This is a genomic window from Bifidobacterium vansinderenii (genome assembly GCF_002234915.1).
Taxonomy (GTDB): Bacteria; Actinomycetota; Actinomycetes; order Actinomycetales; family Bifidobacteriaceae; genus Galliscardovia; species Galliscardovia vansinderenii.
In genome coordinates this window covers 1-47,978 of the sequence record NZ_NEWD01000003.1, presented here as the reverse complement: position 1 = coordinate 47,978, position 47,978 = coordinate 1, and the positions used below count along the sequence as shown (strand labels likewise).

Below are 47,978 nucleotides of genomic sequence, written 5' to 3'. Positions count from 1 at the left end.
AGTCCACGGTGGCCGATCGCATTCTTCAGTTGAGCGGCATCATCGAGGAGCGCGAGATGCGTGACCGATTCCTCGACCGCATGGACATNGNACNCGACAGCTGTACACCGGCGCTGGCAGGTTCACCGCCGACCCCACGATTCCCGACGGATTCGAGATCTCGCAGCGTGCGGAATTTCTCGACGATGCGGTCTCCAGCGCCACCACGCGCTCCCGGCCCATGGTCAACACGCGTGACGAACCGCACGCCGACTCCGATCTGTTCCGACGCCTGCATGTGATCGTGGGGGACTCCAACCGTTCGCAGACCGTTACATGGATGAAACTGGCGGCCACTCATCTGGTGCTTTGCGTGATCGAACAGGCGTGGCGCGAGAACCGCCCCTCCGGCTTCGAACGATTCACGCTGGCCGACCCCGGCGAGGCCATCCGCTCCGTCAGCCGTGACCGTACCGGGCGCGCCCCGCTACGTCTGGCCGATGGAACGACGACCTGCGCCCTGACGATGCAGCGCGCTTATCTGGCCATTGTCGAGGACTTCCTCACCGCTCACGGCGAGCTTGTGGTGCCGTCGGACGGCGATCATGACGTTCTTGCGCTGTGGCATCAGGCGCTTGACGCCGTGGAGGCCGATCGCTGGCAGGATCTGGCGTCATGGGTGGATTGGGCGGCCAAGCTGCGACTCATCCAGGCGATGCGCCAGCGTGACCCGAATCTTCCGGATGCCCGCATCGGCCAGATCGATCTTGATTATCACGACATCGTCAACGGCACGATCTTCCCCCGTCTGGAACACGGCGGCATGATGAGGACGCTGCTTGACGAGGCGGCCATCGAACATGCCGTCGGCAATCCGCCCGAGAACACGCGAGCCGCATTGCGCGGACGGTTCGTCAAGGCGGCGCTGGGCAAGGATGTGCAGTTCAGCTGCGACTGGACGCACGTGACGCTGACCAGCCCCGAACGCATGGACGCCGAACTGCTTGACCCGTTCAGCGCCACGCCCACCGAGGCGTATGAGCGGGTGCTTGCCGTTTTGGGATAGGAACCGCCATGGTCTGAAGGCCCGGAGCGTCGTTCAGGGCCTTGGCTGGCACCGACCCTGTCCGGCAACGATCTTGTCCGGCAGCAACCTTGGCTGGCAAACGAAAACCCCCGACCGGAGATTTCCGATCGGGGGTTTCACAAGTCTTTACGAGTTGACCTTCGGAGAGTGCGGATCGCCTTCCGAAACGGTCATGCGCCGTATGGCGTCAGATCACTCGGCGACGGCCTTCTTCAGCAGGGAGCCGGCGGACAGCTTCACACCGTAGCCTGCGGGGATCTTGATGGTCTCGCCGGTGCGCGGGTTGCGACCCGTGCGGGCGGCGCGCTTGACACGCTCGGCGGAGAACACGCCGGTGAGCTTGAGGCCTTCGCCGGACTTCAGGGACTCGACGAGCACTTCCTGGAAGGCGTTCACGGCGGCTTCGGACTGGGCCTTGGTCAGATTGGACTTCTGAGCGATCTTGGACACCAGGTCAGACTTGTTGTATGCCATAATCCACATTTCCTTCTATGACGTGGGAGCCCCTTCTTAAGACGGGAATCCCTTGGACCACAACCGATTGTAACGTATCGAATCGGCAAAATCCGCATTAATCGGCAAAATAACGCCCTTTTCGCCAAACAATCACCGAATCATGGCGGCGTCGGCGCAATGGGTTCGGATTCAGAGTAGACCGTGCGCGTTCATCCACTTCATGGCCGCTGCTCCAATTGGAATACGCAGCCAATAGGTGAGCAGTCGGAACAGCAGCGTCGCGGAGAACGCCACCGCGTACGGGACGCCGACCGACGTGAATCCCAGCGTCAGCGCCGCCTCGATCGCACCCAGACCGCCGGGGGTGGGTACCGCCGAGGCCAGCGTGTTCGTCAGCACGTAGATGAACGTGATCTCCAACGGGTTCGCGGAATGGCCGAGCGCCATGAGCGACGCCCAAAAGCTCAGTCCGAGCAGCAGGTTCTGCAGAAGCCATCCGCACACGGCGGCGGTCAGCTTGCGAGGCTGCGACAGCAGCTCCACCAGCTGGCGGGCGTACGACAGTACGATCGGCACCAGACGGTCGATGACCAGACGACGGGTGTACGGTACGATCATGGCCGCCGACACCACGAACGCCAGCAGGCCGATGGCGATGACCAGCGTGTTCGTGGGGATCATGCCGGAGAGCGTATTGCGTCCGGTGAAGATGCCGATGACGACCAGCAGTCCCACGATGGTGATCGCCTGCACGGCCAGAACCGCGCTCATGATCGCCGTCGCCGTGGCATTGCGATAGCCGAGCCTGCGCAGATACTGCAGGTTCACGAACGCGGGGCCCACGCCGGCCGGCATGGAGACCGTGGTGAAGCTGCCGGCCGCCTGCGACGCCAGAATCCCGGCCGTGGAGCGCCTGTCTCGGTCGATGAACGCTCCGAGCGCCAGCGCCGAACCGCCCCAACTGGCCACGCCGAACAGGAAGCTCAGCGCAGCCATCCAGGGGTTGGCCTGTGACACGGCGTCCAGGAAGTCCTGCGGCTTGAGCTGGGTGAACACCACCACGGCCGCCACGATCAGCAGCACCAGCGTGACGAACGACTTGACGTTGAAACGCGACAGCGTCACCGATTCGATAGCGCCGCCTTCCTCGTCCGGAGACAGTTCGCCGAGCGAACGGCGCAGCGCCTTGATCGTCTCCCGACTCCAGAACTCGTCCGTTCGCGTATCGCGGGCCACGGCCACGTTCTGCACGAACGGCACCAGCCCGATCAGTGCCGCGCGCCCCCAGCTGCGTTCGGCGCAGCGGATGATGCGTCCAAGCCCGACACGGCAGGACAGCGCCGCAAGCAGCTGCACACGGTCGATGGCCACGTTCGCGGGAGAACTGGCGTCGTCACCGTTGAGCCAGCCGGTCAGCACCAGCCGTCCGGTGCCGCTTCTGGCAAAGGACTCCGGCGTGATGTTCCGGTGCGTGACGCCGCGACGGTTCGCCGCACCCAGATAGTCCATCACCGACACAAGATCGTCATCCTGCACGGTGTTCCAATCGCAGTGCGTGAACGTCGGATCGGCGTGGAACACCATGATCGACGATTCGCCGCTTTCCGTGCGCGCATACACGTGCGGCGTCTCCAATCCGATGTTGTTCAGCGTCAGCAGCAGATCGACATGATGATGCGTCGCCTCCGACATCGAACGGTCGCGGCGCAGATCCACGCCGGATGCCATTTTCAGCCACAGCCACAGCTGCGACAGATAGCCGACCGTACGGGTCTGTTCGTCGCAGACCGACGCGATATACGCCTCGCCGGTACGGGTGCGCACATCGTAGATGCGCGAGAAGGGCGACAGATCGTCGGCGAGCGACAGTCTCCCGATCTCCGCCAGACCGGAGTCGCGGCGCTTCAGCTCCGCAACGTCAAGACCGATGCCCGTCAGCGCCGCCACCATCTGCCGGCCCCACACGCCCTTGTTCTGCGTGCCGAGGACAAATCGGCTGAGCAGGCCGATCAGTCGTCCGATGGCGAACGCCACGGCCACGCCGGCGATGGGGTCCACGGAGATGACCATGAACAGGGCGGCGATGGCGATCAGCGTGTTCCAACCCCATTTGACGCTGCCACGTACCCGATGTGGTCCGGCCGCGGTGAGGAACGCCGCCAGCCCGGCAAAGACGTCCGGCAGCAGCGGGCCACCGATCACGGCGCTTGAATCCAGCGCCTTCACCAGCACGTCGGAGCCGAACCTGCCGATAGCCCAACTCGAAGCCTCGGCCACGGCGAACCCGAGAAACATGGACACCGTGGCGGTGATCGACTGCACCCATTCCCGTCCGATGATCAGCTGGCCGAGCACGGCCACCACGATGAGCACCGTCGCCAGCTGCTGCAGCAGCGACAATGGCAGCTCCACCAGCCAGCCGAACAACAGGCCGGCATGGTGCACGTCGGCCTCCACACCCGTGGAGATGCCGCGCAGATACACCGAGGCCAGCATGATGATCACTGCCGCGATCACGGCCATGACCGCGCTGACCAGATCGGAGAAATCGTGGACGCGCTTCGGGGGAGTGTCGGAAATGGAGACGCCGCCCTCCACAGGCGCATCCTGCCCCGATACGGGTGCGGATGCGGATGCCGGAGTGGCGGCGTCGCCGACGGAGCGGCGGGGATCAGTCGAAGTCGACAAGTCGGCTGGCGATTCCCGTGTAGGTGGCCGGGGTCAGCGTGCTCAGACGCTTGGCGGTCTCCTCGTCGAAGTCGAGCGTGGCGATGAAGTTCTCCACGTCCTCCTTGGAGATGGAGTGGCCGCGCATGAGCTCCTTGACCTTCTCATACGGCTTGTCCATGCCCTTGCGGCCCTCGAGCGCGGCGGCGCGCATGGCGGTCTGGATCGGCTCGCCCAGCACCTCCCAGTTCTCGTCGAGCTCGCGGGAGATCACCACGTCGTTCGGGTGGATGGACTCGAGGCCGCCCATCAGGTTGTTCAGCGCCAGCAGGCTGTAGCCCAGCGCGGAACCGATGTTGCGCTGCGTGGTGGAATCGGTAAGATCGCGCTGCCAGCGGCTTTCCGTCAGCGTGGCGGCAAGCGTGTCGAGCAGGGAGCAGGAGATCTCCAGATTCGCCTCAGCGTTCTCGAAGCGGATCGGGTTCACCTTGTGCGGCATGGTGGAGGAGCCCGTGGCGCCCTTCACCGGCACCTGCGCGAACACGCCGCGCGAGATGTACATCCACACGTCCACGGCCAGGTTGTGCAGAATGCGGTTCGTGTGGCTGATCGCGCCGTACAGTTCGGCCTGCCAGTCGTGGCTTTCGATCTGCGTGGTCAGCGGGTTCCAGGTCAGGCCCATGCGGGTCTCCACGAACTCGCGGGAGACCGCGACCCAATCCACATCCGGGTAGGCGGCCAGATGGGCGCCGAACGTGCCGGTGGCGCCGTTGATCTTGCCCAGATACTCCTGGTCGGCGATGCGGTTGAGCTGGCGGCGCAGACGGTACACGTACACCGAAAGCTCCTTGCCCAGCGTGGTGGGGGTGGCGGGCTGACCGTGCGTCAGGGACAGCAGGGCCTTGTCCTTGTACTCGTCCGCCTTCTCGGCCAGATGGTTCACGATCTTCTCGGCGGCGGGGAACCACACGTTCTCCACGGCGTTCTTGATGCAGCGCGCGTAGGAGAGGTTGTTGATGTCCTCGGACGTGCAGGCGAAGTGCACCAGCGGCTTGAGGCGGGACAGCTCGGTGTCCTCGCCCAGCGCCTCGGCGGCCTTGTCCAGGTAGTCGTCGATGTAGTACTCCACGGCCTTCACGTCGTGATGGGTGATGGCCTCGTGGGCGGCCAGCTGCTTGATGCCCTCGGCGCCGAACTGCTCCGGAATGGCGCGCAGGTACTCGATCTCGGCATCGGTGAAGGGCTTGACGCCGCCGACGATCGGGCCGTTGCCCATGCCGTTGGCCAGCAGGATCATCCACTCGACCTCGACGCGCATGCGCTCGCGGTTCAGCGCGGGTTCGCTCATGTATTCGGTCAGGGCCGCGGTCTGCTTATGATAACGGCCGTCCAGGGGGCTCAGTGCAATTGCGGGGGAGATATCAGTCAGATTCATGCACACCACAATACGTGAAGCCGTACCCTGAACAGCCGTGATGATCAATGATGATCGCTGACGTTCGTATGCGTTTCTTTGTTGTTACTTGCGTCCGATTCGGCCACGCCAGTATGTGGTCTCCTGCAGTTCGCCGTTGATGACCTGACGGAAATGCCGTTCATGACCGGCCAGCGCCGTACCTCCATTGCCTTTGGCGTTCTGATAGGTGGCTTTCATGTAGTTCATGTCGTGGGAGAGGGACTTGTGGTCCCCGCTGCCTTCCACTTCGGTGCCAGTGCCGGACCCCATGGGCTGGCTGGTTCCCCGGACGGTGAGCCAGTTCGGGGAACTGGGGTTGGGCGCCCCATCGAGGGCGGATACCAGTTCGTCGTTCACCTCGATGCTGGTGACCGTGATGTCACCCTTGATGGGATGATTCGCAATCGGCGAGCCGGCCGTGACGATATGTTGGATGTTGTATTTGTCGGTGAAGTCCGACGCCATGACGGCGGCCACGATGCCGCCCTGCGAGTGGCCCACCATCGCCACCGGATCGCCTGGCTGGATGCCTACCTGTCTCATCGCCTCATCCACCATGCGGGCGCTGTCCGCGGCCTTGCGCTGGCGCTCGTCCGCGCTCATGAGCTCCACGTTGGTGAACCAGCTGAACGGTGAATCGAAATTTCCATCGGTTCCCGGAATCGTGACCATCCATGCGGTGGTGCCGTCCTCACGTCGATATTTCTGAATGGCTATGGACCCGTAATCCACGCCGTTGAGACGCATGTCATGCACATTGTTGAGCGTGTCTTCGATGGACGTCGTTTCGCCGATGCCTTTCTTTGGATGAATCTGCGCGACAGTGACTTTGTTGCCGACCAGGATGTTTCGGGTCAATGTGGAAACGTGCGCTATCATTCCGGCGGCCTGATTGACCTCATCCGATTCCACCAGACCTGTGCCGGCTCTCCAAAGCCGGGTTATCGGATTGGCTCCGTTGACGATCGCCGATCCCAGCGCGGACAGCATCCCCTCATGCAGGGAGGACGTGCCGGTGACGGCGTATACCGGATTGAACGATTGTTCCTTGATAGATCCGATGATCACGCTGCCGGCGGCAGCGCCAAGCAATCCGAGGAAACCGAATTTGGGCGCCACCGTCGTTCCCAGTTGCAGAAGCTCTCCGAACAGCCCTCTGGCGGTTTCGTCGGCTTCGGAGTACAGCGAGTACGCGTCGGTGAGCTGGTCCGCCATGGTCTGCGCCTTCCTCATGAGCATCTCCGCCTCTTCGGCACGCTCATCGGCATGCCGAAGCACCAGTTGGTAGTTCAGCGACATGTGAACGGCCGTGTCAGCCTCGGCATCCCCAGTGCCATCGGTGTGAGCCATGCCCATCGACGCGGTGGCGATCTTGCCGAGCAGTTTGGGACAGAGCGGTGCCTTGGCGCGGATGATTCCGAGTTCGAGATTGGCGGTTTTCCAGTTGGCTCCGGTTCGCGCCACGTGATCGGCGGCGTCGTTGAGCAGCGTGGCCACGGTGCCGAACTGGTCGAGATCGGCATGGATGGCGGTTCCCGGACCGCCGTAGACATGGGATTCGACTCGCGCGTTCATAGCAGGGCCTCGGGGCTTTCGATGAATCGTGCGGTGGTTGTGGCCCCGTTGCCGGCGGCCTGTGCAATGACGATGGCGCCGTCCACATCGGTGTGGAAGGCTTCTCCCGCCGTGCCATCCCAGACGAGTGCCTTCGCTTGGGATAGGACGTCCTCCATGCCCTTGATGGCATTGGATTGGGAGGCGCACAGGGAGATGATCAGGTTCTGCGATTCGCGGAGCACGGTCGGGCAGGGGCATCCATTGGAGAGGTCCAGGCCCGAAGCCACGTTGGAGAGAGTGTCACCCGTTCGGCCGATGGCTCCGAACGTGTTGGATACGGTGTATTGGTCAAGCGTAGTCATGCCGCGATTCAATCACAGCATGACCGGCGGGCGGTAGGGCTCCTGCTCGATGTGGTCGAATGGAGCCCCCGCCGCCCGCATACGCTATGCCGTTATCGCGTCTACCATGGTTTAGCCGAGGCGTCGTCGCCGGATCCGGCGGTTTCGGACGACGTGTCGGGCACGTTCTTCAGATCGATCTTCTGCTTGTTCTGCTCCAGCAGTTTGTTGACCTTGTCCGTGTCCGATGAGTCGTTCGAATTGTTCGCGGATTCCCCTTGCTGTCCGTTGACGGTCTGCGACGAATCGGAATCGTTCTCCGCCTTCTTGAGATCCGACTCGATCTGTTTGGTCAGTCGTGCGGATTCGGCGGCGTTCGCGGCGATCGTTTTGCGCACCTGGGGAAGCTGCAGCACGGTAAGACGCTGCGCGTCGGAGAACTGGGCGTCGGTCTGCAACTGCGCGGTCCGCAGCTTCTCCAGATCGGGCGTGTCCTTGTTATACGCGTTAATCGTGGCGTTCAGTCCGCTGACGGCGGTGTTGTTCGTGGCCAGCGCGGACCAGTTCGCCGCCATGATCCCGGCCGCCACCAATGCGATCACGGTCAGCACCACGATGCCGATGCGTACCGGAACCGATGCGATCGTCCGACGGTCGTGTCGCGGAGGACGGGGCTGACGATGCGTCTTGTGTGGCCTGTGTGTTGCCCTGCTCATAGCAGCCTCCTTGACGTGCGCATCCAGGCCACGGCCTCCCAGAGCAGCAGCACGGCGAACACGATGGCGAACGGCCAGATCGCCGGCACACTGTGCTCACGCTGCTTGTACGTGCTCTGCATTCGCCAATCGGACGACGTCTGCTGCACGTCACGTTCGTCGATGGTCCGGCCGGCGTCCACATGCACATAGGAGCCGCTCATCTCGTCGGCGATGGCCTTGAGGGTCTTCTCGTCGAGTTTGGAGATGCCCGGCTGGCCGGTCGACGGGTCCGTGACGAACTGATCGGTCGACATGGACCCATCGTCGGCGATCTGGGGGATCTGTCCGCCGTCGGTGGAGCCGACGCCTACGGTCTGCGCACCGTTCACGTAGGCCCTCAGCGAGGAGAACGTGCGTCGTGACTTGTTGCTGGTCTGCTCACCGTCGGAAATGTAGTAGACGATGATCGTGTCGTCGGGATGCTGGTTGCGGGTGTTCTTGGTGGCCAGTAGAAGCGGGTCCACGGCCTTGTCCAGATTCGAGCCGGACGACGCGGATGTGGGCTCCAACGTCAGCGTGCTGGCCCAGTTCTCGATGGCGCGTGAATCGGGGGTGAGCGGGACCTCGAGAGTGCCGGAAGCGCCGAACGAGATCGCCGCGAAACTGGCGTCGGGATACAGTTTGACGATGCCGTCAACGGCCTGCTGGGCGGCGTCGATGCGGCTCATCGTCTCCTCGGAACCGTACTGCGCGTCGGAAACGCCCATCGAACCGGTCACGTCGACGGCGATGAACACGTCGGTGGCGTTCACCGCCCGGCTTTCCGTCTTGAGGGTCGTGCTGGGGGTCAGCAGCATGACGGCCAGCATCACGGCCGCCAGAATGCGTCGTGTCCAGTCCACGGCCGTGGCGTCGGTGTAGGGGCGCTGTCGGTGCGAGCGCACGGCCAGCACCACGGTCAGCGCCACGATGGCCACGGCCAGTATGGGGGAGACGATCCAGCCGAACATCGGATCGAGCGTCAGTCCCTTCAGAGCGTCCATGCCGTTCTGCATGTTCATCGTCTCAACCTCCCGGCCACGATCACGAACGCGGCGAACAGGACCAGCACCACGGGCACCCAGTATTGCGGCGCGTCCACCAGATTCGACTGATTGCGGTTCTCGTTGTCGGTCTCACGCTGCCGTTCGATCCTGCGGACCAGTGCGTCCACGGACGAGCCGGAGGCCTGTGTGAGGAATATGCCGTCATGAGCCTCGATCTGCGTCTTCATGTCGGTGGTCGTCTGGTCGTTCTCCGACTGGGTGGGGCCGGAATACAGTCCATCGACCACGATCGACGACTTTTGGGTCAGATCAAGCGCCTGATCGAGCTGATAGACCGGCGTGCCGGACAGCACATTATCGGTGGCCAGCACGATCGACGCGCTGCGGTTCCTTGCCGAGGCACTGACCGCGGCGTCGCCCGACGTGGAGAATTCGGGCAGCATGGCCGCACAGCTGACCAGACCGTCGCCGATCAGCGAGGTCACGTCCTTGCGGTTCTGCGTGCCGTCCAGCCAGTCCGACACCTGCTGGTACTGCTTGTCGCTCATCTTGTCGATGCTGTCCTGATCGACCACGCCCTTGAGAATGGTGTTGGCGTACGACAACTGTCGTTCGACCAGATCGTAGTCGTCGGTGAGCGGGAACACCGTGCGCGACGTGGAGTTGAAGATGCTCAGACCAATGCGCTCGCCCTGAAAATGCTGGATCAGATCCAGATACGTGGCGATGACCTGACGATCGTAGGGCAACGTGGATCCCGAGACGTCCAGACACAGGATGATGTCGCGCGAAGAGCCGGCGCTCGACTCGGAATCGACCTTGGACGGGCGTGCCGTCAGTACGATCGCCATGATCAGCGTCAGCGCAAGCAGCGCCGCGGCCAGACGATTGACCGTCTTCCACAGACGCCATCGCGCCGACGTGTGCTCGGTGTCGAGATCTCGATCAAGATTCCACACCGCGGCGGTGTCGGGATGGTCGACGATCGTGCGCACGGTCTCCGGCCGGCGCGCGTGACGAGCGGACCACTGCCATGCGAGAAACGCCAGCAGTGCGAGCACGATGATCGACGCGAACGCCCACGGCCAGCGGAAGGTAAGCAGCGACGACATCAGGAACGCCACCTTTCCACCAGATTCGACACCCAGCCCGCGGCCTCGTCGACCGAGGTCTCGCCGGCATGCGCCTGCGTGGCCGCGTCCGCGAACTCGGGCGGATATAACGCGGATATCGTTTGTCTGAGCAAATCAAGTCCTTTGCCATTGCTGCGCGAACGGGGGACGGCGTGCAGCTCGGCCAGCGTGTGGTTGGTCACGTCGCGTCCAAGACGGTCCGACGCGAACCGCCGCGCGATGCCCGCAAGCTCGCTGAACGCATCGTCCGAGCCGATCTCGCCGGTCTGGAAACGGAACCGCACGTCCTCGATCTCGGCAAGCCACTCGCCCTTGTCCGACGTGGAACGATGAGCCCCGGTACCGGGAGACGTCCGTCTGCGCGGCCTCGACACCACCACCGTCAGCACGATCAGCGCCACGGCCACGACGATCAACGCCAGCATCGACGCCACGTACGGCGTGACATCGGCAAGATCCAACGGAGTGAATTTTCCTGCGGCCATGATCATGATCACGCCACACCTCCCGAGGCACGGGCGGCACGCACATCGGCGCGGGGGAAACCACTCTTTGCCAACGTGGTGGACACCAGCGTGATGAACTCGTTGAACATCGCCTCGCTCGACCCACCGCGCACCATGGTCGAACCGGTACGGGCGAGTTCACGGCTCAATGCCGTTGCCGCGAACTCGCGATGCGTGGCGACGTCCTTCGCCATGGTGGGAGTACGCAGGAACGCGGGCACGGCACGACCGTCGCGGGCGTCCACGATGCGATCGAACCGCTCCGTGGCCCGGAACGGATTCAACGCGGCCACACTGACCACTACGAGCGGATGAGTCTGCGCCACCAGACGCAGCGCACGGGCCTGTTCCTCGGTCCATGCGGTCTCGTCCGTGGCAATCACCACCATCGAATACCGGTTGCGGATCTTGCCCGCATAGTCGATCAGCGCATCCACGTCACGAGGCTGATCCATACGGCGACGCAGCAGGCCGTCGAACACATGCTCGAACTTGGCGAATCCACCGTTAAACGGTACGCGTCGGATGCTCTGCGAATCGCCCAGCACGATCGACAGATCGTCGCTGCGCCGCAACGACAGCACCGCGAACATGCGCAGCGCATTGGCCGCCACATCGATGGCGCGTTCACCGCTCGGCGTGCGACCGCGCATCTCGCGCCCGACGTCAAGCAGCAGCCATACGTTGCCGTTGCTCTCACGCTCCTTGTCCACGATCATCGGACGGGCCGCGCGGGCGCTCGCCTTCCAATCGATCAGACGAGCCTCCTCGCCGGGCTGATAGGGGCGGATATCGAGATAGTCGTATCCCGCGCCGCGGCGCGCCGACGGATGCTCGCCCTCCAGCACGCCCAGCGCCCTGAACACCGTGGGCAGACTGAGCCGCGTTCCCAGGGATTCGATGCGTCGACGAACCGGATCGGCGGATCTGTCCGGCACGATCATGGTACGGGAACCGCCTCGATCATCGAATCAATGACCTGATCGGCGTTCACGTTCTCTGCCAACGCCTCGAACGTCAGCAGAATACGGTGACGGAACACCTCGTGCGCGAACGTCTTGATGTCCTCCGGGATCACGTAGTCGCGTCCGGCCAGCAGCGCGTTCGCCTGACCGATGCGCACCAGCGCGATCGAGGCTCGGGGGCTGGCGCCCAGACGCACCAGATTCGACAGGCCCTTGATCGGTCGGGGGCCGCCGCCGCGGCTGGTCTGTGCAAGCTCAACGGCGTACTTCATGATCGGCTGCGACACGTGCACCTTGCGAGCGCTGGCGCGCAGAAACTCCACATCGGCGATGGTGATCGCCGTGGGGCTTACCGACATGGCCTGCTGATCGGTGCCACGATTGGTGAGCAGTTCGAGCATGGAGATCTCGTCGGCCTCGGCCGGGTACGTCATCACCGTCTTCATGAAGAAGCGGTCCATCTGGGCCTCGGGCAGATTGTACGTGCCCTCCTCCTCGATGGGGTTCTGTGTGGCGATCACCATGAACGGCTTGGGAAGCGCGATGCGCTCGCCGCCGATGGTGGTGGCGCCTTCCGCCATGGCCTCGAGCATGGCCGACTGGGTCTTGGCCGAGGAGCGGTTGATCTCGTCGAGCAGGACGAAATTGGCGTGGATCGGACCGATCTGCGTGCTCATCTTCTGCGTGGCGAAATCGAAGATCTGCGTGCCCACAAGATCTGACGGCATGAGATCCGGCGTGCACTGGATGCGTTTGAACGAACCGGAGACCGACGTGGCCAGAATCTGCGCCGCCGTGGTCTTGGCCAGACCCGGAACGGATTCGATGAGAATATGGCCGCCGGCCACGAGCGTGGTGATCAGCGATTCGCGCAGCTTGGTCTGGGCGACCAGTCCCTGGGCGAAATGCTGGCGGACGCGATCCGCCAGATCGTGGACACGGGCCAGATCGTCACGCGTGACGGTGGCGGAGGCTGCGACAGGTGCGGGAATGTTCGCGGGAGGCATCGGCAAGTCGGCCGCCTGCTGCCGCGAAGGACGAGGTGGGAATAAAGCCATATCCTCCACTGTAGCGGGTCAAACGACTTTCACGCCGTCGGCAGCGACCAGTCCACGGGTTCCGCGCCCATGGCCACAAGTGCCTCGTTGGCCTTGGAAAACGGCTTGGATCCAAAGAATCCGTAGCGCGCGGACAGCGGACTGGGATGCGGGGACTTGATGATCGTCGCATGGCGGAGCAGCGGTTCGAGCGTCTGCGCCTGACGGCCCCACAGGATGGCGACCAACGGCTTGGGGTTGCCGTTGTCGTCGACACGTGAATCAAGGGCGGTGATGGCGGCGTCGGTGATGGCCTCCCAGCCCTTGCCCCTATGGCTTGCGGGCTTTCCGACCTGCACGGTCAGGCACCTGTTGAGCAGCATCACGCCCCGGTGCGTCCACGGGGTCAGATCACCGTTCGCGGGGGCCGGAACGTGCATGTCGTCCATAAGTTCGGTGTAGATATTGCGCAGACTGCCGGGGATGGGGCTGACCGTCGGCGCGACGGAGAAGCTCAAACCCACGGGATGACCGGGGGTGGGGTAGGGATCCTGCCCCACGATCAGCACCTTGATGGAATCGAAGGGGATGGTGAACGCGCGCAGGATATTGCGGCTCTCCGGCAGATAATGCCGTCCCTGGGCCAGTTCTCCGCGCAGGAAATCGCCCATGGCATGCACCTGGGGCTCCACATCCTTTAATGCCTTGGCCCAGCCGGACTCCACCAGTTCGTCGAGATTCTTGATCGTCATGGCTCCCATCATAGGTGGGGGAGGGATGCTGCCGGTCGGTGCGACCGGTCATATGGGCGTGCGGCTACACTCTTATGTGTTGGAAAAGTATGAGGAGTGACCATGTCTGACAAGCAACACGTCTACCCGGCCGACGAATTCGACAAGCCCGAGCAGGGGCCGGTCGGCCTGCACCGTGGTCCGCGGAGCTTCGGCGCGCGCGCCTTGCCGTATCTGATCGTGATCATCGTGGCGGCCCTGTGCGGCCTTGGCGTGTTCATGTGGCTTTCCGGCACCGATCTGCTGTCCGGAGCCAAGTCCTCCAGCTCCGCGTCGACGACGACAAGCATTGCGAAGTCCGCCGATACGTCGTCGAGCGCCACCTCCGACGATACCGCGTCGCCGAGCGAAACGACCAGTGAAACCGCCAGCGAGACGCCGAGTGAGACCGCGTCTCCGAGTGAAAGCGAGACGGCGAGCGAATCCCCGAGCGAAAGCTCATCGCCCGAGGCCACGGTGAATCGTTCCTCCACGGTCACCGTCTACAACGGCACGAACACCAGTGGGCTGGCATCCAAGCGTGCGGCCACCCTGACCAGCGCCGGCTACACGTCGGTGAGCGCAAGGAATCCCAGCAACCGTAGCACGTTGCCGTCGACGAGCACGGTGTGGTATCGCGACGAATCCGATCTCGCCACCGCGCAGGATGTGGCCGCCCAGCTGGGCATCTCGCAGATCGTGCAGTCGCAGAGCATCGACACGCAGATCGCCGTCGTGCTCATGCGCTGATCCGAAGTAGACGTTCCCCCGACGTTTTCGGGCTCCTCCCATGGCGAAAACATTGACATTGGGAGGTGTGATGGCTAACAAACGTTGTCTCGGTTACTATAGTGTGAATCGTGCAAGAAGAGATGCACGAACCGTCAGACTCAATGATGTTGTTGTGTTTGTCATGCGTGGGACGGTATCACAACTACAAAGGGAAGCTGTTATGGCAACGGGTACGGTCAAGTTCTTCAGCGCAGCCAAAGGGTATGGCTTTATCACTCCCGAAGGGGGCGGTGAAGATGTTTTCGTCCATTGGTCGGCCATCAACGCCCAGGGTTATCGAACCCTGGACGAAGGGGATAAGGTCGAGTTCGAAGCCGAAAGGGGACCGAAGGGCATGCAGGCCACTACGGTGACCAAGCTCTGACGCCCCGTCCTCCGGCTGGCCCCGGCGCGTGTGTGGTTTTGTCGCGCCGGGGCTTTTTCATATCCTCTCCGTATGCTCCGCGCCGTTTCATCCGCTTCTCTTCCCGTAAAAATCTGAGAAAATTCGCTTCCGAACCCTGTGCGAACGCCATGTTTTTCACGCCGCCGGCATATTCGCCACGGGAATAGTTGGCACTCTTCGCCCGAGAGTGCTAATCTCACTTTTAGCACTCGAGGCGTGAGAGTGATAACGGCAGCTGACGGCCATCTGATTCACGCGCTGAGGGTGAATACGTAATACAAGCCATTTGGAGGGATAGCAACCATGGCAAAGATCATCTCCTACGATGAGGAAGCCCGCTCCGGCATGCTCGCCGGCCTCGACAAGCTGGCCAACACCGTGAAGGTCACGCTGGGACCGAAGGGCCGCAACGTCGTGCTCGACAAGACCTACGGCGCTCCGACCATCACCAACGACGGTGTGTCCATCGCCAAGGAAATCGAACTTGATGACCCGTTCGAGCGCATCGGCGCCGAGCTGGTCAAGGAAGTCGCCAAGAAGACCGACGACGTCGCTGGCGACGGCACCACCACCGCCACCGTGCTGGCCCAGTCCGTGGTCCACGAAGGCCTGAAGAACGTGGTCGCCGGCTCCAACCCGATCGCCCTGCGTCGCGGCATCGAGAAGGCCACCGAGGCCATCGTCAAGGAACTGGTCGCCGCCGCCAAGGACGTGGAGACCAAGGATCAGATCGCTGCCACCGCCACGATCTCCGCCGCCGATCCCGAGGTCGGCGAGAAGATCGCCGAGGCCCTGGACAAGGTCGGTCAGGACGGCGTCGTGACCGTCGAGGACAACAACCGCTTCGGTCTGGACCTCGAGTTCACTGAGGGCATGCGCTTCGACAAGGGCTACATCTCCCCGTACTTCGTCACCAACGCCGACGAGCAGTCCGCGGTTCTCGAGAACCCCTACATCCTGCTCACCTCCGGCAAGGTCTCCAGCCAGCAGGACATCATCCACATCGCCGATCTGGTGATGAAGTCCGGCAAGCCGCTGCTGATCATCGCCGAGGACGTCGACGGTGAGGCCCTGCCCACCCTGATCCTCAACAAGATCCGTGGCACCTTCAACTCCTGCGCCGTCAAGGCTCCGGGCTTCGGCGACCGCCGCAAGGCCATGCTGCAGGATATGGCCATCCTGACCGGCGCCCAGGTCGTCTCCGACGATCTCGGCCTCAAGCTCGACTCCATCGACGCCTCCGTGCTCGGCTCCGCCGCCAAGGTCATCGTCTCCAAGGACGAGACCACCATCGTGTCCGGCGCCGGTGACAAGGCCGACGTCGAGGCTCGCGTGGCTCAGATCCGTTCCGAGATCGAGGCCACCGATTCCGATTACGATCGCGAGAAGCTGCAGGAGCGTCTTGCCAAGCTGGCCGGCGGCGTGGCCGTCATCAAGGTCGGCGCCGCCACCGAGGTGGAGGCCAAGGAGCGCAAGCACCGCATTGAGGACGCCGTGCGCAACGCCAAGGCCGCCATCGAGGAAGGCCTGCTGCCCGGCGGTGGCGTGGCCCTGATCCAGGCTGCCAAGAAGGCTGAGGCCGACGTGAAGCTCGAAGGCGACGAGGCCACCGGTGCCGCCATCGTCTTCCGCGCCGTCGAGGCCCCGATCAAGCAGATCGCCGAGAACGCTGGCCTGTCCGGCGACGTGGTGATCGACAAGGTTCGCTCCCTGCCCGAGGGCGAGGGTCTGAACGCCGCCACCAACACCTACGAGGACCTGCTGGCCGCTGGCGTGACCGACCCGGTCAAGGTGACCCGTTCCGCTCTGCAGAACGCCGCCTCCATCGCCGGTCTGTTCCTCACCACCGAAGCCGTGGTGGCCAACAAGCCGGAACCGCCGGCAGCTGCTCCGGCCGCTGGCGCCGACATGGGCTACTGATCCCGCGCAATCGCTGAGATCAGCGTCGTAGACGCATAGCAAAAGGCTCCGATCCAATATGGGTCGGAGCCTTTTGCGTATGGATATGGTGATGATGTGATGGCTGTTTGCCGTGATATCGAACGATGTCGAAATTGTAGGGAATGCGAGCGAGAGACCAATCCGGAAGACGGATCAGCCTGCGAAGAGACGAGACGCCTGGGATTCGGCGTCGGAATAGACCATGGACGCTTGGGAGAGCGCGTTCTGAATGGATTCCAGTGAAAGCTCCATCTGCTGCTGTGCCGCGCGCCACTGCGAGGCGACCGATGCGAACTGGGTGGCGGCGCCGCCACGCCATACGCTCTGCAGCTGGTTGAGATTGGCGTACATGCCGTTCACGGCTTCACGGATCTGAGTGACCGATGCGGAAACCGCGGCGGATGACGACTGGATCTGTTCCGAATCCACTTGATATTGGGGCATAATGTGTCCTTTCGATGCGAGGTGGTGTTATGACACGGTTCGGATGTGACGCCGAACCGTTACAGTGGAGACTATGAGACGCACGCATGTGGAGACAAAGGTTACGGACGATGTGGTCGAATGGCACCCCCTCGGAGATGGGACGAGGGCCGGAAGCGGAATGGCATCGCACGGCGTGATCCGTGTGATCGGAACGGTGCTCGCAACCATTGCCATGGCCGGTTCGCTCATGATGGCCCCGGCGCCCGCGACATGGGCGGACGAGGCCACCGACCAGTCCAGCCAGTCGGCGGATCAGTCCGGCAGCGGATCCGAGGACAACCAGAGCGCGGTGACCGTCACCGACAACATCACCGATACCGAGAATCTGCTCGGCGACAATCTGGGCAAGGTCACCGACGCCATCGACTCCACCAAACAGGAGACCGGAGTGACAGTGAAACTGCTGTACCTGCCCAAGTTCGCCGAAGGCAAGGATCCCGAGGAATGGGCCACGGACGTGCTTAATTCCACCAACCCCGAACCCAACACCGTGCTGCTTGCCGTGGCATCGGAGGACGGCAACCTGGTGGTGGCCATCTCCAAGAACTCCGATAAATGGTTGCAGGACGCCGCCGGTGAGATGTCATCCGCCGCGCTCAAGCCGTTGACCGAGGGAGACACGCCGGACTGGTCGGGATCGGCCATCGCCCTCACCGATCAGATCAAGGCGGCCAAGACCACATCCACGCCGTCGGCCGCCAGCCATATCGGCGTCGGTGTCTTCATCGTGGCGCTGGTCGTGCTGGTCGTCGCCTCGGGCGTGTTCTTCGTCCTGCATAAGAAGGGTCATTCCCGCGCCCGCTCCCGTGCCGAGAAACAGCTGGCACGCAGGCAGCGTCGCAGGTCAAGGCGAACCGACACGGAGAATGCCACGACGGACGATGCGACGAATACGCCGAATGAATCCTCCGAATCCGGCGAGAACGATGATCCTGAGGTTGTCTCAAACAGCGGGAATGATGACGAGACCAACGGGAATGGGAATAAGGACGGCGATTCCTCCGACGACCCCCATAAATCCAACTAATGATTCAGACGACATTCAGGAAACATCCAGAGGGTGAAGGCATGGTGGAAGCATGAGCAAATCCATTGAGGCATCGATTGTCGTTGTAGATGATGAACCGTCCATCCGCGACCTGCTGGTGGCGTCCCTGCATTTCTCCGGTTTCGAAGTGGCCACCGCGGCCTCCGGTTCCGAAGCCATTGAGGTGATCGAAAAGACTGACCCCGATCTGATCGTACTCGATGTGATGCTCCCGGACATCGACGGATTCACCGTGACCCGTCGCATCCGACAGGAGGGCATCGACGCTCCTGTACTCTTCCTCACCGCACGCGACGACACCCAGGACAAGGTCATGGGTCTCACCGTGGGCGGCGACGACTACGTGACCAAGCCGTTCAGCCTCGAGGAGGTCGTGGCCCGCATCCGCGCCATCCTGCGTCGCACGCGCGAACAGGTCGAGGATGACCCGATCATCCGCGTGGCCGATCTTGAAATCAACGAGGACTCGCACGACGTGACCCGTCACGGCCAGGTGGTGGAACTCAGCCCCACCGAATACAAGCTGCTGCGCTACCTCATGGACAACGAGGGACGCGTGCTGTCCAAGGCGCAGATCCTCGACCACGTATGGCAGTACGACTGGGGCGGCGACGCTGCGATCGTGGAATCCTACATCTCCTATCTGCGCAAGAAGGTAGATGGCGTGATGTACACCGACGAGGACGGCACCGAACGCAAGGTGGATCCGCTGATCCAGACCAAGCGCGGCATCGGCTATATGATCCGTTCGCCAAAGTCCGCTCCGGGAGCATGATTCCGTGATCGCTCCAAGCAAGAGGGATGCGACGGCGAACAAAACCCGCCGTGAGAACCCTCTCGTACGTCATCTCGACGCGGTGTCACTGTCTACGAAACTGGTGTCGATTATTCTGGTGCTGCTGCTGGTGTCCGGCGGCGTGATCGCGTTCGCAGTACGACAGCTGGTCAGTGCCTATATCATCGACAAGACCGATAACCAGCTGACCAATCAGGCCGGTCTGGTGATCAACAACATCGATCAGCTCCAGCACGCCGACAACAACAGCACGTTGAACGGCAATCTGTTCTTTGTGCAGTTCCGCGACGCCAACTACAACATCGAAAGCACGCCGCTGATACCGAAGTTGCAGGGCAGTGTGGTATCCGTGCTGAAGCTTCCGTCGTCGGGCAGCCTTGCCGGGATCCAATTCGGGCAGCCATTCACCACCGAAGCCCAGGTGCAGGTCAGTTCGGGGTCCGTGAGCCGGTCCTCGCTGAAGGTGGCCATGTCGCCGTGGCGTGTGGTCGCGTTGCAGTTCACGGTCAAGGACCCGGACAGCGGGGACGTCACCCGCGGCGTGGCGCTGATCGGATTGTCGCTGCACGACATGCAGGACACGCTCGGCATCATCACCAAATACTTCCTTGTCGTCGGCATCGCCACCATCGTGTTTGCTACGGTGATGGCCACCATCGCCGTCGATCGTACGCTGTTGCCGCTCAAACGCATCGAGAAGACGGCGGCCAAGATCGCCAACGGCGACCTGTCGCAGCGTGTGCCGTCCGCGCCGGAGAACACCGAGGTCGGTTCGCTGTCGGCGTCGCTCAATCAGATGCTGGCGCGAATCGAGCAGAGCTTCCGAGAGCAGCGGGAGACCACCGAGAAGATGAAGCGGTTCGTCTCCGACGCCAGCCATGAATTGCGCACGCCGCTGGCCGCGATCCATGGATACGCCGAGCTGTATAAGATGCAGCGCGACTATCCCGGTGCGCTTGAACGCGCCGACGAGTCGATCGATCGCATCGAGAAGTCCAGTACGCGCATGGCGGCGCTGGTTGAGGATCTGCTGTCCTTGGCCCGCATGGACGAGGGACGCGGCATCGATCTCAATCAGAAGGCCAAGCTCAACGGCATCGTGGCGGATTCCGCCGAGGATCTGCATGCGTTGGATCCCGATCGCGCGATTCGTCTCGGCGGTGTGACGGTGACCGGGGCGGATACGCCGCTGGTGGCGGCCGACGGCAAGAAGCTGGAACCTGCCCGTCTGGAGTTCCGGGAGGGCAAGCTCGAGCCGGTCACGATTCAGGGAGATCCCGCACGACTGCGTCAGGTCATCACAAACATTGTGGGCAACATCCACAGGTACACGCCATCGGACTCACCCGTGGAAATGGGGCTGTCCGTGCTTACCGCGTCGTTGCCTCATGTCGATCTTGGCAAGATGCCGTCCACCGACGTCTCGCTCGACCAGTTCATTCAGGCCGTGCAGGTGGCGTCGTCCACCGGCTCCGGGCGCCAGTTCGCCGTCATCCGTGTGGCCGATCATGGTCCGGGCATGACTCCCGAATCACGGCAGATGATCTTCGAACGGTTCTATACTGCCGATCCTTCGCGTGCTCGCGAAAAGGGTGGAACCGGACTGGGTATGGCCATCGCGCAGTCGGCGGTCAAGGCGCATCACGGTCTGATCTGCGCTTCCGAAACGACCGGAGGCGGACTGACGTTCACTGTGATAATCCCTATTCCGGAGGAGGCTCAGAACGCGGAGACCAAAGGCGCTCAGACGGCTTCCGCAACGCAGAATCCCTCTGAGAGCGTACGGCCGACGAAGGCTTAGGATAGAATAATAATTTGGCTTTGTGGCGCAATCGTGCCGCAAAGCCGATGTGTGAAGAGATCGACTGTCGTAATCAGTGAGGTGTATTTGGTATGCCCAGCGGAAAAGTTCGTTGGTTTGACGCGAAAAAAGGCTACGGCTTCATCACCGGTGACGATGGCAAGGACGTGTTCATGCCCGCCACGGCATTGCCCCAGGGCACCACTACGTTGCGCAAGGGTGCCAAGGTGGAGTTCTCGGTGATCGACGGGCGCAAGGGTCCCCAGGCCATGGGCGTGACCGTGACCGCCCCCATGCCGTCCATGGTCAAGGCCAGCCGTCCCAAGCCGGATGACATGGCCGCGATCGTGGAAGATCTGATCAAGCTGCTCGACGCGGCCGGCAACGGTCTGCGTCGCCACCGCTACCCGTCGCAGGCGGATTCCAAGAAACTCGCCACGCTGCTGCGCGCGGTGGCGGATAACTTCGACGTTCAGGACTGATGCCACGTGACCGATAACACGAATGAGGACGTCGTGAACGACGTCGAGACGACCGCAACCGATCCTCGTCTCATGGCCCATGCCGTGGCCTTCGAGGTGGCGGACGACGACTCTCAGGTCGGCGACTTCCTCGGCGTTCAGGAGCTGGAGGACGGCGTATCCGATTTCCGTTTCGCCGCCCACATCCCCGGCTATGAAGGCTGGCAGTGGTCGGTCATGTTGTACCACGATGAGGATCGTGGGCTCTGGACGGTCAGTGAATCGTCGCTGATTCCCGGCGAGGATTCGCTTATGCCCCCGCAGTGGATTCCGTGGAAGGATCGTCTGCTGCCGTCCGATCTGGCGGTGACCGACGCGCTTGGTACCGAGCCCGACGATCCCCGACTTGAGGATGGTTTCAATTCCGAGAAGGAGGAGGCCGATTCCTCGGACGAGACGGCGACCGCATCTTCTGAGTCGTCTTCCGAATCGGACGCGAAGACGGACTCCGAACAGACCGCTGAATCCTCGACGACGGTGGAGGCGCCGACCGAAACGGAAGACAAGGACGAGGAGAAGACCGGGCATGACGAGCCTCTCGAATCGAAGGTCCATGTCGCCAACGAATTCGAGCTGTCTCGCAGGAGGGTACTGACCCCCCTTGGTCGTGCGCAGGCCGCCGAACGCTGGTATTCCGGCCCTCACGGTCCCAAGTCGTTGTCCACCAAGACGGCTGACGGTCTGGCATGCCAGACCTGTGGATTCTTCATCCCGCTGCAGGGCGAGCTGAACCTCATGTTCGGCGTCTGCGCCAACAAGTGGAGCCCGGACGACGGACGTGTGGTGTCCCGAGACCACGGTTGCGGCGAACATTCCGAGATCGAGCCGCCAGAGCCGAGCAGCCTGTGGATCCAGTCCAAGCCCGCCTATGACGACATGCATATCGACATCGTCGAGCAGGCGCCGCGCGAGGAGCGTGGCGATGTCGAGGCCATGGAGGCCGCCGAAGGTGCCGACACCGGCACGTTTGACGATAACGGCCACTATCTGGGCATGCGGAACGGACGTACCATTGTGTTCCTGTCCCAGATGCCCGAACGATCCAAGTAGACGTCAGTAGGCGTCGATATTCGAGAACGAGATCGATGGCGACGTGATCGATCATCGTGGGATGATCGTGAACCATAACGCGGAACGCCCGCGGCGAATGAATTGACGTTCGCCGCGGGCGTTCCGCGTTTCATTGTCAGTGATGTCCGTCTGCCGGAGACTCAATGTCGACAACCGTCAGTGCACTACGGTGACTGTGCATTCGGCCTCGTCCACCACCTGACGGGAGACCGATCCCAGAAAATGCGCGTCCAAACCGGACAGGCCGCGCGAACCCACGACCACGCGGTTCGCATAACGCGACGCGCTAACCAGTCCCTTGCCGGCGGCGATGTGGAATGCGCTGGCCGTCATCGTCACGTTCGGCGGCAACTTCACCTGTCCCGTCACCGAGGCGAGGATCTGTTCGGCGTGCTGCTGCCCGACGGCGATGGACGGAACCGTGGTTTCGTAGCCCTCGATGGCGCCCAGATCCTTCATCTGCCAGCAGAACAGCACGTGCAGAGGCCGACCGTCGACGGACGCCTCATGAATGGCGAAATCCAAGGCTCGCCTTGACGTCTTGGAGCCGTCGATGCCCACCACCACCGGGCGGAGTCCGCTGCCGTCACCGCCGCCACGGTCGAAGCTTTCCGGGCTGAGCGAGCGGGCGATGCTGTCCTGCACGGAAACGGGGGAGTCCTTGTCCTCGTCGCCGCGCACCACCGTCACCGGCACCTTCGCCTCCTCGGCGAGCGAGGATGACGACGACCCTAGGAACCAGCGGGCCACGCGACCAAGATTGCGCCGGCCTACCACGATCTGCTGGGAGTCGGCGCCGATCTGCAGCAGCGCCGCCGAGCCCGACGCCTTCACCGAGGTGAGCTTGAGATTCTTGGGATCAAAGTCGATGCCGTTCGAGGCCTCATCCACCCAGCCGCGCAACGTGCGCGCGATCTCATGACGAACCTTTTTCCACGATTCGTCGTCGTCCGGTTCGGAACCCATATCCCATGAATGCGTCCAGCCAAACACGGCGTTCACCTGCTGGCCGGTCTTACCGGCCTCATTCAACGCCCATCGCAATGCGGCGAACGACTCCGAGGAGCCGTCCACGCCGACGACGATGTCCTTCAGGCCGTCGTTCGTCTCCCTGCCCCCGTTGATGCCATCGTTGGTCATGATGCACCTCCTGATGTACGTCGTTGTAGTCCCCAGCATAGCCGACGGCTACGGGAACATCATGGAACCGCGGCCGGTCCATCTATCTTTTTGCGTTTACAGCGCAATATGTGGGAGCGGGGGAATGTTCGTCACTGCAAATCGGTAAAGTGATACAGAGTTTTATTAGGGAGGACAAAGCATGTTCGAACGGTTCACCGATCGTGCGCGGCGCGTCATTGTGCTTGCCCAGGAGGAGGCACGTGCGCTCCAGCATAACTACATCGGTACGGAACACCTGCTGCTTGGCCTGATTCGCGAGGGCGAGGGCGTGGCCGCCAAGGCTCTGGCTTCCAAGGGAGTCGAACTTGACGCCACCCGCAAGCAGGTGGAGGAGATGATCGGCAAGGGCAATGCCGCTCCGAACGGACACATTCCATTCACTCCGCACGCCAAGCAGGTACTCGAGCTGAGCCTGCGTGAGGCACTGCAGCTGGGTCACAGCTACATCGGTACCGAACACATCCTGCTCGGTCTGATTCGCGAGGGCGAGGGCGTGGGCACCCAGGTGCTCATCAAGATGGATGTGGATCTAGGCGAGCTGCGCACCGCCACCATCGACCTGATCCGCGGCAGCCATGAAGGCTCCGACAGCGACAAGGGCGATCTGGCCAACGCCGGCGGCGTGCAGAACAAGGGCAGCCAGACCGGTTCCGCCATTCTCGACCAGTTCGGTCGCAACCTCACGGCGGAAGCCGCGGCAGGCAAGCTTGATCCGGTCATCGGCCGTACCAAGGAGATCGAGCGCGTGATGGTGGTACTGTCCCGCCGTACCAAGAACAACCCCGTGCTGATCGGCGAGCCCGGCGTCGGCAAGACCGCCGTCGTGGAGGGCCTCGCCCAGAAGATCAACGCCGGCGACGTGCCCGAGACCCTCAAGGGCAAGCAGGTGTATTCGCTCGATCTCGGCTCCATGGTGGCCGGTTCCCGCTACCGCGGCGACTTCGAGGAACGCCTCAAGAAGGTGCTCAAGGAGATCAAGACCCGCGGCGACATTGTGCTGTTCATCGATGAGATCCACACGATCGTCGGCGCTGGTTCTGCCGACGGTGCATTGGGCGCATCCGACATGCTCAAGCCCATGCTGGCCCGTGGCGAGCTTCAGACCATCGGCGCCACCACCACCGAGGAGTACCGCAAGTACATCGAGAAGGATGCGGCCCTCGAACGTCGTTTCCAGCCCATTCAGGTGCCCGAACCGACGATCGCCGAGACCATCGAGATCCTCAAGGGTCTGCGTGAGCGTTACGAGAACCATCATCACGTGACCATCACCGACGGTGCTTTGCAGTCCGCGGCCGAGCTGTCCGCCCGGTACATCCAGGACCGCAACCTGCCGGACAAGGCCATCGATCTGATCGATGAGGCTGGCGCCCGTCTGCGCATCAAGCGTCTCACCGCTCCGCCGGAGCTCAAGGAGATCGACGCCAAGATCGCCAAGGTGAGCGCGGACAAGGATCAGGCCATCAAGGACCAGGACTTCGAGAAGGCCGCCGAACTGCGCGACCGTCAGGAGAAGCTGGAATCCGAACGCAAGGAGAAGGAGCAGTCCTGGCGCGAAGGCGAGTCCGACGTGTCCATGACCGTGGATGAGGACGTCATCGCCCAGGTGATCTCCGCCACCACCGGCATCCCCGTGTTCAAGCTCACCCAGGCCGAGTCCAAGAAGCTGCTCAACATGGAGAAGGAGCTGCACAAGCGCATCATCGGCCAGGACGACGCGGTCACCGCGCTGTCCCGTTCGATCCGCCGCGCTCGTGTGGGCCTCAAGGATCCGAAGCGTCCCGCTGGCTCGTTCATCTTCGCCGGCCCCACCGGCGTGGGCAAGACCGAGCTGGCCAAGACGCTCGCCGAGTTCCTGTTCGACGATGAGGACGCGCTGATCCGCGTGGATATGTCGGAGTTCTCCGAGAAGTACGCGGCCTCGCGTCTGTTCGGTGCGCCTCCGGGATATGTCGGCTACGAGGAGGGCGGCGAGCTCACCGAGAAGGTGCGTCGCAAGCCGTTCTCCGTGGTGCTGTTCGACGAGATCGAAAAGGCCCACCCGGACATCTTCAACACGCTGCTGCAGGTGCTGGATGACGGTCATCTGACCGACGGTCAGGGCCGCAAGGTGGACTTCAAGAACACCATCATCATCCTCACCACCAACCTCGGTACCCGCGACATCGCCAAGGCCGCCAACACCGGCTTCAACGTGGGCGGCAACACCGAGACGAGCTACCAGCGCATGAAGGACCAGGTCAGCTCGGAACTCAAGCAGCAGTTCCGCCCCGAGTTCCTGAACCGTCTGGACGACATCATCGTGTTCCGTCAGCTCACCGAGCCGCAGGTGCGTCAGATCGTGGATCTCGACGTCAAGCGCCTCAACGATCGTCTGTTCGAGCGCCACATGTCGATCGAACTGACCGACAAGGCCAAGGATCTGCTTGCGGAGAAGGGCTTCGACCCGCTGCTGGGCGCCCGCCCGCTGCGCCGCGTGATCCAGCGCGACATCGAGGACGCCATCTCCGAGAAGATTCTGCTCGGCGAGCTTGGCGACAACGAGGCCGTGGCCGTTGACGCGCAGGGCGAAGGCATTCTGGGCGAGTTCACGTTCGTGGGCAAGCCGATCCTGGATGCCGAGCCGGCGAAGGACGCGGAAGACAAGCCTGCGGATGCCGCCGAACCGGTGGCCGTCGCCGAAGGTGAGTCCGGAACGGACAAGGCCGAGTAATCACCGAAGGTCATACCCGTAGAGGGGTTGGAAGTCAGAACAATATCTGGCTTCCAACCCCTTTTTCGTTATCTGAGTGGAAAGCGTGCCGGGGGCGTGTGGATTTGGTAGTCCAAACGAGACGTTGTGATCGTTCACAAGATGATTGACGTGTCGTGTTTGGACTACGAAAACGGTTTCGTAGTCCAACCGTAGAAATTGGATCAGCTGATGAAGGCCAGTGCGATCAGCGCGGCAAGATAGACGATGACCATGCCGGCGAACGCGATGTCACGGCCGCCGATATGCATCATACGGTAGTGGGTGCGGTGCGATCCGCCCTCATAGGAGCGGGCGTCGAGCGCAAGTCCAAGATTGTCGGCGTGACGTAGCGCCCCTGCGAACACCGGAACGATGATCGCCGTCAACGCTCGCAGCCGCTGCATGGGGGTGCCGGATTCAATGCTGCCGCCGCGCGCCGACTGCGCATCGATCACATCCTGCGTCTCCTGGGTAAGCGTGGGAATGAACCGCAACGCCAGACTCATCGTCAGCGCGATCTCGCTGGTATGCACGCCGAGACGTGACAGCGGCGACAACAGCGAACCGAAGGCATCGGTCAGCCGCACCGGCGTGGTGGTGCCCAGCATAATCGCTCCGAGAACCACCACCAGCGCGAGACGTCCAGCGTAGACCAACGCCGTCCACAAACCGTCATCGGTGATCGGAATCGAACCGATACGGACGAGCGGAGTTCCCGTACGGACAAAGAACACGTTGAGTGCGCTCATGATGACGAACAAGGCAAGCAGCACCCGCACCGAATGCAGCACCGATATCGGTCCCAGTCGGGATGCGGCCAGAATCACCGCCACCATCGCCGCGGCCAGTGCGAGTTGAACCGGCGTACCGATGGCGAACGCGGTGAACATCATGATCAGGAACAGCACCATCTTCATCCTCGGGTCGAGCGCGGTGATGAACGAGGGACGCGGTTGCTTGGATTCGACAGGCCTGTGGTCGTCGGAATCCTCACGATCATGGTTCGCGCCGACACTGTGATCTCCAAGTGTGATCACGCGATCGGCAAGGTCGGCTTCGGAACGGTCATGCGTGACGATGATCACGGTTACGCCCTGCGTTTTGAGATCGGCGATCAGATCATGGATGTGTTGTGTGGCCGTGGCGTCAAGACTGCTGGTCGGCTCATCCATGACGAGGATCTTCGGCCGGCACGCCAGAATGCCGGCGATGGCGACCATGCGCTGCTGCCCGCCGGACAGGCTGAACGGGGACCGTTCGGCGAGATGTGAAAGGCCAAGGGACTTCAGCGTCTGGGAGACGCGCTCGTCGAGTTCGGATCCGTCGAGTCCGAGATTGCGCGGACCGTAGGCCACGTCCTCGGCCACGGTTTCGGCGAACAGCTGCCGTTCCGGATGCTGCATGACATAGCCGATGCCGGCACGCAGCCGCTTGCGGTCCCTGCGACGTAACGGCTTGGACCGCCGTCCGGTATCGCGGGCGACGGGAATGCCGGCCACGGTGATGTCTCCGCGATCCGGGGTCTCCAGTGCGCACAGCAGTCGGGTGAGTGTGGATTTTCCGCAGCCGTTGTGCCCCATGATCGCCACGGTTTCGCCGGGGTTGATGGTGAGGCTGACGTCGGCGAGGATGGGGGTGTTTTTGGCGTAGGAGAAGGAGACGTGGGAGAGCGTGATGATGGGGGAGGGGGCGCTCACGGTATGGAGCGTGGATGAGGATTGTGTTGTGGCTCCCCTCTGGGAGGGAAGCTGGCCGCCGTATGGCGGATTGAGGGGAACCGCGTCTGAGGCGCCGTCGCTGACGATATGCCCGCGGTCCATGCGGATGATGCGATCGGCTAGCGCGGCCTCGTCCTCGGCGTGGGTGATGTGCACTATCGTCACGCCCCGCCTGTGCAGTTCGTCGAGTACGTGCATGATCTCCGCACGCCCCGATTCGTCCAGCATGGCGGTCGGCTCGTCAAGCACCAGCATCCGTGGCTGCATGGCAAGCATGCCTGCGATGGCTACGCGCTGCTGCTGACCGCCCGACATGCGGGTCGGATCGGACGTCCCGAATCCGGTCATGCCCACCCGATGCAGCGCAGTGGCGATGCGATCGCCGATATGCTCCCGCGGCACGCCGAGATTCTCCGGTCCGAAGGCCACGTCGTCCTCGGTCACGGTGGTGACGATCTGGTCCTCCGGGTTCTGAAACACCGCGCCGATTCCATGTCGGGCCGCGCGATAGGCGTTCGCGTCAGCCGCACCGTCGTGGAACACCTGCTGTTCGAGCAGCGTCACTGTGCCGGAATCCGGCGCCGCCAGTCCTGCGATGATGCGCCCCAATGTGGACTTGCCGGATCCGTTGGCGCCGACGACCGACACACGCTCGCCGGCGCCAATCGTCAAATCCACGCCGTCCAACGCCCAGGTGCCGCCATCGTCATAGCTGAATCGCACGTCATGCAGCATGGCAACGGGTGATGTCACGGGATCTGACCTTTCACGAGGACTGGAAAAGCAAAGAACGGTGTGCATATCGATTGTTTCACGATACGCACACCGTGGTTGACGAAGTGAGATAGACCTTAGCGGGTCCTGTTCAGCAGATCGGAGATCGGCTTGTAGATCAGGAACGTCACCACGCCGTGGATGGCGAACTTGAGCAGGTTGAACGGCAGCAGGATCGGCACGATCATGGCCGCCACCTGCGCGACCGTCATATGCGCGTAGATCGGCGTGATCAGCAGATTGCCGACGATCGCGATGGCCAGCGCCACCACGGCGCCCACCAAGATTCCGGCGGTGGCACCCTTGCGGGTCCTCCAGCGCTTGTAGATCAGCGAGGCTGGCACGCTCAGCGCCAGAGCCACGGCGATCGCCATGATCGAACCCCACGGATCGCCGAACATGTGCGGCACGAAGCCCAGCACGCTGACGATCACGGCCGCGGACGGGCCGAACGCGAAACCGGCGATCAGGCACACGATGCCCGACGGATCATACTTGAGATACGGCGCCGCGGGGAAGATCGGCAGCTCGACGAAACTGGTGACCATGGCCAGCGCCACGAACAGCGCGTAGACGGCGATGCGCCTGGTGGACCAACGGCCGGAATCGGCCACGCCGGTGGAATGGGTGTTGGTATGCGAAGATACGCTCATGTGAGCACCTCGTTTCTCTCATCCGGACTGTACCGTTGGCTCCGGAATCGCACCGGATCGGCCGCCTCTCGCGGTTCGCGGGCTTCGGCATGGATCGTTATGAGACCGATCGTGCCGTCACCGCCAGTGGGGAATCGCACCCCGCCCTGAAACTTTTGCGTTCCCGACTGTAGCACAGGCAATGACGCACGATGTGCCGCGCGGCCGGTTTTCGATATCGGATGAATCTGGAACGCGATATCACCTCGATTTTTCGTGTGGCAGTGTCACAATGGACACTATGACTGCGCAGAAGACCGAGAAAGCAACGGCTAAGAAAGCAACGAAGAAGACGGCCGAGAAGAAGGTGACGGACAAGCTCGCCATCGTGGTGGTGACCTACAAGCGTCAGGAGCTCCTCAAGACGCTGTTCGCGTCGTTCCTCGCCTCGACCATCGCCCCGTGGCGCATCGTGATCGTCGACAACGAACACTCCGACAAAACGCGCGCCATGGTCGAGGAATTCTCCGACAAGGTCACCGCACAGTGGGGCAAGACGATCGCCGACACCGATGGCAACCTCAACCGCGTGGTGTACGCGCCGCAGAGCGACAACCTCGGCGGCTCCGGCGGATTCTCGGCCGGTGTGAAAAAGGCGTACGAGCTTGGCGCGGAATGGTTCTGGGTGATGGACGACGACGTGGCCATCGAGCCCGACGGCCTGGCCAAGCTCGCCAAGTGGATGCCCACCCATGACGTGATCCAGGGCAGCCGCTACGACTACGACGGCGGTCCGTTCTACTGGCAGTACCACTTCATCGTGCCGCTGGGCATCCCCAATCCGATCGCGCCCGCCGCGTTCGGCCCGGCCGGCTACCGTGTGATGAACACCATGTGCTTCGAGGGCGGTCTGTTCCGTCGCAACATCGTGGAGCAGATCGGCTTCCCCGATCCCCGCTTCTTCATCTACTGGGACGACACGATCTACGGATATCTGGCCAGCAAGGTCACCAATCCGATCATCGTGCCCGACCGTGTGATGCGCCGCACCCGCGAGATCGGCAACTGGGACATCGGCGGCCTGCGCCAGCTCAACTCCACCTCCGACATGAACCGCTACCACATTCTGCGCAACCGCGGTTACATGGCCCGCTACTCCATGGCGCACGGCGACTACCGCGGATTCCTGTTCGGTCTGGGCACCATCGCCACCATCGCCAAGGAGATCATCCGACTGGTGGCCGTGGACCGCGGACACATCGGCAGCGGCCTGAAGCAGATCTTCCGCGGCTGGTGGGATTCGCACAAGCTGCTGCACGATCCCGACTGGCAGCCCATGCCGCCGCTGAAGCCGGCGCCGACCAAGTAGCCGGAAGCAAGACGGACCGAGAACGGCATGCATTTTTCCCATCGTGTTGACGTGTCACGCCCCAACGCCATCAGCCTGGCCGAGCTCCAGGCACGGCGCGACGGCGTGACCCTGACCAAGCTCAACGACTCCAACCCCACACGACACGGACTGGCGCCGGCCGGCGTTCCCGGCGTGTACGAGGCGAATCCACGCGGACAGTCTGCCGCTCGGCGGGCGCTCGCCGAGTTTCTGTCGTCGGGCGGTGTGGATGGCGACGCCGACGCTCCGTCCGCGATCGACGCAGATGGCGTGGATCCCGACCATCTATATCTGTTGAGCTCCACGTCCGAGGCGTATTCGTGGCTGATGAAGCTGCTGTGCGACCCCGGCGACGCGGTGCTCGCACCCAAGCCCGGCTATCCGCTGATCGAATCGATCGCCCGGCTGGAGAACGTGGAGGCCGTCGAATACTCGCAGATCTACGACGGCTCGTGGATGATCGACATCGCCGAGATCGAGGGGCTGCTCGACGAGTCCGAGGCCGATGCCACGGCCCCGAACATTCGCGCACTGGTGCTGATCAATCCGAACAACCCCACCGGGTCCTATGTGAAGCCGGACGAACGGCGTCGACTGGTGGAGCTGTGCGCGCGGCGTGACGTGGCGATCATCGCCGACGAGGTGTTCTACGACTACGCGCTCGAACCGTTCGACGGCAATGCGCGTCTGGCGGGGGAGCGGGGCGTGCTCACCTTTGCGCTCGACGGGTTCTCGAAGATGCTCGCCGCTCCGCACGCCAAGGTCGGTTGGATCCGGGTGTCCGGACCGGACGCCGACGTGGCCGAGGCCATGGCCCGGCTTGATGTGATCGCCGACGACTTCCTGCCCATGAGCGACATCATCGCCGATCGCGTGCCGGAACTGCTTGGCGATGCGGTCTCGCAGACGAATCGTGTGCGTGCGCGCACCCGTGCGAATCTGGCGACTCTGCACGCCATGCTCGAGACGGACGATCTCGGTGTGGTCAGCGTGCTCAGGGCCGAAGGCGGGTGGAACGTGCTGCTGCGTTTCCCCTCGTCCGTAGACGAGAGCGAACTGGTGCTGTCGCTGATCCGCGATCAGCATGCCACCGCCCAGCCGGGATTCTTCTTCGACATGACGGTCAACGGGTATCTCGCCGTCTCGCTGCTGCCCGAACCGCAGGTGTTCGAGGCGGGTATCCGTGCCGTTCTCTCCGCCGTGAGGCAGATGGTTCTCGGCTGACGGCTGCCCGATCCTTCGGATTCCCATGCGTCCGGCATTCCCCGATATTGGAATGCCGGACGTTTTTTGTTACCCGTCTTCAATGGATGATCCCGGCGTGTCGCATGGTCCCGCGGTATCGTAAACTATATATCGAAGATAATTATCATATATAAATAAATATCGATTGTGACACACGTCAACGTTTCGACAACGAGATCCCAGCATGCTTCGGGATATGGTGGAGGTCATGGATATCAACCTGCTCGACAGGATTCTGCAAGCCATGCGTACCGCCGCCTCGGTGCCGACGCTGGTCCCCGAACTGCCCAAGGGCGTTCGCCCGATCCACCTGCGTGTGCTCGATGCCCTCAGTCGCACGCGTGGTGACAACGGATGCTCCAGGGTGTCCGACATCGCCGCCGCGCTCGGCATGCGCATGCCCAACGTCACTCGCATCATTCGCGAGATGACGGATCTTGGCATGCTCGAAAAGACGTCCGATCCCACTGACGGCCGTGTGGTGCTTATCCGTACCACCGATCTCGGCGAGGAATACGTCGACCGCTACATCGTCGGCGTACGGCAGCGCATCGAACACGAGCTTATGGCGGAAGTCAGCATGGACGACATCGAATCCATGATCGTCACGATCGACGCAATCAGAACCGCGGTCGACAAGGCCTGCGGTCGGGGGGAATCCACTGCGGCATAGCCGCGTTCCGGCGCCATGGCCGTGCAATTCACGCATTCATCGTCGGGGCGTGCGCTTTGCCGTGTCCGGATTCGACCCGAACGGTTACTGTACGCACATTGGAAGGTTGAGACGAGAATGGCCGAAACACGGCATCCGGAAACACGGCACGATGAAACGATGAAGGCCCGCGTGGATGTGAAGCACCCCACGCTGGTAATGCTTGGACTGTATCTGGGCGCGTTCCTGGGCATGCTCAGCGAAACGGCGATGAACATCGCGCTGCCCAGTCTGATGGAGACGTTCGGCGTGACCGCCGGCACCGCGCAGTGGCTGGTCGTCGGCTACATGCTGGTGATCGGCGTGGTGCTGCCGTTCGTGGGACTGCTGCTCAAGTGGTTCCGCGCCAGAAACCTGCTGATCGTGGCGCTGGCCGCGTTCCTGATCGGTTCGCTGATCTCCGGTCTGGCGCCCACGTTCCCCGTGCTGCTTGCCGGCCGTATGGTCCAGGGCATCTCCACCGGCCTGGTGCTGCCCATGATGTTCTCCGTGCTGCTTGAGGTGTTCCCGAAGAACAAGATCGGAGCTGCCATGGGCACCACCACGCTGATCATCATGTTCGCCCCGGCCGTGGGCCCCACCCTGTCCGGATTCTTCATCGGCATGTTCAGCTGGCGCTGGATCTTCTACTTCTTCGCCGTGGTGGCGGCCGTTGCGCTGGTGTGCGCGCTCGTGTTCATGGTCAATCCGTATGAGCTCACCCGTCCGCGCATCGACGTGTTCAGCTGCCTGACCTCGGTGGTCGGCTTCGGTGGTCTGGTGCTCGGCGTGAGCCTGATCAGCGAGTTCGGCATGTCGCCCGCGGTGATCGCCATCCTGATCGTCGGCGTGATCGCCGTGGCACTGTACAGCCGTCGTCAGCTGCGTATGGACGTGCCGGTCATCGATCTGCGCGCGTTCGCCATCCCGCAGTTCACCACCGGCGCGATCGTGGTGATGATGAACTTCGGCATCACGCTGTGCGCCATGTACCTCATGCCGCAGGAGATCCAGAACGGCATGGGCGTGCCCGCGGCCATGGCCGGACTCGTGATGCTGCCCGGCGGCGTGATCAACGCCGTGGTCTCACTGCTCTCCGGCCGCCTGTTCGACGCGATCGGCCCGAAGATCTTGGTCCGTTCCGGTCTGGTCGTGTCGGTGATTGGTCTGGCGCTGCTCATGCTCGCCGGTACCACGAGCTCCGTCGGCTACATCATCGCCGCACACGTGGTGCTCATGATCGGCGTACCGCTGACGATGAGCCCGGCGCAGTCCACTGCCCTGGCGGCCCTGCCTCCGCAGCTCGCCACCGACGGCAGCACCATCCTCAACACGCTGCAGCAGGTGTGGGGCGCCATCGCCACCGCGGTGGCCACCGTGCTGCTCGGCGCCGGCCAGTCTCGCGCCATCGCCGCCGGCGCCGACTCCGCCCAGGCGTTCGTCACCGGTTCGCGGTTCGGCTTCGCCTTCGCTGTGGTGCTTGTCTGCGTTGGTCTGATCGCGTCCCTGCGTATCAGGTCGCTGAGTGCCATGACCCGCGCCGAGCAGGTGCCCGACGTGGAGGTCAAGGACCTCGGGTCCAAGGCCGTCAAGGTGCGCAAGGCGGCCAAGGCCTGACCGATATCGGTCGCGAATCACGGGAGCGGGTGCGTCTGTTCTTGGGGAAGGTGTGTTGTACCGCCTTTCCGTCATGGACGGATGCGCCCGCTCCCGTTTTGCGTCGGCGTGGCCGTTGCGAAAACGGAGCCGCGGCGAAGCGGACGCATGGTCAAGAAAACGGAGTCGGTATGGTATCGACGCAAGAAATGTTTGTTTTTGCTGTGCGATTTTGCCTCACGGCGCACAGAAACGCACATGGAATCGCGTTCGTGTTCGCGTGTCGTGCGATTCTGTTCTGTTTTATGTTTGTTTGCTTCGTTCAAATCGACCGTCATGAACGTATTTGTGAGCTCTTGAGTGCTGATTATGTGAGCTTTGGGCGTTGTCGCCGATTGCCTTCGAATGAGCTTGCAATTCCATCCCCGAAAGTGGGACCATGGGTCATGTCGGGGACGCATGGGAATCCCCCCGATACATGCATTTCCCACACGGTTCCAAAAGAGGACGGATATGAGCGAAACGACCGGAAGCACTTTCACGATGACGGCCACCGAAGTCAAGCACCTGCTCGACGAGGCGCGCAACGGGGGATATGCCTACCCAGCCATCAACATCAGCAATCTCGACACCGCCATCGCGGCGATGGAGGGTCTGGAGCAGGCCAACAGCGCCGGATTCGTGCAGGTGAGCATCGGAGGCGCCAAGCAGGCCAGCCCCAAGGGTGATCCGGTCGAAGGCTCGATCATCATCGGCCGTATGATGCGCGACCTGCGCAAGAGCCACCACGTGCCGATCATGCTGCACACCGACCACTGCCACGCCGACTACGTGGACACCTGGCTCAAGCCGCTGCTCGTGGAGCTCAAGAAGCTCAAGGATGCCGGCGAGGAGAAGATCTTCGACTCGTTCATGTTCGACGGATCCCACGATGAGATCCACGACAACGCCGCCACCATCAAGGAACTGCTGCCGATGGTCCAGGCCGTCGACGGCGTGCTCGAGGTCGAGGCCGGCGGCAAGTGGGGCGGCATGGAGGACGGCGTGGCCGATCAGGCCGTCTACTCCACCCCCGAGGACGTGGCCGTGATTCAGAAGACCTTCACCGACGCCGGACTCGACGAGGACGACTACCTGCTCGCCGTGGCATTCGGCAACGCACACGGCACCGCCGTCATCCCGCACCTCAAGCCCGAACTCCTCTCCGAGATCGCCGAAAAGACCGGCGTGCGCAACATGTACGTGTTCCACGGCGGCTCCGGCTCGTCCGAGGATGACGTGCGAGCCGCGGTCAAGGACGGCGTGGTCAAGATGAACGTCGACACCGACACCCAGTACGAGTTCACCAATGGCATCGACGCGTTCCTTGTCGCCGCCGACGGCAAGCAGCGCTCCCATCGCGAAGGCAAGAAGTTCTTCGACCCGCGCAAGTGGAACGCGGCCGGCCGCAAGGCCATGACCGCCAAAGTCGTCGAGGTCGCGCAGCTGCTCGGCAGCGCCGGCCACGCCACGACCGTGGACTACAAGTCGGTGCTCGATCCGGTCGTGGCCTGATCGCCACGCGCGGATGACAATCGCATCGCGGTCGAACCATCGGTGAAAACCGAACGGTTCGACCGCCACCCCGACACATCCATCATGCGCCGAGGGGCAACGACGTCCCATCGGCGAGCCTATTCCAAGGCCGCATACGCGTCCGACATGCCGTTCCGACGGACGCGCGACCATCATCGTCGTACACAGCAGTACATCACACAACACAGGAAAGCCAACATCATCATGAAGCCAGGAAAAGCGTATCTTCTTCGTCACGGACAGACCTACTGGGCGGTCTCCGGACAGCACACGGGACGTACCGATGTCCCGCTGACCGACACCGGCCGTCAGCAGGCCGTCGAAGCCGGAGAACGCGTACGCGCCGCCCACCCGGAGCCCTTCGCCGCCGTCTACTGCTCGCCGCTTAGGCGCGCCAGCGAAACCGCCAAACTCGCCGGATTCGACGCCGAATACCGTGACGAACTCATGGAATGGGACTACGGTCGCGCCGAAGGCCGCACCCGCGGACAGATCAGCGAAGCGCTCGGCCGCGCATGGAACCTGTGGTTCGACGGCCCCCAGGCCGTTCCCGAATCGCTCGGCGCCCAGCGCGTCGAAACCCTCCCCGACGGCGAGCAGGTCACCGTGAACCTGACCGAAGGCGAAACGCTCGACGAGGCGTTCGCCCGCGCGAAGAAGATCGCCGCCGAAGCGAAGGCCATCACCGACGAAGGCAAGGACGTGCTGCTCGTGGCCCACTCGCACATCCTGCGACTGGTGACCATGGCGTGGGTGGACCTGCCCCCCGTGGAAGGACGCAAGTTCGAACTCGGCACCGCCCGCTACGTGGTGCTCGGCGACCACAAGGGCCAGTCCGTCATCGAAAACTGGGGTGCGTAAACGACTATGAAGTACAACGACAGCGCGGTGCGCACGCCGATGGTCATCGGCAACTGGAAGATGAACCTCGACCACCGTCAGGCAGGGCAGTGGCTGCTGGAATACTCCGGCTCCGGCCAGAACTGGGCCCGACGCATGGAAGAGTCCGGCACGGTCGTCAACCGTGTGGAGATCGGCGTGCTGCCCTCGTTCACCAGCCTGCTGGCCATCCGCGACATGGCCCGCAAGACCGATCTGAACGGCGAACTGTCCTTCGGCGCCCAGAACGTGAGCGAACTCGACGCCGGCGCCTACACCGGCGACATCAGCGCCCAGATGCTCGCCGCGCTCGACTGCCGCTACGTGCTGCTCGGCCACTCCGAACAGCGCCGCTACCACCCCGAGGACGACGAGCGCATCGACCGCAAGATGCGCGTGGTGCTCGACAGCGGTATGACCCCCATCGTGTGCATCGGCGAAACCAAGCTCGGACGAGACGACGGCATCGGCATCGACTACGCGCTCAATCAGCTCGTCTCCGCAGTGCGACTGCTCTCGCCCGCCGACATGAGCAAGGTGATCGTGGCCTACGAGCCCGTGTGGAGCATCGGCACCGGCACGCCGCCCGACCCCACCGTGATCGAATCGGCGCTCGCCGACATCCGCGACTTCATCAACGCCACGTTCGGCGCCGACGTGGCCGCCAAGGTTCGCATCCTCTACGGCGGATCCGTGAACCCGAACAACGCCGCGCAGATCATCCGCCGCTACGGCGTGGACGGATTCCTGGTGGGAGGCGCGAGCCTGGACCCCACCAAGTTCGCCAAGATCTGCCATCGCGTGGCCGAGTCGAGCGTCGTGCGTCTGCGTCGCACCGCCCATACGATCTACCGTCCGGGCAAGCGCACGGTGGAGGAGTTCACCGACTCCACGCTGCAGGAGCCATACCAGTTCGTGGCGTCCAAGGTGGCGCAGAACCACGCCGACACCATGGCATGGCGCGCGGCCCTGGCGCTGGCCGCCTACCGCACCGTGGGCTTCCAGTGGCTGGAGGAGCAGGCGGCGATCGAACTCGAGGATGCGGCCGACGCGTCGGGCAACACGTTCGTCGGGTACGACGACGCCGACGTGCTGCGCGACATGATCTGGTCGAACCGTCTGCGCGTGATCGAATCGATGATGAAACTGATCGACGAGCGACGCATCCGCGGCGTGTTCTCGATCCGGCAGTGGCTCATCGAATGCGACGACGCGCTGGATCCCGATCGTCGGCATGAACTGCTCGCCGAGGAATTCGCGAACGTGGCATGCATGCGCGCCTACAGCGAGATCGGCCATGGCGCGGACTTCGAAGGCTTCCGCAAGCCGTTCGTGGCGGGCTATCTGCTCAGCGACGTCGACACGCAGAATCGTATGTGGCGTCTGCGTGGCATCGACCGCAAGCTGCACCGTCCATGGAAGGACGGCCGACTGGGCCTGAAGTAGCCGATTCGGCGGTGCGGGCGACAATGGCGTCTCCCGCACCGCCAAAATTACCTTCCGTTTGGTAGGTCTTACGGCGTGTCTTACAGCTGGAACGTTCTAATCTGGACGTGTACGAACGTACATGCCCAGATTGCGTCGCCATGCACGGTCAACGTCAGACCACAGCGACGAACGATCAACGACAACGGCATGTACCCATCCCAACAAGGAGAGAACCATGGGCAACCTGCTGCTCGCCGTGATCTACGTGGCGTTCATCAGCCTCGGCCTGCCCGACGCCGTACTCGGCGCGGCATGGCCCGTCATGTATCCGCAATTCGACGTGCCGGTCTCATACGCCGGCATGATCTCCATGATCATCAGCGCCGGCACCATCGTCTCCGCGCTCATGAGCGACCGGCTCACCCTCAAACTCGGCGCAGGCAAAGTCACCGCACTCAGCGTCGCCACCACCGCCATCGCGCTCGCCGGATTCTCATTCGCCCCCTCATTCTGGGTACTCTGCCTCTGGGCCATCCCCTACGGACTCGGCGCCGGAGCCGTGGACGCCGCCCTCAACAACTACGTGGCCCTCCACTACACCAGCCGCCACATGAGCTGGCTGCACTGCATGTGGGGCATCGGCGCATCCGCAGGACCCTACATCATGAACTACGCCCTCACCGGCGGCTACGGATGGCACTCCGGCTACCGATGGGTTTCCATCCTTCAGGTCGTACTCACCGCGCTCATCCTCATCAGCCTGCCCCTATGGAAGACCCGCGGCGGCGAAACCGACGCATCCCCGGCCGAAACCGGCGGCAACGACGAAAACACGACGGCCGAACCCCGCAAACCCCTCGGACCGATCGCCGTGCTCGCCATCCCCGGCGCCAAATCCATCCTCATCATGTTCTTCTGCTACTGCGCCGTCGAAACCACCGCCGGACTCTGGGCCGCCAGCTACATGGTGCTCGGCCACGGCATCGACGCCGACCAGGCCGCCGCCTGGGCCAGCCTCTTCTACATGGGCATCACCGCCGGCCGCGCCGTCAGCGGATTCCTCACCATGCGCTTCCCCGACCACACCATGATCCGCATGGGCCAGGCGCTCGTCGGCTGCGGCGTGATCCTCATGATGCTGCCCTTCGGCGACCTCATGCCGCTCATCGGCCTCATCGTCGTCGGACTCGGCTGCGCGCCCATCTACCCGTGCGTCATCCACTCCACCCCCGCCTACTTCGGCGCCGACAAATCCCAAGCCGTCATCGGCGTCCAGATGGCCTGTGCCTACGCCGGCAGCCTCAGCGCCCCGCCCATCTTCGGCCTCATCGCCAACCACATCACCATCACCCTCTACCCCTTCTACCTCGGCGCCATCCTCATCCTCATGATCGTGATGCACGAGAACCTCAGGCGCGTATTCGCCGCAAGCCACGCGTGACACGCCCCGAAAACACACTCCGGTTGGCCCGCCGCCACCCCCTGCGGTGGTACATTCGTTCATATAGGTTCGAATTGCGGGCCAACCGATCAATCTCGGCGAGGAGAAAACACATGATTGAAACCGCACAGGCATTCGGCATCGACATCGGCGGATCCGGCATCAAAGGCGCCCCTGTAGACCTCAAGGAAGGCAAGTTCGCCTGCGAGCGACTCCGCATCCCCACCCCCGAGGAGTCCACCCCCACCGCCGTCGCCGGCATCGTCAAGCAGATCCTCGACCACTACGAGGTCGAAGACGGCACCCCCATCGGCATCGCCTTCCCCGCGCCCGTCAAGCCCGGCCGCCCCCTCGACTTCATGGCCAACCTCGACCAGTCCTGGGTCGGCGTCGACATCAACGAACTCATGTGCGAACAGACCGGCCGCACCGTCCACGTCGTCAACGACGCCGACGCCGCCGGCCTCGCCGAAGCCCAGTACGGCGCCGCCAAGGGCGTCGACGGCCTCGTCATCGCCACCACCCTCGGCACCGGCATCGGCACCGCCCTCATCATGAACGGCGTCCTCGTCCCCAACACCGAGCTCGGCCACCTCCTGCTCGACGACAAGGGCGACTCCGAAAAGTATGCCGCCGACTCCATCCGCACCGCCAAGGAACTCACCTGGAAGAAGTGGGGCAAGCGACTCACCAAGTACTACCGCATGCTTGAACACTACTTCAGCCCCGACATCTTCGTCGTCGGCGGCGGTGTCAGCAAGAAGCACGAAAAGTTCTTCCCCTACATCGACATCAAGACCCCCATCGTCCCCGCCCAGCTCCTCAACGACGCGGGAATCGTGGGTGCCGGTTACTACGCCTCCACCTTCTAGGGGCAAAAATCCGCGCCACGGAGTGTCCTCTGCGTTGCGGAAGACTTGACGTACCTTTGTACGTCTGCGTCTTCCGCGCCTTGAGGACACACGCGTGGCGCGGATTTTTTACTTTGCGAGCATAAGTCCTCGGCACCGCTGAACGTTCGACGTACTTTTGTACGCCTTCACGTTCCGCGGCACCGAGGACACACTCGTGGCGCGGATTTTTTACTTTTGCGGCACAATGTCCTCTGCGTTGGTGGGGTGGATCCCTCCCTCAGTCACGCGGAGCGTGACAGCTCCCTCCACTGGAGGGAGCACGCAGGTGTATGACCATGTGCTCCCTCCAGGGGAGGGAGCTGGCCGACCGCAGGTCGGACTGAGGGAGGGATCACGTCATCACCCACCCACGACTCAAACATCACACATATTTCCAATCCCACCCGGATTTGTCGCCGTCACGTGTGTGTCCCCAAGGCGCGGGATGTGAAGGCGTACAAAAGGTACGTCGAACGTTCCGCAACGCAGGGGACACTCCGTGACGGCGACAAATCACCAGACGAACCAGGATTGGACGGTGTAGAACACCACCGGATTACTGGTGATCAACGGGCTGGCCCGGCCGGTCATGAACGAACTGGCCACCGTCATGAACAACGTCCACAGCACCAGAACGATCACCGCGGCGCGGGCCATTCGGGCCGTACGCGTGATCCCCGGGGACTCGAGCATCAGACGGGTGCGCGTCCACTCCATCATGATCGGGATCATCAGGATTCCCGGCAGCGTGAACAGCCACGAGAAATCACACGCGTACCGCCAATCCAAACCACCCTTGTAACTGACGAACAGCAGCTCGAACACGCCCAGCATCAGCGACATGCACGTCAGACCCCACGCGCGGTGACGACGCAGCGCATGCCGCATGGGCGGGATCAGAAACACCAGCAGACAGACCGGAATCATCCAGAACAGTCCGCCGATGATCCGCTCATGATACTGCCACGGACTCACCGGCGTATACGGCACCGTCAGCCACGGGAACGTTCCCGTCAGTCGGGGCGGCTGGAACAGGTAGTAGCCCACGATCTGCGGCAGCACCACCAGAGGCTCCCGGTAACGGGTCAGATCCACCACCGTGAACTGGTAGTCATTGCCAAAATCCAGCAGCGAACCGAACCGCCACAGGTTGTACCACAACAGTCCGGCAAACACCATGAACGCGGGCAGCAGCGCCACCAGATCGTTCCTCCACGAGGCGAACACATGGGGCGGTACGCGGCGGCCGCGCGCCTGCGTCTTCCACGAACCCAAACGCCAGCGGCGCGGCAGCAGCATGCCGATCGGACGGAGCACCAGCCCCGAACGAATCTCGTCGGCGAAGATCGGCAGGAAGAACAGCGCGCAGAAGATGAACGTCATACGGCACCCCAACGTGAGTGCCATGCACAGCGAACCCGCGGCGATACGGGCGCGCGACAGACGGCCGGCGTCAGAATCATCGGCGAATGCCCCGCGATCGTCCGGCACGCCTCCCTCATACGCGTCGGCGCCGCCGCTGCGCGCACCAAGCCAGAACCACAGTCCCATCATCGTGAACATGAGCGCGGACGCCGTGGGAATCTCATAGAACGACGGGCGCATCCACAGCACCCACGCGTTCGAACCACAGGCGAACGTGATCATCGCCAGCACCGTGGATCCCACGCTTGCCGTGGGGAAGAACCGGGTGAACAGACGCACCACCAGCAGCAGTCCGAACACCAGAAAACCGATCAGGAACGTGACCGTCGCCACCGAGGCGGGCAGCCACGCGCCGCCGCTGATCCACAACGACGTGATCGCCTGGAACGGCACGAATAGCAGCAGTGCCGGAACCACGCCGAAATACGAATACCAGTGGCCGTTGAAGTACGCGTGATCCCAATACACCTCGTTGGTGCCGGTGGCGAGCAGCCGTTCATGGAACGCCACATCATAGGGATCGCTCGCATTCATGATCTCCTGCGGCACCGGAAGATCAAGCCACGGACGGCCGTGCAGCAGCGCGTCGCCGAGACGGGCGTACTGGTCCATGTCGTAGGTGTAGGCGAACGGACGATGGAACACCTGTGGACCCTGGTTGATGCCTGACCAGATCGTGAACCCGAACGCGACCAGAAACGGTACCACGGCCGCGGCAAGCGCGAGACGCTGACGCCGGTCGGCGGTATCCAACGGCATGGCGTACAGGCGCGAACGGGGCCGCAATGCGATCAGTATGGCGGCCACGGCTGCCATGACCAATATGCGTACGGGGCTGATGCGGAACGAGGGATGCACGTTGACGACGATCCTATGGAACGCGAACTGCGTGCCGCTGGATTCCTGAACCCACAGGCGCAGACGGACGACGTCACCGTCATACGCGCGGTTGCGTATCACATGCGTGGCCTTGACCCCATGGCTGACGCCGACCACACGACCGGTATGCCAACGCACACTGTCGTCGGTCGTGACTGCGGCATCGGTCGTATCCGCGGCGTCGGCGGTGCCGGCATCCAGACGAACCCTCGGATTCCAGGAGAATTTGGCGCTTTCGCCGTGTTCGGAGGCCTTCCGGGGAGAACCGCCGCCGAAATCGTACCGTACGTAGCGCACCTGTTCGTCTGCGACGGATACGTCGATGTATGCCGCGGTCGGATCGGTGACGCGCAGCACGCCGTCGCCGCTTTCGACCAGTCCGGCGCCGAGCATGACGTGCGTGTCGTTCACGGCGGTGGGCTTCGGAGCCCCGATCGATGTCCAGAACGGAAGATTGCCCAACGTGATCTCGATCAGTATGATGATCGCCGCGGCCAGCAGGCCGATACGATGGCGCGCCAGACGACGCATGACACTGGCATGCGACCCGGCGGGGGAGGAGGTACGGCAATTCACACGCCCATTGTAGGAGACTGTTCTCTGATGGCATGAAACGCGGTCTATGTCGGTGAGGATTGTGACAATGAACGGTATGTCTACTTCATCCTCCAACCGGCGTAACAATGGTCGCAAACGTTCCCGATACGGGCGGATGCTGCACCGGGCGTTGGGGGAATTGGAAACGCTGACATCACGATTCGCCACCGGCGGGACCGACGACGGCGCGGCCTCCGAATCGTTCGAACCCGGCGCCGACACGAACCAGAACGCCACGGCCGCGAACGGCGGGAATGCCACGCGAAACATCGACGGCAACATGCTTCGTGAACTCGCCGCACATGCCAGGCGCATCGGACCGCTGGTCAATCGACGACTGCTGCCCGCCATGCCGGGAGTGCCCGACGGCCTGTCCGTAGGATGGGCGCAGTTCCCGCAGACGCACGGCCGTGGATTCTCTCTGGCCGTGTTCACCGACCGCAATCACTGCACGCCCATCGCCTTCGTCGACAACAAGGGCCGCATTTTCGCGGGCCCCGACATCAACCCCGACACGCAGCGGGACAATCCCGTGTTCCTGTTCGCCAAGGAGAACGAGATCCACGTGCCGGCCAGCCGTCTCGACGGCACCGACCGGCCGGGCGCGAACACCGCGACGGACGACGATGTTATGAACGTGCTGCAGGGCGGCATCGTCGGCCGTGGCGACGACGGCGACATGATGTGGCTGGCATCCTGGCTCAAGACCGACAACCGGTATACGCTCGAACAGCTGCGCGCCGACCTGCCCGTGGAACTGCGCGCCGATCTCGAATACCGTGACGCCATGGCCATCGCGTTCTTCGCCGTCTACTTCCTGCCGCGGGTCGACGGATTCATGATCGGATTCGGATCGGGCAACATCTTCCGCAGACTGCGCCGCGAGGCACCCATCGGCGCGATCCGCCGCAGCGTCAAAGACACGCTGCAGGCCCGCGCCCACGGCATGCGCGTCTCCGGACTCGAAGTCCTCTTCGCCGACCTGATGAACGAGGCCGGCGCCCTCGACCAGATTGAAGGCCTCGAGGCCGTGCATGGCGCTGAACCGTTGCACCTGTACACCTCGCCCTACTCGGGCGGCTACTTCTTCGGCTGGGATTCCGGGCTCGAATTCCCCGCGGCGCTCGCCTCGCTGCGCATCGAAGGCAACCTCAACCGGTTCGCCGCCGTAAGCATGTGGCTCGAACGCAACGCCCGGCTCGGCGCATACCCCACCGAAGACACCGTCACCCGCGCCCAGGCGTCCCAGCTCGACTGGGCGCTGCTGACCAACCCCGCTATCACCGCGCTCGACATCGAGGACGACCCGGGCGAACGATTCGACCCCGTACACGACGACGGCACCGCCGCGCTCTCCGCCATGGTCGAGGCCGCGCGCGAAGCCGCCGTCGAGACGGCCACCGAATTCCCCGACCCCGTGGAATCACCGTCCACGCATGACACGGTCCGTGACGCGAACGGCTCGGAATGGGTGTACCGGCAGACCTTCTCCTCTCTGGTGCGTCGCCTGCGCCTGCCCTACCGGTTCGACGTCGAATTCCGCGCCAGCCTGCAGGACGGCAACGTGGCCATCGGCTTCACCACCGCAGGCACCTCGATGATGCCGACCAACCGCTACGACGAGCGGCGACGCACATGGGTGGACCTGAGCCAGTCCGAACGGGCCTCACTCTCCGCCGACTACAACCTGCGCGTCGGACTCATGCTCGCCGCGCTCGCCTTCGGCGTGGATGACCACGTGGAACGCGTGTCGCTGCACGTGGACTCCATAGGCCTCGAGGAGGCCGTGGCCGAACAGAATTCGGCGATCTCCTCGATGATGAGCGAAGCCCTGCACATGTTCGAGGACATGCGTTCCGGCGGTACGATCGGCGGCGTGACCAAGGCCGACCCGAAAGACGGCGACGTGCACGGCAGCGCCGCACGCCAGCTGGCCCCGCCCGAAGTCGACACGCCCCAGCCGCCCGTCGACGACTCCGACGGCACATCCACCGGAGAAACCGGCGATCTCGGCACGGCCGCATCCTCCACGTCCGATAACGAATCTGTGGACCGCGAATTCGAAAACCTTATGAAAGGCGTGGACATCGACGCCATGGCGTTCTCCATGCCCGACGGCACCGGCGACGGCACCGGCATCGGTGCGCTTGGCGACGCCAAGGACACGGACGATCCATTCGACGTGAGCGACGGCACCGGCCAGAGCGGAGACGCCGACACCGACAGCGATCCGATCGCCGCATTGCGCAAGAACCCCACCGTGCGCAACCTCGTGACCGTCACCTTCACCCGCGAGCGCTTCCTCACCATGATCGACGAGGATGGCCTCGCCCGCCCGCAGCACCTCTACCGTGCGTTCGACGCCACCATGGACGTGGACGGCAACGACGGGCTCAAGCCGATCGACGCCGAATTCGATCTGCGCGACGCCATGTATTCGCCCACCGGCGCGCAGGAGGCGCCCGAACTGAGCGAGCAGCGGTTCCCCGCGCCCGTGGCCAGGGTACTTGGCGCGCAGGATACGCTCGACCTGTCCATTCAGCGCGTGGACGTGCTGCAGCGTGCGATCAACCACTTCCACCGGTTGGTGCTCGACGACTCGCTGTCCTCCGTGGAACGCGCGCACCGCGCCATGGACGTCATCCATCGCATCGGCGACCCCGAGCTCAACGATGTCGCCGGCGATGTGACCAGTGCGATCATCGACGGGCTTGACACTCCAGAACCCGACTTCGGGCTCGCCGACCGGCTTGACGCCGAGCGCGTCAAAGCCCGCGACCTGCTGTTCGGCGGTGAGGCGCAGAAGGCCGTGGAGGTGGCCGAATCCGCCGTGGAGCATCTCGACAAGCTGTTCGCCTCCACCGGCGGCGTGCCCCGCTACTTCAACTCGTATGCGGAACGCGTGGTCTACAACCGTCTGTTCGCCACGCCGGATGAGAAGACCGTGCTGATTCCGGACAACCTGTTCTACGCGCACATGGAACTCGCCGACGTGCTCGCCCAGATCCTAGGACCGGCCAAGGCGCTGCCGCATCTCAACGCCATGGTGGTCTACGCGCCCGCCTACCCGCTGTCGCATCTGCGGCTCGCCATCCAACTGGCCAACACGCAGGACTGGGATTCGGCGCGCGCCGCATGCCTGAACGCGCTGCGCGTGTCGCTCGACCGCGACGACGCCGCATTCGCCTACTACCGTCTGGCCTACGCGGAGTGGATGCGCGACGACTTCGACATCGCCGCGGCCGCATATCTGATGAGCGACCATATCTCGCCGGACGCCATGGGGTCGATCGATTCGGAACTCAATGAACTGTTCGCTCGCGCGCGCTCGCAGTGCATCGCCGTGCCGCATACCGTGGATGAGGCGAAGGCCGTGCTGCGCGAGCATGAGATGCCCGTATGGCCGGAGAGCGAGGTGGCGTCAATCGTGCGTGATGCGGCCCGCGTGAGCGTGGACAACGCGTTGTTCGTGCCGGCCCGCACGCTGTCGATGGCGGCGGCCCGCATGACCGCCGACGGCGACGGCATGGACGCCATCCAGTTGCAGTTCCTGCGCTCGCTGAGCGCGTAGGCGGTCGTAGGTAGAGTGTTCGTAGATTTGTTCGGCTACATAGAGGACTCTGCATGACGAATTCGGCAATGGGCTCCGCCCACGACGCGCAACTGGCTTGGGATTTCGACGGGGACGGCGACGTGGTGGAGGACACTCCCGTGGCCGCCGCAGAACCCGGATCGTTCGCTTGGATCGCCGCGCTCACGCAGAGCGATGCCGACGCGCTGCGATTGGAGCGTCTTGACGTGTCGTCCATGAGCTCCGAGGCGGCGGCCAGATTGTGGACCAAGGTGGCGGCATGGGTGGAGACCGACCAGATCGCCTACTACGTCAACGACGCGCCGGTGGCGTCCGACGCCGCGTACGATGCTCGCATGCGCTGCCTTCAGCGGTTGGAGGCCGAGTTCCCGGCGTTGGATTCCCCGCAGTCGCCCACGCATCGCGTCGGCGGCACATTCTCGAACGACTTCGCGTCTGTGAGGCACCCCTCCCGCATGATGAGCCTTGACGACGTGTTCAGCATCGAGGAGCTGCGCGACTGGTACGATTCCGTGATCCGTGACCTTGACTGGCCCGACGGCAAGCCGCTGCCGATGAGCTGCGAGGTGAAGATCGACGGACTGGCGTTGAATCTGATCTATCGCAATGGCGTGCTTGAGCAGGGATTGACGCGTGGTGACGGTGTGACCGGCGAGGACATCACCATGAATGCGCGCNCGNNCGATCTCCAACATTCCGCAGAATCTCGGCGGCCCGTCCGGCGACATCCCCGACATGGTGGAGGTGCGTGGCGAGGTGTTCATGCGC

General features: G+C 63.2%; 37 protein-coding genes, 1 pseudogene and 1 riboswitch. Of the genes and pseudogenes, 21 read left to right on the top strand and 17 right to left on the bottom strand.

Annotated features, from left to right (window positions below; translation table 11 throughout):
* Window positions 1-67: 67 nt before the first annotated feature.
* The gene (locus tag Tam10B_RS01020) at window positions 68-1,045 is read left to right on the top strand and encodes a proteasome accessory factor PafA2 family protein (RefSeq protein ID WP_093959425.1); all 978 of its coding nucleotides are present in this window, start codon (window positions 68-70) and stop codon (window positions 1,043-1,045) included.
* A gap of 213 nt (window positions 1,046-1,258) precedes the next feature.
* Here Tam10B_RS01020 and Tam10B_RS01015 read toward each other — a convergent pair whose 3' ends face one another.
* The 12 genes from Tam10B_RS01015 to Tam10B_RS00965 form a co-directional block, all read right to left on the bottom strand.
* Complete coding sequence (locus Tam10B_RS01015) at window positions 1,259-1,540, bottom strand: HU family DNA-binding protein (RefSeq protein WP_093959424.1); 282 nt, start codon at window positions 1,538-1,540, stop codon at window positions 1,259-1,261.
* A 171-nt stretch (window positions 1,541-1,711) separates the two neighbouring features.
* Window positions 1,712-4,210 (bottom strand): lysylphosphatidylglycerol synthase transmembrane domain-containing protein, encoded by a 2,499-nt coding sequence (locus Tam10B_RS01010; RefSeq protein WP_233133520.1) that lies wholly within the window; start codon window positions 4,208-4,210, stop codon window positions 1,712-1,714.
* The gene (purB, locus tag Tam10B_RS01005; RefSeq protein WP_093959423.1) at window positions 4,194-5,624 is read right to left on the bottom strand and encodes an adenylosuccinate lyase; all 1,431 of its coding nucleotides are present in this window, start codon (window positions 5,622-5,624) and stop codon (window positions 4,194-4,196) included. The genes Tam10B_RS01010 and purB overlap by 17 nt, the downstream gene beginning before the upstream one ends.
* A gap of 84 nt (window positions 5,625-5,708) precedes the next feature.
* Entirely contained in the window at window positions 5,709-7,220 is a 1,512-nt protein-coding gene (locus Tam10B_RS01000; RefSeq protein ID WP_158214084.1) for an esterase/lipase family protein, read from the bottom strand.
* Complete coding sequence (locus Tam10B_RS13155; protein WP_158214083.1) at window positions 7,217-7,564, bottom strand: hypothetical protein; 348 nt, start codon at window positions 7,562-7,564, stop codon at window positions 7,217-7,219. The genes Tam10B_RS01000 and Tam10B_RS13155 overlap by 4 nt, the downstream gene beginning before the upstream one ends.
* Before the next feature lie 101 nt (window positions 7,565-7,665).
* Window positions 7,666-8,259, bottom strand: a complete 594-nt coding sequence (locus tag Tam10B_RS00995; RefSeq protein WP_093959421.1) for a DUF6466 family protein — start codon at window positions 8,257-8,259, stop codon at window positions 7,666-7,668.
* Window positions 8,256-9,275 carry a vWA domain-containing protein gene (locus Tam10B_RS00990; protein ID WP_408606617.1) on the bottom strand — a complete coding sequence of 340 codons (1,020 nt, stop codon included), beginning with the start codon at window positions 9,273-9,275 and terminating at the stop codon, window positions 8,256-8,258. Before Tam10B_RS00990 ends, Tam10B_RS00995 begins: the two co-directional genes overlap by 4 nt.
* A gap of 23 nt (window positions 9,276-9,298) precedes the next feature.
* On the bottom strand, window positions 9,299-10,399 hold the full coding sequence (locus Tam10B_RS00985) for a vWA domain-containing protein (protein WP_093959420.1): 1,101 nt from the start codon (window positions 10,397-10,399) through the stop codon (window positions 9,299-9,301).
* Entirely contained in the window at window positions 10,399-10,911 is a 513-nt protein-coding gene (locus Tam10B_RS00980) for a hypothetical protein (protein ID WP_456297846.1), read from the bottom strand. Before Tam10B_RS00980 ends, Tam10B_RS00985 begins: the two co-directional genes overlap by 1 nt.
* Window positions 10,912-10,913: 2 nt before the next feature.
* Window positions 10,914-11,870, bottom strand: coding sequence for a DUF58 domain-containing protein (locus Tam10B_RS00975; RefSeq protein WP_093959418.1), 957 nt, complete (start codon window positions 11,868-11,870; stop codon window positions 10,914-10,916).
* The gene (locus Tam10B_RS00970) at window positions 11,867-12,949 is read right to left on the bottom strand and encodes an AAA family ATPase (RefSeq protein WP_093959417.1); all 1,083 of its coding nucleotides are present in this window, start codon (window positions 12,947-12,949) and stop codon (window positions 11,867-11,869) included. The genes Tam10B_RS00975 and Tam10B_RS00970 overlap by 4 nt, the downstream gene beginning before the upstream one ends.
* A gap of 29 nt (window positions 12,950-12,978) precedes the next feature.
* On the bottom strand, window positions 12,979-13,680 hold the full coding sequence (locus Tam10B_RS00965) for a uracil-DNA glycosylase (RefSeq protein ID WP_093959416.1): 702 nt from the start codon (window positions 13,678-13,680) through the stop codon (window positions 12,979-12,981).
* A 102-nt stretch (window positions 13,681-13,782) separates the two neighbouring features.
* Here Tam10B_RS00965 and Tam10B_RS00960 point away from each other — a divergent pair, with 102 nt between their 5' ends.
* The 3 genes from Tam10B_RS00960 (at window position 13,783) to groL (ending at window position 16,795) form a co-directional block, all read left to right on the top strand.
* A complete protein-coding gene (locus Tam10B_RS00960; protein ID WP_093959415.1) occupies window positions 13,783-14,448 on the top strand; it encodes a LytR C-terminal domain-containing protein in 666 nt (221 codons plus the stop codon).
* 202 nt (window positions 14,449-14,650) lie between these two features.
* Window positions 14,651-14,854 (top strand): cold-shock protein, encoded by a 204-nt coding sequence (locus Tam10B_RS00955; protein ID WP_093959414.1) that lies wholly within the window; start codon window positions 14,651-14,653, stop codon window positions 14,852-14,854.
* 324 nt (window positions 14,855-15,178) lie between these two features.
* On the top strand, window positions 15,179-16,795 hold the full coding sequence (gene groL, locus Tam10B_RS00950) for a chaperonin GroEL (RefSeq protein ID WP_093959413.1): 1,617 nt from the start codon (window positions 15,179-15,181) through the stop codon (window positions 16,793-16,795).
* A gap of 174 nt (window positions 16,796-16,969) precedes the next feature.
* On the opposite strand, the gene Tam10B_RS00945 is transcribed toward groL, so the two are convergent.
* Window positions 16,970-17,260: a WXG100 family type VII secretion target gene (locus Tam10B_RS00945; RefSeq protein ID WP_093959412.1), complete on the bottom strand. Its 291-nt coding sequence runs from the start codon at window positions 17,258-17,260 to the stop codon at window positions 16,970-16,972.
* A gap of 160 nt (window positions 17,261-17,420) precedes the next feature.
* Here Tam10B_RS00945 and Tam10B_RS00940 point away from each other — a divergent pair, with 160 nt between their 5' ends.
* From Tam10B_RS00940 to Tam10B_RS00920, 5 genes are all read left to right on the top strand, one after another.
* Window positions 17,421-18,329, top strand: coding sequence for a TPM domain-containing protein (locus Tam10B_RS00940; RefSeq protein WP_233133518.1), 909 nt, complete (start codon window positions 17,421-17,423; stop codon window positions 18,327-18,329).
* A 52-nt stretch (window positions 18,330-18,381) separates the two neighbouring features.
* Complete coding sequence (locus tag Tam10B_RS00935) at window positions 18,382-19,125, top strand: response regulator transcription factor (RefSeq protein ID WP_093959411.1); 744 nt, start codon at window positions 18,382-18,384, stop codon at window positions 19,123-19,125.
* 103 nt (window positions 19,126-19,228) lie between these two features.
* Window positions 19,229-20,947, top strand: a complete 1,719-nt coding sequence (locus Tam10B_RS00930; RefSeq protein ID WP_233133517.1) for a sensor histidine kinase — start codon at window positions 19,229-19,231, stop codon at window positions 20,945-20,947.
* Between the two features lie 92 nt (window positions 20,948-21,039).
* On the top strand, window positions 21,040-21,429 hold the full coding sequence (locus Tam10B_RS00925; protein WP_093959410.1) for a cold-shock protein: 390 nt from the start codon (window positions 21,040-21,042) through the stop codon (window positions 21,427-21,429).
* A 6-nt stretch (window positions 21,430-21,435) separates the two neighbouring features.
* Window positions 21,436-22,518 (top strand): DUF3027 domain-containing protein, encoded by a 1,083-nt coding sequence (locus tag Tam10B_RS00920; RefSeq protein ID WP_233133516.1) that lies wholly within the window; start codon window positions 21,436-21,438, stop codon window positions 22,516-22,518.
* Window positions 22,519-22,695: 177 nt separating this feature from the next.
* Here Tam10B_RS00920 and Tam10B_RS00915 read toward each other — a convergent pair whose 3' ends face one another.
* Window positions 22,696-23,679: a universal stress protein gene (locus Tam10B_RS00915; protein WP_093959409.1), complete on the bottom strand. Its 984-nt coding sequence runs from the start codon at window positions 23,677-23,679 to the stop codon at window positions 22,696-22,698.
* A 181-nt stretch (window positions 23,680-23,860) separates the two neighbouring features.
* Between Tam10B_RS00915 and Tam10B_RS00910 the strand changes: the two genes are divergently transcribed.
* Window positions 23,861-26,434: an ATP-dependent Clp protease ATP-binding subunit gene (locus Tam10B_RS00910; RefSeq protein WP_093959408.1), complete on the top strand. Its 2,574-nt coding sequence runs from the start codon at window positions 23,861-23,863 to the stop codon at window positions 26,432-26,434.
* Window positions 26,435-26,637: 203 nt separating this feature from the next.
* Here the strand turns inward: Tam10B_RS00910 and Tam10B_RS00905 are convergent, their stop codons facing one another.
* The gene (locus tag Tam10B_RS00905; protein ID WP_093959407.1) at window positions 26,638-28,974 is read right to left on the bottom strand and encodes an energy-coupling factor transporter ATPase; all 2,337 of its coding nucleotides are present in this window, start codon (window positions 28,972-28,974) and stop codon (window positions 26,638-26,640) included.
* A 50-nt stretch (window positions 28,975-29,024) separates the two neighbouring features.
* Window positions 29,025-29,600, bottom strand: coding sequence for an ECF transporter S component (locus Tam10B_RS00900; RefSeq protein WP_093959406.1), 576 nt, complete (start codon window positions 29,598-29,600; stop codon window positions 29,025-29,027).
* A gap of 6 nt (window positions 29,601-29,606) precedes the next feature.
* A riboswitch (FMN riboswitch) is annotated at window positions 29,607-29,758 on the bottom strand.
* Window positions 29,759-29,880: 122 nt separating this feature from the next.
* Between Tam10B_RS00900 and Tam10B_RS00895 the strand changes: the two genes are divergently transcribed.
* The 9 genes from Tam10B_RS00895 to ppgK all read left to right on the top strand — a co-directional run bounded on the left by Tam10B_RS00895 (window position 29,881) and on the right by ppgK (window position 40,696).
* Window positions 29,881-30,948, top strand: coding sequence for a glycosyltransferase family 2 protein (locus Tam10B_RS00895; RefSeq protein ID WP_408606615.1), 1,068 nt, complete (start codon window positions 29,881-29,883; stop codon window positions 30,946-30,948).
* A 27-nt stretch (window positions 30,949-30,975) separates the two neighbouring features.
* Window positions 30,976-32,193 carry a pyridoxal phosphate-dependent aminotransferase gene (locus tag Tam10B_RS00890; protein ID WP_093959404.1) on the top strand — a complete coding sequence of 406 codons (1,218 nt, stop codon included), beginning with the start codon at window positions 30,976-30,978 and terminating at the stop codon, window positions 32,191-32,193.
* A gap of 205 nt (window positions 32,194-32,398) precedes the next feature.
* Window positions 32,399-32,887, top strand: coding sequence for a MarR family winged helix-turn-helix transcriptional regulator (locus Tam10B_RS00885; protein ID WP_093959403.1), 489 nt, complete (start codon window positions 32,399-32,401; stop codon window positions 32,885-32,887).
* Window positions 32,888-33,004: 117 nt separating this feature from the next.
* Window positions 33,005-34,522, top strand: coding sequence for an MDR family MFS transporter (locus Tam10B_RS00880; RefSeq protein WP_233133515.1), 1,518 nt, complete (start codon window positions 33,005-33,007; stop codon window positions 34,520-34,522).
* A gap of 492 nt (window positions 34,523-35,014) precedes the next feature.
* Entirely contained in the window at window positions 35,015-36,055 is a 1,041-nt protein-coding gene (locus Tam10B_RS00875; RefSeq protein ID WP_158214082.1) for a class II fructose-bisphosphate aldolase, read from the top strand.
* A 225-nt stretch (window positions 36,056-36,280) separates the two neighbouring features.
* Complete coding sequence (locus tag Tam10B_RS00870; protein WP_093959426.1) at window positions 36,281-36,937, top strand: histidine phosphatase family protein; 657 nt, start codon at window positions 36,281-36,283, stop codon at window positions 36,935-36,937.
* Window positions 36,938-36,943: 6 nt separating this feature from the next.
* Window positions 36,944-38,401 carry a triose-phosphate isomerase gene (gene tpiA / locus Tam10B_RS00865; RefSeq protein ID WP_093959401.1) on the top strand — a complete coding sequence of 486 codons (1,458 nt, stop codon included), beginning with the start codon at window positions 36,944-36,946 and terminating at the stop codon, window positions 38,399-38,401.
* Between the two features lie 217 nt (window positions 38,402-38,618).
* Entirely contained in the window at window positions 38,619-39,824 is a 1,206-nt protein-coding gene (locus Tam10B_RS00860; RefSeq protein WP_093959400.1) for an MFS transporter, read from the top strand.
* A gap of 113 nt (window positions 39,825-39,937) precedes the next feature.
* Window positions 39,938-40,696, top strand: a complete 759-nt coding sequence (ppgK, locus tag Tam10B_RS00855) for a polyphosphate--glucose phosphotransferase (RefSeq protein WP_093959399.1) — start codon at window positions 39,938-39,940, stop codon at window positions 40,694-40,696.
* Window positions 40,697-41,230: 534 nt separating this feature from the next.
* Here the strand turns inward: ppgK and Tam10B_RS00850 are convergent.
* Window positions 41,231-43,597: a hypothetical protein gene (locus tag Tam10B_RS00850; RefSeq protein WP_143248488.1), complete on the bottom strand. Its 2,367-nt coding sequence runs from the start codon at window positions 43,595-43,597 to the stop codon at window positions 41,231-41,233.
* Between the two features lie 301 nt (window positions 43,598-43,898).
* On the opposite strand from Tam10B_RS00850, the gene Tam10B_RS00845 reads away from it, so the two are divergent.
* Both Tam10B_RS00845 and Tam10B_RS00840 read left to right on the top strand, forming a co-directional pair.
* The gene (locus Tam10B_RS00845; protein WP_408606616.1) at window positions 43,899-47,189 is read left to right on the top strand and encodes a tetratricopeptide repeat protein; all 3,291 of its coding nucleotides are present in this window, start codon (window positions 43,899-43,901) and stop codon (window positions 47,187-47,189) included.
* Window positions 47,190-47,257: 68 nt separating this feature from the next.
* Window positions 47,258-47,978 (top strand): annotated as a pseudogene (locus Tam10B_RS00840) (NAD-dependent DNA ligase LigA); the annotation flags it as partial.

Bases quoted from the DNA above. Each gene is read 5' to 3' on its own strand.
- Tam10B_RS01015 (WP_093959424.1), bottom strand. From the start codon at position 1,540: ATGGCATACAACAAGTCTGACCTGGTGTCCAAGATCGCTCAGAAGTCC.
- purB (WP_093959423.1), bottom strand. From the start codon at position 5,624: ATGAATCTGACTGATATCTCCCCCGCAATTGCACTGAGCCCCCTGGAC.
- Tam10B_RS01000 (WP_158214084.1), bottom strand. From the start codon at position 7,220: ATGAACGCGCGAGTCGAATCCCATGTCTACGGCGGTCCGGGAACCGCC.
- Tam10B_RS13155 (WP_158214083.1), bottom strand. From the start codon at position 7,564: ATGACTACGCTTGACCAATACACCGTATCCAACACGTTCGGAGCCATC.
- Tam10B_RS00995 (WP_093959421.1), bottom strand. From the start codon at position 8,259: ATGAGCAGGGCAACACACAGGCCACACAAGACGCATCGTCAGCCCCGT.
- Tam10B_RS00985 (WP_093959420.1), bottom strand. From the start codon at position 10,399: ATGTCGTCGCTGCTTACCTTCCGCTGGCCGTGGGCGTTCGCGTCGATC.
- Tam10B_RS00980 (WP_456297846.1), bottom strand. From the start codon at position 10,911: ATGATCATGGCCGCAGGAAAATTCACTCCGTTGGATCTTGCCGATGTC.
- Tam10B_RS00975 (WP_093959418.1), bottom strand. From the start codon at position 11,870: ATGATCGTGCCGGACAGATCCGCCGATCCGGTTCGTCGACGCATCGAA.
- Tam10B_RS00970 (WP_093959417.1), bottom strand. From the start codon at position 12,949: ATGGCTTTATTCCCACCTCGTCCTTCGCGGCAGCAGGCGGCCGACTTG.
- Tam10B_RS00965 (WP_093959416.1), bottom strand. From the start codon at position 13,680: ATGACGATCAAGAATCTCGACGAACTGGTGGAGTCCGGCTGGGCCAAG.
- Tam10B_RS00960 (WP_093959415.1), top strand. From the start codon at position 13,783: ATGTCTGACAAGCAACACGTCTACCCGGCCGACGAATTCGACAAGCCC.
- Tam10B_RS00955 (WP_093959414.1), top strand. From the start codon at position 14,651: ATGGCAACGGGTACGGTCAAGTTCTTCAGCGCAGCCAAAGGGTATGGC.
- groL (WP_093959413.1), top strand. From the start codon at position 15,179: ATGGCAAAGATCATCTCCTACGATGAGGAAGCCCGCTCCGGCATGCTC.
- Tam10B_RS00945 (WP_093959412.1), bottom strand. From the start codon at position 17,260: ATGCCCCAATATCAAGTGGATTCGGAACAGATCCAGTCGTCATCCGCC.
- Tam10B_RS00940 (WP_233133518.1), top strand. From the start codon at position 17,421: ATGGCATCGCACGGCGTGATCCGTGTGATCGGAACGGTGCTCGCAACC.
- Tam10B_RS00935 (WP_093959411.1), top strand. From the start codon at position 18,382: ATGAGCAAATCCATTGAGGCATCGATTGTCGTTGTAGATGATGAACCG.
- Tam10B_RS00925 (WP_093959410.1), top strand. From the start codon at position 21,040: ATGCCCAGCGGAAAAGTTCGTTGGTTTGACGCGAAAAAAGGCTACGGC.
- Tam10B_RS00915 (WP_093959409.1), bottom strand. From the start codon at position 23,679: ATGACCAACGATGGCATCAACGGGGGCAGGGAGACGAACGACGGCCTG.
- Tam10B_RS00910 (WP_093959408.1), top strand. From the start codon at position 23,861: ATGTTCGAACGGTTCACCGATCGTGCGCGGCGCGTCATTGTGCTTGCC.
- Tam10B_RS00905 (WP_093959407.1), bottom strand. From the start codon at position 28,974: ATGCACACCGTTCTTTGCTTTTCCAGTCCTCGTGAAAGGTCAGATCCC.
- Tam10B_RS00900 (WP_093959406.1), bottom strand. From the start codon at position 29,600: ATGAGCGTATCTTCGCATACCAACACCCATTCCACCGGCGTGGCCGAT.
- Tam10B_RS00895 (WP_408606615.1), top strand. From the start codon at position 29,881: ATGACTGCGCAGAAGACCGAGAAAGCAACGGCTAAGAAAGCAACGAAG.
- Tam10B_RS00890 (WP_093959404.1), top strand. From the start codon at position 30,976: ATGCATTTTTCCCATCGTGTTGACGTGTCACGCCCCAACGCCATCAGC.
- Tam10B_RS00885 (WP_093959403.1), top strand. From the start codon at position 32,399: ATGCTTCGGGATATGGTGGAGGTCATGGATATCAACCTGCTCGACAGG.
- Tam10B_RS00880 (WP_233133515.1), top strand. From the start codon at position 33,005: ATGGCCGAAACACGGCATCCGGAAACACGGCACGATGAAACGATGAAG.
- Tam10B_RS00875 (WP_158214082.1), top strand. From the start codon at position 35,015: ATGAGCGAAACGACCGGAAGCACTTTCACGATGACGGCCACCGAAGTC.
- Tam10B_RS00870 (WP_093959426.1), top strand. From the start codon at position 36,281: ATGAAGCCAGGAAAAGCGTATCTTCTTCGTCACGGACAGACCTACTGG.
- tpiA (WP_093959401.1), top strand. From the start codon at position 36,944: ATGAAGTACAACGACAGCGCGGTGCGCACGCCGATGGTCATCGGCAAC.
- Tam10B_RS00860 (WP_093959400.1), top strand. From the start codon at position 38,619: ATGGGCAACCTGCTGCTCGCCGTGATCTACGTGGCGTTCATCAGCCTC.
- ppgK (WP_093959399.1), top strand. From the start codon at position 39,938: ATGATTGAAACCGCACAGGCATTCGGCATCGACATCGGCGGATCCGGC.
- Tam10B_RS00845 (WP_408606616.1), top strand. From the start codon at position 43,899: ATGCTTCGTGAACTCGCCGCACATGCCAGGCGCATCGGACCGCTGGTC.